The organism is Nostoc sp. C117 (assembly GCF_043099735.1).
Classification (GTDB): domain Bacteria; phylum Cyanobacteriota; class Cyanobacteriia; order Cyanobacteriales; family Nostocaceae; genus Nostoc.
Window position 1 is genome coordinate 2,632,370 of sequence record NZ_CP170991.1, and the last position, 57,671, is coordinate 2,690,040.

The 57,671-nt window shown below is 40.4% G+C and carries 49 protein-coding genes and 1 pseudogene (2 of these 50 running past the window's edge); 32 read left to right on the forward strand and 18 right to left on the reverse strand.

Annotation, left to right across the window (positions count from 1 at the left end; translation table 11 throughout):
• The 3 genes from ACFG4S_RS11855 to ACFG4S_RS11865 all read left to right on the forward strand — a co-directional run.
• Positions 1–1,869, forward strand: partial view of an FkbM family methyltransferase gene (locus ACFG4S_RS11855; protein WP_392534984.1) — the end only. The gene continues 3,735 nt to the left of window position 1, outside the view; the window shows 1,869 of its 5,604 coding nt (coding positions 3,736–5,604); its start codon lies beyond the left edge, outside the window; it ends in the stop codon at positions 1,867–1,869.
• A 242-nt stretch (positions 1,870–2,111) separates the two neighbouring features.
• Positions 2,112–3,713 carry an FkbM family methyltransferase gene (locus ACFG4S_RS11860; RefSeq protein WP_392534985.1) on the forward strand — a complete coding sequence of 534 codons (1,602 nt, stop codon included), beginning with the start codon at positions 2,112–2,114 and terminating at the stop codon, positions 3,711–3,713.
• 133 nt (positions 3,714–3,846) lie between these two features.
• A complete protein-coding gene (locus ACFG4S_RS11865; RefSeq protein WP_392534986.1) occupies positions 3,847–6,009 on the forward strand; it encodes a tetratricopeptide repeat protein in 2,163 nt (720 codons plus the stop codon).
• Here the strand turns inward: ACFG4S_RS11865 and ACFG4S_RS11870 are convergent.
• From ACFG4S_RS11870 to ACFG4S_RS11885, 4 genes are all read right to left on the reverse strand, one after another.
• Positions 5,987–6,322: a XisI protein gene (locus ACFG4S_RS11870; protein WP_392534987.1), complete on the reverse strand. Its 336-nt coding sequence runs from the start codon at positions 6,320–6,322 to the stop codon at positions 5,987–5,989. The two genes, ACFG4S_RS11865 and ACFG4S_RS11870, sit on opposite strands and share 23 nt — an antisense overlap.
• Entirely contained in the window at positions 6,310–6,729 is a 420-nt protein-coding gene (locus ACFG4S_RS11875; RefSeq protein ID WP_392534988.1) for a XisH family protein, read from the reverse strand. The genes ACFG4S_RS11870 and ACFG4S_RS11875 overlap by 13 nt, the downstream gene beginning before the upstream one ends.
• Before the next feature lie 172 nt (positions 6,730–6,901).
• Entirely contained in the window at positions 6,902–9,112 is a 2,211-nt protein-coding gene (locus tag ACFG4S_RS11880; protein ID WP_392534989.1) for an O-linked N-acetylglucosamine transferase, SPINDLY family protein, read from the reverse strand.
• A gap of 118 nt (positions 9,113–9,230) precedes the next feature.
• Positions 9,231–9,785, reverse strand: a complete 555-nt coding sequence (locus ACFG4S_RS11885) for a type IV pilin-like G/H family protein (RefSeq protein WP_392534990.1) — start codon at positions 9,783–9,785, stop codon at positions 9,231–9,233.
• A gap of 364 nt (positions 9,786–10,149) precedes the next feature.
• On the opposite strand from ACFG4S_RS11885, the gene ACFG4S_RS11890 reads away from it, so the two are divergent.
• Complete coding sequence (locus ACFG4S_RS11890; protein WP_392534991.1) at positions 10,150–11,142, forward strand: FkbM family methyltransferase; 993 nt, start codon at positions 10,150–10,152, stop codon at positions 11,140–11,142.
• Between the two features lie 89 nt (positions 11,143–11,231).
• Here the strand turns inward: ACFG4S_RS11890 and ACFG4S_RS11895 are convergent, their stop codons facing one another.
• Positions 11,232–12,554 carry a class I SAM-dependent methyltransferase gene (locus ACFG4S_RS11895; RefSeq protein WP_392534992.1) on the reverse strand — a complete coding sequence of 441 codons (1,323 nt, stop codon included), beginning with the start codon at positions 12,552–12,554 and terminating at the stop codon, positions 11,232–11,234.
• Between the two features lie 356 nt (positions 12,555–12,910).
• Here ACFG4S_RS11895 and trxB point away from each other — a divergent pair, with 356 nt between their 5' ends.
• Positions 12,911–14,281 (forward strand): thioredoxin-disulfide reductase, encoded by a 1,371-nt coding sequence (gene trxB, locus ACFG4S_RS11900; protein WP_392534993.1) that lies wholly within the window; start codon positions 12,911–12,913, stop codon positions 14,279–14,281.
• Between the two features lie 155 nt (positions 14,282–14,436).
• On the opposite strand, the gene ACFG4S_RS11905 is transcribed toward trxB, so the two are convergent.
• Positions 14,437–14,673: a putative toxin-antitoxin system toxin component, PIN family gene (locus ACFG4S_RS11905; protein WP_392534994.1), complete on the reverse strand. Its 237-nt coding sequence runs from the start codon at positions 14,671–14,673 to the stop codon at positions 14,437–14,439.
• A gap of 296 nt (positions 14,674–14,969) precedes the next feature.
• Between ACFG4S_RS11905 and ACFG4S_RS11910 the strand changes: the two genes are divergently transcribed.
• The 4 genes from ACFG4S_RS11910 to ACFG4S_RS11925 all read left to right on the forward strand — a co-directional run bounded on the left by ACFG4S_RS11910 (position 14,970) and on the right by ACFG4S_RS11925 (position 17,900).
• Positions 14,970–15,866: an ABC transporter permease gene (locus ACFG4S_RS11910; RefSeq protein WP_392534995.1), complete on the forward strand. Its 897-nt coding sequence runs from the start codon at positions 14,970–14,972 to the stop codon at positions 15,864–15,866.
• A gap of 52 nt (positions 15,867–15,918) precedes the next feature.
• A complete protein-coding gene (locus ACFG4S_RS11915) occupies positions 15,919–16,164 on the forward strand; it encodes a hypothetical protein (RefSeq protein WP_392534996.1) in 246 nt (81 codons plus the stop codon).
• 200 nt (positions 16,165–16,364) lie between these two features.
• Entirely contained in the window at positions 16,365–17,267 is a 903-nt protein-coding gene (locus ACFG4S_RS11920; protein WP_392534997.1) for an ROK family protein, read from the forward strand.
• Between the two features lie 3 nt (positions 17,268–17,270).
• Positions 17,271–17,900 (forward strand): type I restriction endonuclease subunit R, encoded by a 630-nt coding sequence (locus tag ACFG4S_RS11925; RefSeq protein ID WP_392534998.1) that lies wholly within the window; start codon positions 17,271–17,273, stop codon positions 17,898–17,900.
• 78 nt (positions 17,901–17,978) lie between these two features.
• On the opposite strand, the gene ACFG4S_RS11930 is transcribed toward ACFG4S_RS11925, so the two are convergent.
• Complete coding sequence (locus tag ACFG4S_RS11930) at positions 17,979–18,401, reverse strand: hypothetical protein (RefSeq protein WP_392534999.1); 423 nt, start codon at positions 18,399–18,401, stop codon at positions 17,979–17,981.
• A gap of 185 nt (positions 18,402–18,586) precedes the next feature.
• Positions 18,587–20,215 (reverse strand): CTP synthase, encoded by a 1,629-nt coding sequence (locus ACFG4S_RS11935; protein ID WP_392535000.1) that lies wholly within the window; start codon positions 20,213–20,215, stop codon positions 18,587–18,589.
• A gap of 86 nt (positions 20,216–20,301) precedes the next feature.
• Between ACFG4S_RS11935 and ACFG4S_RS11940 the strand changes: the two genes are divergently transcribed.
• The 4 genes and pseudogenes from ACFG4S_RS11940 (at position 20,302) to ACFG4S_RS11955 (ending at position 23,075) form a co-directional block, all read left to right on the forward strand.
• Positions 20,302–22,056, forward strand: a complete 1,755-nt coding sequence (locus ACFG4S_RS11940; RefSeq protein ID WP_392535001.1) for an N-acetylmuramoyl-L-alanine amidase — start codon at positions 20,302–20,304, stop codon at positions 22,054–22,056.
• Between the two features lie 45 nt (positions 22,057–22,101).
• Positions 22,102–22,176, forward strand: coding sequence for a hypothetical protein (locus ACFG4S_RS11945; protein WP_392535964.1), 75 nt, complete (start codon positions 22,102–22,104; stop codon positions 22,174–22,176).
• A 196-nt stretch (positions 22,177–22,372) separates the two neighbouring features.
• Positions 22,373–22,822, forward strand: a pseudogene (locus ACFG4S_RS11950) (transposase); the annotation flags it as partial.
• Entirely contained in the window at positions 22,809–23,075 is a 267-nt protein-coding gene (locus ACFG4S_RS11955; protein WP_392535002.1) for a transposase, read from the forward strand. The pseudogene ACFG4S_RS11950 and the gene ACFG4S_RS11955, both read left to right, overlap by 14 nt.
• A gap of 511 nt (positions 23,076–23,586) precedes the next feature.
• Here the strand turns inward: ACFG4S_RS11955 and map are convergent.
• The 6 genes from map to ACFG4S_RS11985 form a co-directional block, all read right to left on the reverse strand.
• Positions 23,587–24,363, reverse strand: coding sequence for a type I methionyl aminopeptidase (map, locus tag ACFG4S_RS11960; protein ID WP_392535003.1), 777 nt, complete (start codon positions 24,361–24,363; stop codon positions 23,587–23,589).
• Between the two features lie 10 nt (positions 24,364–24,373).
• Positions 24,374–25,402: a Gfo/Idh/MocA family protein gene (locus tag ACFG4S_RS11965; RefSeq protein ID WP_392535965.1), complete on the reverse strand. Its 1,029-nt coding sequence runs from the start codon at positions 25,400–25,402 to the stop codon at positions 24,374–24,376.
• 230 nt (positions 25,403–25,632) lie between these two features.
• Complete coding sequence (locus ACFG4S_RS11970; RefSeq protein WP_392535004.1) at positions 25,633–27,621, reverse strand: ATP-binding protein; 1,989 nt, start codon at positions 27,619–27,621, stop codon at positions 25,633–25,635.
• A gap of 252 nt (positions 27,622–27,873) precedes the next feature.
• Positions 27,874–28,326: a response regulator gene (locus ACFG4S_RS11975; RefSeq protein WP_392535005.1), complete on the reverse strand. Its 453-nt coding sequence runs from the start codon at positions 28,324–28,326 to the stop codon at positions 27,874–27,876.
• Positions 28,323–31,241, reverse strand: coding sequence for a PAS domain S-box protein (locus ACFG4S_RS11980; RefSeq protein WP_392535006.1), 2,919 nt, complete (start codon positions 31,239–31,241; stop codon positions 28,323–28,325). Before ACFG4S_RS11980 ends, ACFG4S_RS11975 begins: the two co-directional genes overlap by 4 nt.
• 596 nt (positions 31,242–31,837) lie before the next feature.
• Positions 31,838–34,312 (reverse strand): response regulator, encoded by a 2,475-nt coding sequence (locus tag ACFG4S_RS11985; RefSeq protein ID WP_392535007.1) that lies wholly within the window; start codon positions 34,310–34,312, stop codon positions 31,838–31,840.
• 313 nt (positions 34,313–34,625) lie between these two features.
• On the opposite strand from ACFG4S_RS11985, the gene ACFG4S_RS11990 reads away from it, so the two are divergent.
• From ACFG4S_RS11990 to ACFG4S_RS12035, 10 genes are all read left to right on the forward strand, one after another.
• A complete protein-coding gene (locus ACFG4S_RS11990; protein ID WP_392535008.1) occupies positions 34,626–34,784 on the forward strand; it encodes a hypothetical protein in 159 nt (52 codons plus the stop codon).
• 613 nt (positions 34,785–35,397) lie between these two features.
• On the forward strand, positions 35,398–36,126 hold the full coding sequence (locus ACFG4S_RS11995; RefSeq protein WP_392535009.1) for a hypothetical protein: 729 nt from the start codon (positions 35,398–35,400) through the stop codon (positions 36,124–36,126).
• 261 nt (positions 36,127–36,387) lie between these two features.
• Positions 36,388–36,780: a hypothetical protein gene (locus ACFG4S_RS12000; RefSeq protein ID WP_392535010.1), complete on the forward strand. Its 393-nt coding sequence runs from the start codon at positions 36,388–36,390 to the stop codon at positions 36,778–36,780.
• A 117-nt stretch (positions 36,781–36,897) separates the two neighbouring features.
• Entirely contained in the window at positions 36,898–37,635 is a 738-nt protein-coding gene (locus tag ACFG4S_RS12005; RefSeq protein ID WP_392535011.1) for a peptidoglycan-binding protein, read from the forward strand.
• A 122-nt stretch (positions 37,636–37,757) separates the two neighbouring features.
• Entirely contained in the window at positions 37,758–38,987 is a 1,230-nt protein-coding gene (locus ACFG4S_RS12010) for an ABC transporter substrate-binding protein (RefSeq protein WP_392535012.1), read from the forward strand.
• Between the two features lie 222 nt (positions 38,988–39,209).
• Positions 39,210–40,046 (forward strand): sulfite exporter TauE/SafE family protein, encoded by an 837-nt coding sequence (locus tag ACFG4S_RS12015; protein ID WP_392535013.1) that lies wholly within the window; start codon positions 39,210–39,212, stop codon positions 40,044–40,046.
• Position 40,047: 1 nt separating this feature from the next.
• Positions 40,048–40,431 (forward strand): DUF1634 domain-containing protein, encoded by a 384-nt coding sequence (locus ACFG4S_RS12020; RefSeq protein WP_392535014.1) that lies wholly within the window; start codon positions 40,048–40,050, stop codon positions 40,429–40,431.
• A gap of 413 nt (positions 40,432–40,844) precedes the next feature.
• Positions 40,845–41,213 carry a cyclic nucleotide-binding domain-containing protein gene (locus ACFG4S_RS12025; RefSeq protein ID WP_392535015.1) on the forward strand — a complete coding sequence of 123 codons (369 nt, stop codon included), beginning with the start codon at positions 40,845–40,847 and terminating at the stop codon, positions 41,211–41,213.
• 196 nt (positions 41,214–41,409) lie between these two features.
• The gene (locus ACFG4S_RS12030) at positions 41,410–41,772 is read left to right on the forward strand and encodes a Lin0512 family protein (protein ID WP_392535016.1); all 363 of its coding nucleotides are present in this window, start codon (positions 41,410–41,412) and stop codon (positions 41,770–41,772) included.
• Positions 41,773–41,987: 215 nt separating this feature from the next.
• Positions 41,988–42,323, forward strand: a complete 336-nt coding sequence (locus ACFG4S_RS12035) for a hypothetical protein (RefSeq protein WP_392535017.1) — start codon at positions 41,988–41,990, stop codon at positions 42,321–42,323.
• 80 nt (positions 42,324–42,403) lie between these two features.
• Here the strand turns inward: ACFG4S_RS12035 and ACFG4S_RS12040 are convergent, their stop codons facing one another.
• The 3 genes from ACFG4S_RS12040 to ACFG4S_RS12050 all read right to left on the reverse strand — a co-directional run bounded on the left by ACFG4S_RS12040 (position 42,404) and on the right by ACFG4S_RS12050 (position 44,115).
• Entirely contained in the window at positions 42,404–42,808 is a 405-nt protein-coding gene (locus ACFG4S_RS12040; protein ID WP_392535018.1) for a hypothetical protein, read from the reverse strand.
• 87 nt (positions 42,809–42,895) lie between these two features.
• Positions 42,896–43,576 carry a hypothetical protein gene (locus ACFG4S_RS12045; protein WP_392535019.1) on the reverse strand — a complete coding sequence of 227 codons (681 nt, stop codon included), beginning with the start codon at positions 43,574–43,576 and terminating at the stop codon, positions 42,896–42,898.
• A 344-nt stretch (positions 43,577–43,920) separates the two neighbouring features.
• Positions 43,921–44,115 carry a hypothetical protein gene (locus ACFG4S_RS12050; protein ID WP_392535020.1) on the reverse strand — a complete coding sequence of 65 codons (195 nt, stop codon included), beginning with the start codon at positions 44,113–44,115 and terminating at the stop codon, positions 43,921–43,923.
• A gap of 213 nt (positions 44,116–44,328) precedes the next feature.
• Here ACFG4S_RS12050 and ACFG4S_RS12055 point away from each other — a divergent pair, with 213 nt between their 5' ends.
• The 4 genes from ACFG4S_RS12055 to ACFG4S_RS12070 all read left to right on the forward strand — a co-directional run bounded on the left by ACFG4S_RS12055 (position 44,329) and on the right by ACFG4S_RS12070 (position 48,132).
• Positions 44,329–44,577 (forward strand): hypothetical protein, encoded by a 249-nt coding sequence (locus ACFG4S_RS12055; RefSeq protein ID WP_392535021.1) that lies wholly within the window; start codon positions 44,329–44,331, stop codon positions 44,575–44,577.
• Between the two features lie 297 nt (positions 44,578–44,874).
• The gene (locus ACFG4S_RS12060) at positions 44,875–46,062 is read left to right on the forward strand and encodes an AbrB family transcriptional regulator (RefSeq protein WP_392535022.1); all 1,188 of its coding nucleotides are present in this window, start codon (positions 44,875–44,877) and stop codon (positions 46,060–46,062) included.
• 334 nt (positions 46,063–46,396) lie between these two features.
• Positions 46,397–47,212 carry a DUF1838 domain-containing protein gene (locus tag ACFG4S_RS12065; protein ID WP_392535966.1) on the forward strand — a complete coding sequence of 272 codons (816 nt, stop codon included), beginning with the start codon at positions 46,397–46,399 and terminating at the stop codon, positions 47,210–47,212.
• Between the two features lie 62 nt (positions 47,213–47,274).
• Positions 47,275–48,132, forward strand: a complete 858-nt coding sequence (locus ACFG4S_RS12070) for a nucleotidyltransferase domain-containing protein (RefSeq protein WP_392535023.1) — start codon at positions 47,275–47,277, stop codon at positions 48,130–48,132.
• Between the two features lie 150 nt (positions 48,133–48,282).
• On the opposite strand, the gene glsA is transcribed toward ACFG4S_RS12070, so the two are convergent.
• Positions 48,283–49,242 carry a glutaminase A gene (gene glsA / locus ACFG4S_RS12075; RefSeq protein ID WP_392535967.1) on the reverse strand — a complete coding sequence of 320 codons (960 nt, stop codon included), beginning with the start codon at positions 49,240–49,242 and terminating at the stop codon, positions 48,283–48,285.
• A gap of 947 nt (positions 49,243–50,189) precedes the next feature.
• On the opposite strand from glsA, the gene ACFG4S_RS12080 reads away from it, so the two are divergent.
• The 5 genes from ACFG4S_RS12080 to ACFG4S_RS12100 all read left to right on the forward strand — a co-directional run.
• Positions 50,190–51,299, forward strand: a complete 1,110-nt coding sequence (locus tag ACFG4S_RS12080) for a septal ring lytic transglycosylase RlpA family protein (protein ID WP_392535024.1) — start codon at positions 50,190–50,192, stop codon at positions 51,297–51,299.
• Between the two features lie 205 nt (positions 51,300–51,504).
• A complete protein-coding gene (locus ACFG4S_RS12085; protein ID WP_392535025.1) occupies positions 51,505–53,112 on the forward strand; it encodes a bifunctional pantoate--beta-alanine ligase/(d)CMP kinase in 1,608 nt (535 codons plus the stop codon).
• A gap of 500 nt (positions 53,113–53,612) precedes the next feature.
• On the forward strand, positions 53,613–54,215 hold the full coding sequence (locus ACFG4S_RS12090; RefSeq protein ID WP_392535026.1) for a superoxide dismutase: 603 nt from the start codon (positions 53,613–53,615) through the stop codon (positions 54,213–54,215).
• A 391-nt stretch (positions 54,216–54,606) separates the two neighbouring features.
• Positions 54,607–56,820, forward strand: coding sequence for a phosphoketolase (locus ACFG4S_RS12095; protein ID WP_392535027.1), 2,214 nt, complete (start codon positions 54,607–54,609; stop codon positions 56,818–56,820).
• 173 nt (positions 56,821–56,993) lie between these two features.
• Positions 56,994–57,671: the 5' portion of a hypothetical protein gene (locus tag ACFG4S_RS12100; RefSeq protein ID WP_392535028.1), read on the forward strand. It continues 33 nt past the right edge of the window; the window shows 678 of its 711 coding nt (coding positions 1–678); it begins with the start codon at positions 56,994–56,996; its stop codon lies off the right edge, out of view.

Consider the following 57,671-nt stretch of genomic DNA (forward strand, 5'->3'; position numbering starts at 1 on the left):
GTCGATCATCAAGTATTTTCACCCGGATCTCAGGAAAATATTAACTTATTAAAAATAAAGTACGGTATTACCAAACCATACTTCCTTTTAGTTGGTGCTGGTACTGTCTATAAAAATAGTATGTTATTTTTCGTAGCTCTTTCACAGCTTGTCAGTAAAAGTGGATTTGATATTGTTGTGACAGGTAGCGGCGGTTTACTAGCAAATGAAATCAGAGAATACACATCAGGTTGTGTTGTTCACAGGGTAGAACTCAGTGATGCTGAATTAGCAACAGCTTACTCTGGTGCAATGGCGCTGATTTATCCTTCTAAGTATGAAGGTTTTGGTATGCCTATATTAGAAGCAATGGCTTGTGGTTGTCCTGTAATTACTTGTCCTAATGCTTCAATTCCAGAAGTTGCAGGTGAAGCTGCAATATATGTGAATGATGATGATGTAGATGCAATGATAAATGCACTTTCTGAAGTGCAAAAACATAGTATTCGTCAGCCATTAATTAGCGCAGGTTTAGTACAGGCAGAACAGTTTTCTTGGCTAAAAATGGCGCAAACTGTCAGTTGTGTATTAATTAATGCTACACTTTTCCATTTAAATTTAAAGAAAATTAATCTAATTATTTTCCCTGATTGGTCACAACCAGAAGAGTCTCTTGGTTTAGACTTACAACAAGTTATCAAGGCGATCGCCACTCATCCTAATATTGAAGAAACTACCCTACTTATCAATACTGGTAACATTGCTGATGAGGATGCTGAACTGTTTTTATCTAGTGTGGCTATGAATCTTTTGGTAGAGGAAGATTTAGACGTTACCGAAGGATTAGAAATTTCTCTAGTGAAAAACTTAGCTGATATTCAGTGGGAAGCTTTGCTACCTCGCCTCAATGCCAGAATTATTTTAGAACATGAGGATAAACAAGCTTTAGCACAAGTGTCAGCAGCTAAAGTACCTTCTTGCCAAATCGATAATTTAAGCAATCAACTAAATATTTTATTGAACCAAGAAAAACAAATTAAATACCAATTATCAAAAAACTTAGTTACTTACAATATTAAAGAAGTTCCTATAGCTCTTCCCTACGATCATGTTTTGCCACATTATCAGAATAGGTTTAGACTATATGATAAATTCATAGGTGTTTTAGCTAAATATTTACCAAACAATCAAGACTTTATTGTTGACATTGGAGCAAACGTTGGTGATACAACAGCCCTGCTGCTGCAATATTGTTTAAATCCAATTATATGTATAGAAGCAGATGAGGAATTCTTTGGTATTATGGAATATAACCTTTCACAATATAACCAAAGAATTGTTTTTGTAAATTCTTTTGTATCGGGAAACAAATTGAAAAATGTAGAACTAGTAAAAAATAGGGGTACAGCAAGAGCAGTAGAAAGTAAGACTAAAACGTTGAAATCAGATTCATTAGAATCAATTATTAAAAATTCACATTTAGGTAAGTGTATACTCATAAAAACTGATACTGATGGATTTGACTTTGAAATTATACTATCCTCTCTGAGCATAATTAAAGAACATAGTCCAATACTTTATTGGGAAAATGAGATTTCATCATTAAAAGACGTAGAGCTTGCAAAAGATTTACTTAATAAACTAGAAAATATCAATTATACCAAATATATCGTTATAGATAATTTTGGTAATCCTTTATTTTATGGATGCTCATCTCAATATTTAGAGCAAATTAATGAGTATCTATTTAACAATATTCATACTAATAATAATACTTTTTATTATACAGATATAGTTGCTTTTCCAGAAACATATAGTTATCTGATTCCACAAATAGCATCTGAGTATAATGATTTTATCAGAGGTTCAAATGTATATCCTACTCATTAATACGAGTAATATTAGTGTTGAGAATGTCAAAGTTTTTTTATCTAGTGTCGCTATAAATCTTCTAATCTGAGAAAATTTAGATATTATTGAAGGATTAAAAATTTTTCTGTTTGGTAATTTTGCAGATATTCAGTGAGCAGCTTTGCTACCTCACATTCATGCCAGAGTAGATAGCTTGATTAATCAACCATTTACTCTATCTTAAACAAGATTTAGATAACTAATTATACCCAGGTTTATATATGAAATCTGCTCGTTCTCCTAATGATGTCTATTTACAATATATTCAACAATTAATTCCATCTGTTGATACTGATACTTTATCGAAGATTGCTCTAATTCTCGTGGAAACTTCTTGGGATAATCCCAATTCCTCAGTTGATTGGAATAACTTGGCAGTAGTAGCTCTGATAGAAGCAGAACAGTGTAATGATAATTTAATCATGCGCTCAGTTTATCTGGAAATGGCTTTTGAAGCCCTAAATAATGGTTTTAACATAGATGGGCATCCAATTTGTGCTGCCCATATTGCTTTAATTCATAGCATGATTGGAGAAATATCAACAGCAACAAAGATAGCATTTAATACTTTTATTAACACTCTTCACCCTACTTATATAAATGATAAAAGTGATTTTAAATTTTTAATATATATATTTGAAAATCAAAAAAATCCTTCGGATAAGTTTCAAATGATTTTTGAAACTATTTTGCGCTCTGATAATAGCTATCAGCAAGCATTATTTTTGTTAAGTGAAATAATCTGTCGTTCGCAGATAGCGTTTTATACTACTGCGAGTCGTCGGATGTTACATCTGGCTGATCGAGTTTTAGAAAACTCAGTTAATGTTGGTCTAAAACTAGGAATATCTAGTTTAATAAATGGACAACAGGAAGGAATTTTATATTTACATCAAGCTAGAAAGTTAGTGCCAGATTACGCACCGACTCTTCACGCATTGTACTTGGCTTACCGAGACTTAAACCAGATAGAAGTTGCAGCTTACTGGCAGGAAGTCTCCCGTAAATTTTATCAGTCAACTTCCCCGTATCGAGAGTGGTATTGGACTCAATTACCCGAAGATAGCCTGTTTACTTATGTACCTTTTGAAGGTGATTTAATCATGGCAGTTGAGCCAAGCTTGCGTAGTATTGTCACCAGCGTATTAATTACCGAACAAGACTGGTTTGAAAAAGAAATGGAGTTTTGGCGCAACAGTATTAAACCTGGGATGACAGTTATTGATGTTGGCGCTAATGTGGGAGTCTATACTTTCAGCGCTGCCTTAAAAGTTGGCTCAGAGGGAAGAGTTTTAGCAGTTGAGCCTTTCTCAGGTTGTGTACGTTGCTTGCAAGAAACCTCTAGAATTAACCAATTCTCATGGGTAAATGTTTGTGCAGGGGCAGCTAGCGATCGCAATGGTACTGCAAAGTTATTGCTACATCCTGCCAGCGAAATCAACCAGGTTATTTCCGGTGATGCAGCAGATAATATGCTTTCTGGCTCTTTTGAGGAAGTTACTTGTTTTACTTTAGACAGCCTAATTGAGCAAGAAAACATTGAGAAAGTCGATTTTCTCAAAATAGATGCAGAAGGTCATGAAATGGCAGTACTTGTAGGTAGTCAAAAATTACTTATTCAGTTTGCCCCGGTTATCTTATATGAAAATATTGCAGGTAATCAAGTCAGTAATATTGAGGTTGCACAGTATTTAATAAATATAGGATATCAACTATTTTACTATCAATCTTATACACAAAAATTGATATCAGTTAATTATGGTAATGATTTTAATGAGCAGCTAAACTTCATTGCTTTGCCACTGCAAAAAGATGATGATTAATTTTACTTTTAGATTATAGATTGTAAATTTTAATTTTAAATATTATCTATTGTCAGGTAATTGTTTGGAAATGAAATCAAAGTTTTTAAGTTTTTTGTATTAAAAATATTAGCTAAATAAAGGTAATTCATAAGTGAAACAGACTAACTTAAGTAACAGAGTAGAAGGAGCTATTACAGACACATTAGCTGTGAAATATGAAAATATCAATATTATAATTTTTCCGGATTGGTTGCAATCAGAAGAGTCGCTGATTTTAGAATTAGAACAAGTAATTAAAACGGTAATCAATCATTCTGATAGTAACCAGATAACGTTACTTATAAATACTAATGGCATTTCTGAAGATGATGCCAATTTAGTTTTGTCTATTGTGGCTATGAATCTGCTATTAACAGAAGATTTTGATATTACTGTAGAATGTGAAATTTCTCTGCTGGGAAATTTAGATGAACTTGAATTGAGAGCTATAGCTCCTTTCCTTCACGGTCGAATTATTTTACAACATGAAAATCTGGAGGGTTTAGCATTATTTATAATAGAGAACGTCCCAGCGTATAAAATAGAAAATTTCCATAATATACATCTCGGGCAGTTAGTTTATGATTTAAGTACTAGATTATTTAAAGAGGGAAAATGGATAGAAGCGATCGCCCAATATCAAAAACTTTTAGAAATCCAATCCGGTGATGCAGATATTTATTATAATTTAACTTATTGCTATAGACAGTTAAACCTACTAGACGAATATTTTCAGACTCTCCAAGAAGGAATTAAACTTTACCCTCAAGAAGGAAGGTTACATTTTTCATTAATCATCGACTTGCGGCGTAATGGACGTATTCAAGAAGCAATATTAAGTGCAGAGAATGCGGCTAAATGCTTACCTGATGATTATACTTTTCAAATCCTAAAATATTTAACAGTTCCATCAATATATGAAAATATAGAGGAAATTAACTTCTATCGCCAACGCTATATTCAAGGATTGCGAAATTTAATTGAGCAAACATCTATCAAAACTACAGAAGATCAACATAGCGCTTTAGCAGGTATAGGCCGCCTCACAAACTTTTACTTATCATATCAAGCACAAAATGATATAGATTTGCAACGCCAATATGGAAATTTAGTACATGAAATTATGGCAACTAACTATCCACAATGGGTAGTTCCTTTATCTATGCCTAAGCTTCAGCCTAATCAAAAAATTCGTATTGGTTACGCTTCACATTACCTGCATTCTTATAGTGGCACACTTTGGTTAACTGGCTGGTTACGTTACTGCGATCGCCAAAACTTTGAAATTTACTGTTACTACACAGGAAACGAGCCAGATCCTGTTACCCAACAGTTCCAAAATTACAGCGATGTTTTTCACCATATTCCTTATAACTTATCAGCAGCTTGTGAACAGATAATTGCTGATAAATTGCATATCTTAGTCTTTCCTGAAATAGGTATGGACGCGCAAACTATGCAAATGGCAGGTTTGCGGCTTGCACCTTTGCAATGTGTGGCTTGGGGACATCCGGTAACGACTGGGTTACCCACAATTAATTACTTTTTATCTAGCGAGTTAATGGAACCCGAAAATGCCCAAGAACATTATTCAGAAAAATTAATTCGCTTACCCAACATAGGGGTTTCTTACCCTAAGCCATATATTCCCCCAGTTATCAAAACCCGTTCAGATTTTGGCTTAGAAAATGATGCGGTCATCTATTTATGCTGTCAAGCTCCTTTTAAATACCTACCGCAATATGATTTTATTTTTGCGGAAATTGCTCGTCGCCTTTCTGAAGCTAAATTTGTGTTTTTGCGTGGTACTTTACTTGAGCCGCGCCTAAAGCGTGCTTTTGCTGCTGTTGAACTTAACAGCGAGGATTATTGTGTATTCCTCAATATTCCAGAGCGGCTAGACTATCTAATGATTAACTTACTTTCAGACGTTTATTTAGATACATTCACTTGGTCTGGTGGTAATACTACTTTAGAAGCGATCGCTTGTAATCTCCCCATTATCACTTGTCCAGGGGAATTTATGCGGGGTCGTCACTCTGACAGCTTTCTGAAAATGCTAGGAGTAACAGATACTATTGCTGAAAACGAAACTGAATATATTGAAATTGCTGTCAAATTAGGATTAAATCCGGCTTGGCGAGACACTATTGCAGAAAGAATGAGCCAAAATCACGATCGTCTCTTTGATGATAAAGCTTGTGTCAAAGGTTTAGAAGCCTTCTATAAAGAAGTTTGTAGTAAGTACTTCACTAACCAACTGCATATTCTGTAAACTTCCTCATGAAAGGAGATTGAAACCCTAACACAATATCCTCCTTAGGAACTCCCATTGTAACCAAGTTGGCTGCAATATCATCTTCTGTACCATTCCATTGAAGCCAAATTTTATCACCTTTAATATCAATATGGATGATGCAACTATGCACCCAATCTTGACCTTCCCAACCTACGTGAACTATTTGGTAATGATCGCGTTCTATATCAAAAATATTCTCAACGTCTATATTACCGTAAGCGGGCTTTTTCTCACTATATTCCTGTAATATCTGCTGTACAATCTGGCGATAGTGGGCTAGTTTATCCATTTGAAAATTACCTCTTGCTCTACATCATAAATAATCATTTTGACTTGATTCTCTTCAATCATGGCTTGGGGAAAATCAAGTTGAAAAAATGTTTTATAAGTTGTCAAAGGTACCGCTAAATACAAAACACGCTCTGGCTGTCGTCGCCTTAATGCGCCTCTATAGTTGATAAACTGTCCCAATGCTGTATGAAATTCTGATATCGCAGATGATTTCTCCAAAAAACTTTTAACTTCAACAGCAATTTTTTCTCCTTTCCGTTCTGCCGCAATGAGTTTTTCAGCAGCTAAATCAATAGATACATTCACACCACCCACGCTAATTGAGAGGGGGTCATGAGTAATCTGCCAACCATCCTTCTGTAAAGCTTTTTTGACAACTTCATGAAAGACATCTTTAGCAGACATATTTATCCACAATTGTATTTCTTCTTTTTATATTACCTCTTAAGCCTGCCATACAACATAGGCAAGCACCTCATAGATATAGGCTTCCTTAAAATTACAACAATCTGTGGTTTATTTAGCTGAAAATTGCTGTAAGAGCTTATTTTGAGGGCTGGAGCCGCTCACTACCAGCTTATTTTTTCTCAATATACTTTTGCCACATTTGCTGGTAAGCCTTCTCCATTTCACGGGTAAACTGCTTACCATTCCACAGTGGTGCTGTTTGTCGAGATGCTTTCAACTTCAAAGCCACCTCCTGGCGTAAAGCTTCATCTTTCCCCAAACGCACACCCCACTCTACATACTCTTCATCAGTCCACGCAATACCTTCTGTGATACCAGCATTCATCATCATGGTATAGCTATTTCGGGCGGCAAATTGCTGTCCAACTCTACTTACTAAGGGAATACCCATCCAAAGTGTTTCTAAGGTTGTCGTCGCGCCGTTATAAGGATAAGTATCTAATACAACATCAGCAATGGTTAAATTTGCTCTGTGGACAGACTCAGAAACATCTAAGTCTAAAAATCGTAGACGTGAATACTCTACACCCTCTTCTTCTGCTAACTGCATAAAAAATTTCTGCACAGCTTCAGAGTCTGCTATCCCTTTAATTAAAAAATAGCTATTAGGAACTTCCTTAATAATTCTCATTTGCAGCCGTGCTGTATCAGGATGGCGCTTAAATCCTCTTTGAGCGCTGAGAAAAACTACAGCATTACTAGGAATATTTAGAGAGTCCCGTCGTAAAGTTGGTACACCGATTTCAAAACCATCCACTGCTACATAAGTTTGCGGTAATCGCCAAATTTTTTCTGTATAGTAATCCTGAGCAGATTCGGGCAAAACATAAGGGTCAGCAATAAAGTAATCAACTCCTGGTATACCCGAAGCATCCCAACCCAACCACGTTACTTGTACAGGTGCAGGTTTAAGCGCCATTATTTCACAAGTAACATCTAGAGTAATACTATCCAAGTCGATTAAAATATCAATTTCATCTTCGTAGATTTTTTCGGCAATGTCATCACTATAAATTCCCCCTAGATAAGCTTGATTAAATTGCTGGACATACCATTCTTGCAATGAATCATCTACTTGTTTATAATTTATAAAATAGCCATAAATATCAAAGTGTTCGCGGTTATGGTGTTGAATTAGCCACCTAGCTAACCAGCCAACTGAATGCCTAGATAAACAATGAGATAAATAGCCAATCTTTATTTGCTTATTCCTATTATGTGAACTACGTTGTTTATATCGCGTAACTTTTTCAGTAGCATATTCTTGTATATTAAGCTGACACAGTTGCGCCACTTGATTCTGAATTTGTCTATTTTGCTGCGGATTATCTTGTAAGTAAGGTGCATAATAATTAGCATTAAATAGACGCAATACCCTAGCTGATTCAAGATTTATAGGTTGTTCTTCTATTAAAGATTTTAGTAAAGATTCCTGCTCAATAGAAACTCTACACGCTTCGTTCCAATAAGCAGGAGCTTCCATTAATCCTCGCTGTATTAGATGTTTAGCAAAGACTCTATCGGTTAAACTATTTGACAATGAGTAGCATAACTTAGCAATTTCTATTCCTTGAGAAGAATTGCAATCTTTTAGATGAAAACTAGCGAGATGGCGCAGAAGTTCTGTATTTTCAGGTTCTAGCCGTAAACATAGCTCAATCAATGATATTGCTACTTTAGGTTGCTGTATAGAATGGGCAATTTTAACTGCGGCTGGCAGCAAAATATTAATCAAAGATTGAGGATCGCTAACATGAGTTAGACAACATTCTGCAAACTTTAGGACAGAGGGATGCAAAGGGTCATCATTGATAATACTCTCCAATACTTGCAACAATAACTCAATATCTATAATTGATTCTGACTGAATTAACTCAATTACCTCTAGGGAAGTTAATTCATCACCAGTAAAAGTTTTTAGCTTGATAGATAGCTCAATCAAATACAGAAGATTATTCACATATATAGGAGAAATTTCTCGTATATGTTGGCGAATTGCCCAAGCAAGTGCATAATCTGCCAGTGTCTCTCTGCGTTCGGCTTCGGTTTGCAGAACCTTTATCAATTCCACAGTCCATTGCTCAACTTGTTGGGCTTCTCCCTCCTCCATAGCCAACAGCCAAGTCATTTGTGCTTCTGCTTCTTGTCCCTGCAATAGCAACATTAATCCTAAGTTCCAGTAGTGAGATTTCACTTCTGGTTCTGTTTCGATAGCTTGTTCATAGCAACTAGCAGCTTGAGTATAGTTACCTTTGATAAAATATCGCTGGGCTTGCTGCTCTGATGGGCTAATGTTAGTAGGGATTTGCACAGAAGTCATAATCAAGAATTTTCAGGATAGTACTAGTACTATTCCCAGAATTGACAACAAAATTAAAGTGGGTAGCCGAGACTACCCACTGTTATAAAGCTTGCAATGAGATATAGAACTTAAGTTCTTACTTAGAAGTCAACTCTGCATAACTGGCGTTACAATTAGGCTGTATTGGAGTACCTGATGAAGCTCCAGCTGGACCATAACTTGCAACAGTAGAACTCTGGTCACCAACGTTAGTAGATTGGCATAACACGGCTAGAGTAGTTGCTTCACTAGTAGATAATACTATTGATTTAACAACAACACCCTGGTAAGATTTGAGCGTCCCTTTCAGAGATATACCATTATTGGCAACCAGAGTAGTATTACCGTTAATCGCGTATGCATAATTCTCAGTTTGGGTTCTAATACCAAGCCCTAGCTGATCCATTACAGTTGTGAAATTACCATTCTCCAGAAGGTATGCTTGTTGAGCGCGGTTCATAGAACCAGTATACTGTTTAGCTTCTGACTGCTTACCTTTGTTAGCTTGGTTCAAGAAAGAAGGTAATGCGATCGCAGACAAAATCCCGATAATAATAATTACTACTAGTAATTCAATAAGAGTAAAACCTTCGTTTTCCTTCTTTTTGCCGATGATGTGTTGGAGAAACTTTGCTTTCAATTCGGTTTTCATAAGTGTTTTTCCTGGGGTAGGAAGCGCTTGTGTGTTCTAGATGTAACTTACCCACTCGCATTTGGTTTCATATCACCCCACCTAAAAATTTTTTCACCTATTCAACTGTGTTTTTATTTATATCGCGATCGCTCTAGCTTATAGGCTATTTTCCTTATATATAAAGGGTTTGATCGGTTCCAGATTCTCCAACCTCGGTATTGCTCAGTTAAAGAAAGCTATCTGTTGAACCCATCTGGCGAGATAGGATTGATACTGCTTAGAGGTTATTAAAGATCGTTTAACCCCCTTTTCAAACTGACAAAGACTCTATGGGGCATTTGACAGTGTGAAATATACTATACATACTTGCTTATGAAAATACATGGAAATTGAGCAAGAGATGTCTATTTTTGTAAAGAGCCTCAAAGAAAAAGGTCTGCTTGACCAAATTCATATGACAGTATGCAATGTAGGATCTCGTAAATTATCATCAGGAGATGATTATGGTGCTGGTGCTTGGAATATATTTGCTCCTAACCTGACGATTTACGGTTTTGATGCAGATGCAGATGCTTGTGAGGCTGCTAAAGCTGATCTGGAATTGAAACAAATAAATTGGACTGAAAAGCATATTCCTTTAGCCCTTGGGAAGTCTGTAGAAGAGGCAACCCTTTATGTAACTAAGCATCCTATGTGTAGTTCTCTGTATCCGCCCAACGAAGCATATACAGCCAGATTTAACAATCTGCCGGAATTCTGTAACTTGGATTTCACTATAGAAATTGAGACAACTACATTAGATAATTTTTGCAACTCTGAAGAAATAAATACAATCGATTTTTTACAAATTGATGTTCAAGGTGCAGAACTTCAAGTTTTAGAAGGAGCATTAGAGGTTTTAAAACGTGGTGTATTGGGAATTCAAGTAGAAGTTGAATTTTCACATATATACATAAATCAACCTTTATTTGCTGATATAGATGTCTTTTTAAGAGGAAATAGCTTTACATTATTTGATTTAGAAACTGCCTACCGTCATCGTGTTCGCTCACCAATCGCATCAACACGGCGTCGAGGTCAATTACTCTGGGGAGATGCTTATTATCTCCAAGATCCGATTAGAGAAAATGCTAATTTTATGATTAAAGAACCGTCTCAAATACTAAAATTAGCTTGTGTAGCTGATGTTCTAGGTTTTCCAGATTATAGTTTAGAGTTACTAGAGCATCTAACAGTTAAGTATGGCGATAATCCTAAATATAACTTTGCTCAAACCATTATAGAGACCTTATCTACTTTTCCAGATTTAACCAAATCTGGAGAATTATATTCTCTACCTTTGGTAGCTAATATTCTTCCTTTTCTTAACATCTAAGGTATTGGTTATATTGATTAAACTCAGCGAGACTTTCACCTGTCCCGCTGGTGTTAAAAATCCTTGTAATCGTCAGGATTATATGGAGGTTAAAGTTCCAACATTACATAACCAAAACTCTCTAACCTTAGTAACAGCTGTTGCACCATTTGAAAAGCTTGTTCTTCATCTGTAGGCTTTAAGCTTATAGGATCTAAAGGTCTAAATTGTTTCCAACGCTCTACCAGAGACTTCATCGGCTGGGGTTGTTCTAATAAAGGTATTAAGCAAAGTGCTAATGAGCTATCTATCCCAACAAACTCTTCAACTAGTGATAAATAGTTACTGATAGGAAATATTCTAAATTCTGTAATACAAGCTATGAGGTCTTCTTGAAAATTTTGAGTTTTCAATTGAGGATGTAAATATACTTTTGCTCTTTGCCAGTCAGAGTCAGTCCATTCTGAAATTTGCACAAAATTCTCTTGGTTGGGATGACCACACCAAAAGTCAATTAGCCGATGAACAGGATTTATTAATTCGAATAGTTGTAGCTTTTCTTCGATAGAAATTTCTGGTAAGCTCATTCCTAAAAAAGCAGGCAAATTATCTGGATCTTTAAACAAGTTTATTAAGTCCCACTGCCGCCAATTAACCATACTAATAAACTCTAGGTCAGCTGCTTTCAAAGCCATAAACATATCAGAGATAGTGTAACCTTTATCTCCTTGAAATAAATAATTCATTAAAATCCCTTCTTTTCCATTTTCTCCTTCATACTTATTAGAATTCCAAGTTCTAGCTTTGAGTTCGACATTATCCTTCAAAGCTTTCATCGTTTCTACGACAATTTCCATTTCCAAGTCTTCTGGATTGTCATCCATCAAACCCATCATGGTGAAAACTCTCTGAGCGCGGAAATAAGGGAATCTCTGGATTGAACTATGCAGATTACTACGAATGATGCCATTAGGCTTTAAAACAGATCTCATTGCTTGCAAGGCAGCAGCTAAATCAGTAATAATATATAGAACTTCATCACAATTAATATAATCAAATTCGTAATCTAGGTTTGGCAATTCCTGGATTGGCAATACATGAAACTCTGCATTGTCAAATCCATGATATTCTAAACGTTGCTGTGCCAATTTAATCGATTCTTTTGATATGTCAATACCAACAATTTTTGCACCTGGATTAGCTTCTGCCAAGACTAATGATTTATAACCCGTGCCACATCCAGCATCTAAAATTATTTTACCTTTGGTATCGATAACTTTGTGCTTACTGAAATAATAAGGTGTGACTAAGTTATGAATATACAGTAAATTAGGATTATCTTTAGGAGATTTATCAAGAGAAACTCTGGGATAGGGAGAAGTGTCAAATTGCTGACGAATTTTATCTAGCAAATCAGATGCTGTAATGGTCATTGAAATTGCTCCTGATATTAACTTTCTCTTGGTGCATTTCACAGCTATACAAACTCATTTATGAGCTTTGACGCAGATGCAAATATATGCCATACTGCCCAAGCTAGCAGCACACCCAACCTTGAGTATTCCCAAGTTCTGGGGATTTCTATCACAATATTTAAGAGTCATAGGACTTACGCAAAACTAAATGCAGTATGGGCAATTCATAAATTGCCCATACCGTAAAATAAGGGTTTCAGCTATTGTTTGGGTAAATCCTAAGTCAATTAGAACTGGATAAGGTGGTTACCTTGTCACCAATCTCAGTTTGTTATGCTATACTAAGCGTAGTCGTTATGAGTTCGTATATTTTCATGACTAACCAAACTGTAGAAAACTTGGTAATTATCGGTTCTGGCCCAGCAGGTTACACAGCAGCTATTTATGCCGGACGCGCTAATCTGAAACCCGTTGTATTTGAAGGTTTCCAAGCAGGGGGATTACCTGGTGGACAATTAATGACAACGACGGAAGTTGAAAATTTTCCAGGGTTTCCCCAAGGGATTACCGGGCCGGAACTGATGGATCGAATGAAGGCTCAGGCGGAGCGCTGGGGGGCTGAACTATATACCGAAGATGTTATATCAGTTGACTTGAGTCAGCGTCCATTTACAGTGCGATCGCAAGAAAGAGAAATAAAAACTAACAGCATCGTTATTGCTACTGGTGCAACAGCAAAGCGTTTAGGTTTACCCAGCGAACATGAATTTTGGAGTCGGGGTATCTCCGCTTGTGCGATTTGCGATGGTGCAACACCAATTTTCCACGGTGCAGAATTGGCTGTGATTGGTGCTGGCGACTCGGCGGCAGAAGAGTCAATTTATCTCACCAAATACGGTTCTAAAGTGAATATGTTGGTACGCAGCGATAAAATGCGAGCTTCTAAAGCTATGCAAGATCGGGTTTTGAATAACCCAAAAATCCAGGTGCATTGGAATACAGAAGCCGTGGATATCTTCGGTAGCGATCGCATGGAAGGCGTGAAAGTTCGCAATACTAAAACTGGGGAAGAAAGCCAACTACATGCTAAGGGTTTATTTTATGCTGTTGGACACACCCCTAACACTTCTCTATTTAAGGGGCAATTAGATCTGGATGAAGTAGGTTACGTTGTCACTAAACACGGTTCTGTGGAAACCAGTGTAGAGGGTGTTTTTGCTGCTGGCGACGTTCAAGATCATGAATTTCGGCAAGCAATTACAGCTGCGGGTACTGGCTGTATGGCGGCGATGTTAGCAGAACGCTGGTTGTCATCCAGTGGCTTGATTCAAGAATTCCATCAACAGCCAGAAACAGCAGACAATGAATTAGAACATCAGCCAGCTAAAAAGACTGAAGCCGAGGAAGAAGCTGGATTTAACTTGGATGGAACGCGCCATGAGGGAGGTTATGCCTTACGGAAATTGTTCCATGAAAGCGATCGCTTAGTCCTGGTTAAATATGTCTCTCCTGGTTGTGGTCCTTGTCATACCCTGAAGCCGATTTTAAATAAAGTGGTGGATGAATTTGACAGCAAAATTCACTTTGTGGAAATTGACATCGACAAAGACCGAGATATTGCTGAAAATGCTGGTGTGACAGGAACGCCAACAGTTCAATTGTTCAAAAACAAGGAACTGGTGAAGGAAGTAAAAGGCGTGAAGCAAAAGAGCGAATACCGCCAGTTGATTGAAAGTAATCTTTAGGGACTGGGGCATAGGGCAATAAATACAGTTCAGATAAACCTAAAACCCTCATGTAGAGACGCGATTTATCGCGTCTTCAAAGACCAATTATCTACACAATAATCATTAACTGAACCGTATTGTGGCATTGGGCATTTATGCCCCATGCCTAATGCTCACCCACCTGCATCGCAAACTAATCTATTAAATAAATATACAGAAATAATCGTTGTATTGACCAAAGTTTGCGCCTGATTAAAATCAGAATTACCCGTAATAAAAAAATCGGCTTCTGCTGCCATAGCACAACCTAAAAACTTTGCATCTTTTCTATCTCTGGGAAAATAAACTTCAAAATTGACATCAATTAACGTTATAAATATATCGATAATTTCAAACCATTCACATCTCATCTATCAATTTAAATTTGCTGCGAATTAAGACTTTCTTATATTCCACAATAATTTATTCAAGAAGCTATCCATTGCCAATCAGGATTATCAAAAATAAATACTTAGGATGATTAAACTTTGTGCTGACATTGCCTGGTAATCTATCTCTAGCAAAAATAAGCCATAATCTCACCTGTACCTCAGTCTAGCTCTGTATCCACCTCGAACATTCGGACTTTTATTAAGGATGTTTAGGCAATTCCCTATCTGATATGTAAAATGGTCAGCGTATCAAGCTTTTTCCAGGCGATCGCTTTATGGCCATTACAAAACGGCGACTACCGACATTTTTACAGTTTGGCAAAAGTCCCAATCTTTCCCAAAAACTCATGCTCATCGGGTTAGCCATTACCCTATTTTTCATCTTCCTAGCATTCTTCTCTCCCGTATTCCAAGCTTGGGGATGGCTGCAAAACCCGAAGGAATTTCTCTCTAACCAACCTCAAAACCCACCATCAGCACAACATTGGTTTGGAACTAGTGGACTGGGCTATGATGTATTCTCGCGGACTTTGTTCGGCGCTCAAGCTGCTTTGCAGGTGGTGATTTTGGCAACAGCGCTGAGTATGATTATCGGTGTGCCTTTGGGGATGCTCAGTGGTTATCTCGGCGGTAAATTAGATAAAGTGTTGCTGTTTATTATGGATAGCATCTACACTTTACCAGGGCTACTGCTGTCTGTGACACTGGCGTTTGTGGTGGGGCGTGGGATATTGAATGCAGCGATCGCTATTAGTATTGCTTACATTCCCCAATATTACCGCGTTGTTCGTAACCACACCGTTAGCGTCAAAACCGAAGTCTTTATCGAAGCTGCTCAAGCAATGGGCGCTTCCACTTGGGTTGTGCTTTCTCGTTATTTATTTTTCAACGTGATTCAAAGCGTACCGGTCCTATTCACACTCAACGCCGCTGATGCGATTTTGGTGTTGGGCGGTTTGGGCTTTTTGGGGCTAGGACTTCCCGAAGAAGTTTCAGAATGGGGACATGATTTAAAACAGGCTTTACCGGAACTATCCATCGGCATTTGGTGGACTACGCTTTTCCCTGGTTTAGCAATGACATCTATGGTGGTAGGGTTATCACTACTTGGTGAAGGGTTAAACGAATTTGTCAATCCTCGTTTACGAAGAGAAAATAGAATCCGAAACTAGTCATTGGTCATTAGTCATTGGTCATTAGTCTTGGACAAATGACAGAGGACAAATGACAATTGAGCTTTGGACAAATAAAAATAGAGAGATTTCTGTGAAAGATAACCTTAGTTTAATTGCCGCCGCCACTGGCGGGTTTATCCTTTCCGTTGCCCTTGCTGGCATCTTAAGAGGTGCGCCGATTACAGCTTGGCAGGAAGAATCGAGTATTCATACCGTAACTGTTGCTAATTTACGACTCCCAGCCAATAAAACAGAAAATTTAGAATTTTTTGATGCCAAGACCCTAAAACCCTAAGTACAGATTTGCGTAAAACCCTGACGAATTGTTGATTTTGAACTGGATAATAGGGAATAGGGACTGGGGGAGATGAGGGAGACAAGGGGACAAGGAAATAAACAAAACTCTTAACTCCTAACTCAGCACGGGCTAAACGCCCCGCTACCGCTAACAGCACTCCCAACGCCCAATGCCCCATGCCCAATCAAAAATGACAAATGACAAATGACAAAATTCAAGTAATTGGCATTGATGTGGGCGGAACAGCAATTAAGCTGGGTCGTTTTACACGTGATGGTACTTGTCTGCAATCTTTGACTGTGGCATCTCCCCAACCAACAACGCCGGAGGCGGTGCTAGAAGTTATAGTAGATGCGATCGCCCAAATCGATCCAGATAATCAAGCTGTTGGTATTGGTATTGGGACTCCTGGCCCGGCTGATGCTGCGGGACGCATTGCCAAAATTGCCATTAACTTGCCTGGGTGGATCGATGTGCCTTTAGCAGACTGGCTAGAAGCCAAAATTGCTAAACCTACTGCGATCGCTAATGATGCTAACTGCGCTCTTTTGGGAGAAGCTTGGTTAGGAGCCGGTCGTAATTTTCAAAATTTGATTTTACTAACTTTAGGCACTGGGGTTGGTGGCGGAATTATCCTTGATGGCAAACTGTTTGTGGGACATCAAGGAGCTGCTGGGGAATTGGGTTTAATTTTATTCAACCCTGATGGGCCAATGTGTAATAGCGGCAATCAAGGTTCTTTGGAACAATATGCCTCTGCTACTGCGATTCGTCGCCGTACTCTTAAAGAACCCCTCGAATTGGGTCTTCTTGCCGAAGCTGGAGATCCCGTAGCATTGACTTTTTGGCAAGAATATGGTAGGGATTTAGGGATAGGATTAACCAGTTTGGTTTATGTGCTGACACCAGAAGCGATCGTCATTGGGGGCGGGATCAGTGGTAGTTTTGAGTTTTTCTTACCAGCAGTCAAGGCAGAAATTGAGAAGCGAGTGCAGCCTTTATCACGAGCAGGGTTAAAAATTTTGCCAGCGGAGTTAGGCAATTTTGCTGGGATAGTTGGTGCAGCAAAGTTAGCATGGCAAAACTATTCAGGATTTTAGATTATGGTTCAAACAATCCCAGCTAGAGAGATCAGTCTTTACGAATTAGAAGAAAAATTTGGTTTGCAACTTGCTACAGACACCAATTTATTTACAGAATGGACAGAAAATTTACCAACTCTGACTGATGGTGAAAAGCAAGCGATCGCACGAGTGAAAAGCAACTATTTAAACTTGAGTAGGCATCGTTTGATATCAGAAGAAGCGGTAAAGATGGTAGTGCTGTCTCCTTTACTTGATTTAGCTGGGTTTTATCAACTTCCTTTTGACATTGAAACCGAGACTTCTGTTGAGATTTCTGCTGAAGATGAAAGCTTTATCGTTAAAGGAAACATTGATGTTCTTATCATCCAAAAACGTTTTTGGGTACTTGTTATCGAATCGAAAAGCAGTAAATTTGATGTGATGACAGCCCTACCTCAAGCACTGGCTTATATGCTTGATTCTCCAAATCCTGCACAACCGACTTTTGGTTTACTAATCAACGGTAGGGAATTTGTTTTTATCAAATTGATTCAACAAGAATATCCTTGGTATGTACGATCTGATGCGCTATCAATTGAACGTGATTCAGAACTACACCAAGTACTCAGTATATTGAAACGCCTTGGAGAACTAATTCGTAATTCGTAATGGGCTACGTACCCTTAATGAATTATTAATTAATGACTTATTTTACTAATTAATTACAAATTAGCAATTAGTTAATAATTAAGACAAAAAATACCCTGTTGTTTTCTCAACGTATTTCACGACTTTTTCATAAGATTCCGGATTACTTACAGGGTTGATGATGATGGGGATAGTGCCATCTGGTAACCAAAAAGTTATCCTGCCGTTTGCTTCGTGGCAAAAGGAATTGACACAGTTGAGATTAATTACATATTCATTTTTATCGTAAAGAATTTTTACCCAGTAGGCATGATTTAATTCCAATCCGGTGACGCATTCTACATAATCGAGAACCTTTTTATAATCTTCGAGGTTGCCTTGGGGGTTAATTACTATGGGAATGGCACTATCGGGTAACCAAAAAGTAACCCTGCCGTTTACTTCATAACAAAAAGCATGGATACGTTCAAAATTCACTACATATTCTCTCCTCTCGTAAAGGATTTTCACCCAGTACGCCACAACATCTCCTCAAGTCAGAAATTTACGAATGATGCACCCTATATCTCAAATCTACCCAAGCCCTAAGTTAATGTTGCTACGCGCCTATTCAAAATCTAAAAAATTAATTTTGAATTACGAATTAGGTTACCGAGCGTTCGCGTAGCGTCTCGCAGAGAAGCCGAGGTACGAATTACGAATTTTTATTACACCTCCAATGGTGTTGGTGTACTTGAAGTTGAGAGAGAAATCGCTGCTTGAATAAATCCTTTAAATAAAGGATGAGGGCTACTGGGACGCGATTCAAATTCTGGATGAAATTGGCAAGCCAGAAAGAAGGGATGCTTGGGTAATTCGACAATTTCCACTAAGCGTCCATCAGGAGAAGTGCCACTGATGACATAGCCAGACTTTAACAACAAATCCCGGTAAGCATTGTTGAACTCATACCGATGTCGATGTCGTTCATAAATCACATCTTCTTGATATAGCTTAAAAGCTAAAGTATCAGGGAGAACACGACAAGGATATAGTCCTAAGCGCATTGTACCCCCTAAATCAATTACAGTCTGCTGTTCTGGCAATAAATTAATCACCGGATCAGTGGTATAAGCGTCAAATTCAGCACTGTTAGCATTTTTTAATCCGCCTACATGCCTTGCCCATTCAATCACAGAACATTGCATTCCTAGACATAAACCTAAAAAAGGGATCTGGCGATCGCGCGCATATTTAATGGCGGCAATTTTGCCATCTACTCCCCGAATACCAAAACCTCCTGGGACAACTATCCCATCGACACCCTCAAGAAAATTTTCGGCTGGTTCAGTTTCCAAATTTTCTGAATTTACCCAACGCAGGTGCAGTTTACCGTAAGTGGAGATTGCAGCATGGTTAAGGGCTTCAACTACAGATAAGTAGGCATCACTTAACTGCACATATTTACCGACAATGGCAATTTCTACTTCGTGTTTGGGACTATGTAACCGTTTTACTAAGGTTTGCCACTGTGTCAAATCTGGTTTACGTTGTTCCATTTGCAGCAAGTTCAGCACTTGTTCTGCCATTCCTTCCCACTCCAGATTCAGCGGTACTTCATAGATACTTTTGGCATCTTGAGAAGTGATGACGCATTCTTCTGGCACATCGCAAAATCCCGACAATTTTTGCTTTAATCCCTTGGGTAAGGGGCGATCGCTCCGACAAACTAAAATATCTGGTTGAATACCAATAGATCTCAGTTCCTTAACTGAATGCTGGGTTGGCTTAGTTTTCATCTCACCCGCCGAGGCAATCCACGGCACCAGCGTGACGTGCATATACAGCACATTCTGGCGTCCTACCTCTTTACGGAACTGGCGAATTGCTTCCAAAAATGGCAGGGATTCAATATCTCCCACCGTACCACCGATTTCTGTAATCACTACAGAGGGATTAGTACTTTTAGCAACTCTGAGAATCCGCTCTTTTATTTCATTGGTAATATGAGGAATTACTTGCACAGTGCCGCCATTGTAGTCTCCGCGACGCTCTTTATTGATTACTGCCTGGTAAATCGAGCCAGTAGTAACACAGTTCAAGCGTGACATCGAGGTATCAGTAAAGCGTTCGTAATGCCCCAAGTCTAAATCTGTCTCGGCGCCATCCTGGGTAACGAATACTTCCCCATGTTGAAAAGGACTCATTGTGCCAGGATCGATATTTATATAAGGGTCGAGTTTGAGAATCGACACCGAATATTCCCGCGATTTGAGCAAACGCCCTAGACTTGCTGCTACAATGCCTTTGCCAATACTAGAAACTACGCCTCCAGTCACAAAGATAAACTTAGTCATAGTAGTTTGAATTTCTAACAACTTCTAAAAAATACATCCTGTCATTGTGCCAGAGTGATTGTGATCAAATCTTCTGCGATCTTGCTGTGAAAAACCTTTTAGGATTAGTAATATTAGGCTGTGTTCTCACCTCCTCCATAGCCTTGGCAGAGCCATCTCTTGTAGTCGTTTTTCCCCAGACAAACTACCAAACAAGTGCCCAAAAAATCTTTTTTTTGGGCACAGCATCTCCCGATGGACAAGTCTCGATCAATGGTAAGCCAATTAGCCGCAGCAAAGCTGGTCATTTTTCCCCAAGTTTACCCTTGCAGTTGGGAGAGAATCGGTTTACTGTGCGTTACCGCAATCAAGAAATCCAAATTAAGGTGACAAGGCTTGCCACTCAACCTGAACTTCCACAGGGTTTAGCCTTTGCTAAAGATTCCCTGACTCCCGCTGCTGACATTACCAGACTACCAGGAGAACTTATTTGTTTTAGCGCGATCGCACCCCCTAACGCCAGTGTATCTGTCCACCTGACTAATCAAACTGTTACCCTTTTGTCCCAACCCCAACAAGCCCAACTACCAAGTAATTTGGCAGCTTTGACAGGGCAAAATCAGCCTGATAGTCAGTCTAGCGTAGGCAACTACAAAGGTTGCACCACAGTAGCAACTCCTGCCGATTTGGGACAACCCCAGTTTCAACTGACGCTCAATGGCAAGACCATAACTCAACCAGGAAATGGTAAAGTTAAAATCCTCTCAAAAGCAGAGTTACCAGTTGCGGAGGTGACGGTAGACGCAGGTGTAGCACGCACTGGTCCCAGTACCGATTATTCTCGACTCACACCACTGCCCAAAGGCACACGAGCAGCAGTTACAGGTAAGGAAGGTGAATGGTTGCGCCTAGACTATGGAGCTTGGATTAATAGTCAGGAAACCCGCATTTTACCCAATGCAGTTCCGCCACAAACAATAATTCGCAGTGTCGGATACCGTCAAGTCCCTGGTGCAACAGAGATCGTTTTCCCCTTACAAGTCCCCGTACCTGTGAGCGTGCAACAGAGCGATCGCGCTTTCACTCTCACTCTCTACAATACCACTGCCCAAACAGACATTATTCGCCTAGACGATGACCCCCTAATTTCTCGCCTAGATTGGCAACAGGAGACACCAGAACGAGTAAAATACACCTTTAACTTCAAAAACGCTCAACAGTGGGGATATAAGCTGAGATACGACGGTACAACCCTGGTTTTGGCTTTACGTCATCCGCCTAAAATTGGGAACACAAGACGCAAGCTTTTAGCTAATTTCAAGATTGTACTAGATCCAGGGCATGGCGGTAAAGAATCTGGTGCCAGTGGTCCAACTGGATATTTAGAAAAAGATGTCAATTTGGTAGTATCTAAGTTGCTCCGGGACGAGTTGGTGAAACGAGGGGCGACGGTGGTGATGACGCGGGAGGACGATAAAGAAGTTTCTTTAGCAGAACGTCAGGCAATTATCAGTCAAGAAGAACCAGCGATCGCTATTTCCATACATCACAATTCTTTACCCGATGATGGGGATGCGGAAAAAATCAAGGGATTTGCCGCTTTTTGGTATCAACCCCAAGCTCATAACTTGGCAATATTTTTACAAAATTATGTAGTTAAAAAACTCGGCAGACCTTCCTATGGTGTGTTTTGGGATAACCTGGCGCTGACACGTCCGGCGGCGGCGCCATCAGTATTACTGGAACTAGGTTTTATGAGCAATCCCAATGAATTTGAGCAGGTGATGAACCCAGAGGAACAGAAAAAAATGGCAAAGGCGATCGCTGAAGGGATTACTGAGTGGTTTAGAAGTGTGAGATAAATTTGGCAGATTAATGAATTCCAAGACCTAAAAGATAACAAATATTTGGAATTAGCACTCAGTGGTCAAGCAGAGTGTATTGTTACTAGAGATGATGATTTGCTAGTGCTAACCCCCTAGTGGGGCATTGAGATTGTGAATATCCAAGAATTTTTAGCCAGCAAATAAGTAGGGGTTGCTGAAAAAGAAAGAGAAGCTCACAGGATATAGATTATCTGACCAAAGAAGTATATTCAGGTGCAAGACTTGAGGGTAAAATAGCCCAAAATCCTTGCATAACCGCGACCAGCAGTACACAAGTGTGCTGTTTGTAACCATGTACCGAAAACAGGGGCAAAATCCAATCTCACCAGAGAACTTTGAATTTCCGTTTTCAGGCAAGTTGTCATCAGATAATCGTTGGATTATTCTGGCGAATTTAATACCCTGGGCAGAATTTGAAGAGGAATATTCATCCGGGTTCTCTGTAGAGATGGGAGCGCCAGCAAAGTCATTTCGGATGGCATTAGGGGCATTAATAATCAAAGAAAAACTAGGAATAAGTGATAGAGAGACAGTAGAACAAATCAAGGAAAACCCTTATCTACAGTACTTCATAGGGATGTCATCCTATATTAATGAAGCTCCATTTGATGCATAGATGCTAGTCCATTTTCGTGAAAGAATTAGTGCAGACTTAGTAAACAAAGTAAATCAAGAAACTGTTAAGAGGATACTAGAGACAACATCTTCGACTTTAGCAACTGAATCAATTGAATCAAAAGAAACAAGATTTAGAATCTGAGAAAATTCGTAATTGTATTGAAGGAAAATTTGGGCAAGCTAAAAGAAGGTTTAGCCTCAATCGAGTGATGGCGAAACTTTCCCATACTTCTGAAACTGCAATTGCTATTACTTTTTTAGTGATGAATCTTTCTACTCACCTGTCGCGCGTGTTTTATGCTTTTTTATGTCTATTTTTGAAAACTGCACCTTTTTTGCAGTTTCCTATAACTGAAAGTTATTATTTTCTGAATTAGAGACAACAAAAGCTTATCTTTCATTTTGCTTGAATAACTAGTCAACCCAAAAGAATTGCTTTTTCATACTTTTTCAGCAACCCCTAAGTAGCAATTACGCTACATAGGACAAACAGGACGCACAAAAATCTTGTGTTATGGAAAAGCGTGGTGGCTTTCGTACCCTAGTCGCCACCAACAAGGGAGATTGCTGGTTTATTGAGCTTACGATTAATTACCCAGCTACCTGTTCGTGAAGTCCAGTGGGTTCCAAATCTATTAGTTCTCCGTCGATTAACTATAAGCAAGCTGTTGAGACTCAATAACTATTATTGAGAATTTTTGATTTAGAAGTAAGAAGTCAATTCGTCCTTTGATGATAGTTTGTCTTGTGTTTCAATCTCGATAGATTTCTCTAATTTGAGGTGAAAAGGAGATAGTAAAAGAGTAATATTAGTTGCTCAAGTGTGACGTTTTCCGCAGCAAGAGTTTGAACCATAATGTTAATTAAGTAGTAGAAAAATCTACCAGTTTAGTAATTCTCACCTTCAGGTAGGGTGAGGATTTCAACGCCATCTTCAGTTACAGCTAAGGTATGCTCACATTGAGCAGATAGCTTGCGATCGCGGGTGACAGCAGTCCACTTGTCGCCAAGAACTTCGACTTCGTAAGTACCTTCGTTAATCATTGGCTCAATGGTAAACACCATCCCCGGTCTGAGGCGCTTGCCCTTCCCGCGTGTGCCATAGTGGGGTATATCCGGCGCAGTGTGAAAAATATTACTGATGCCATGTCCAACGAAATCTCGCACGACAGAAAAGCCTTGCCCTTCAGCATATTCTTGAATCGCTGCACCAATGTCGCCAATACGTGCGCCTGGTTTAACTTCAGCAATACCCAACCGCAAACACTCCTCTGTCACCTCCACCAACTTTTTTGCCTTTGGGGAAGGCGTACCGACAAAGAATGTCTTCGAGGTATCGCCGTGGTAACCTTCAACAATGGGTGTAACATCAATATTAATGATGTCACCTTCCTTGAGGATTTGTTTGGCATTGGGAATGCCGTGACAGATTACTTCATTTACACTAGTGCAAATTGATTTAGGATAGCCTCTATAACCAAGGGGTGCGCTTTTCGCTCCATGCCCTTGAGTCCAACGTTCGGCTTCATCATTTAGTTCAAGAGTGCTAACCCCTGGCTTTACGAACGGTTCCAGATGCTGAAGAAGTTTAGCAGCTAAACGCCCAGCTTGACGCATTTTGTCTAATTCTCGTTCGGATAAAATAACAATTAGTTCAGTTTTCATCAACTTTTATCTAGACATCTTTCATAAACATAGTTAACCCTGTCAGTGCAGCTCTTTGTGCAGTATCAGCAACCTTTAGGGTATACAAACTCTCTTCGGCGGTAACGTACAAAGGAGTACCATCAAAAAGATGATCTAATACCATAGTTGTGTCTTTGGCAAACAAACCTCGGCGAGAACCAACCTCTATGGGTATATTTTCCCCTGGCTGGATGAAAATTCCTGTGTCACCATCAAAAATCAAACCACCTTTTTCCCCGTGAACTTCAAACTTGCGTTCTGATTGCCAAATAGTTTCGCCTTTGGCATAGACTACCTGGGCTAAAAGTCCACTGTTAAAGCAAATTTGACTGGTGCAGAAACAGGTTTGGTAATATTCCGGTTCTATTTCCCAATATCGCTGGTGACAGTTAACAGTAAATACTTTACCAAATAAATCCGTAAGACGATGTAGGCGGGACAGAGCGCCAATTAAGGGAAACCCAAAAAGCTCATGATTATAAGTCCATTTGCGGGGTGCAGGATTTTGGGAATTGATGGTGCTGTAACGAACATAAAATACTTCACCAATTTTGGCTAAGTTTTGTTTCAAAGCTTGATGCAAACCACCCAAAAGTTCCAGGTGTTCAACGTGGAGAAGTTTTTGTTGTGCTTTGGCTAAGGCAATAAGTTCTTCAGCTTCGACTACATCCAACGAAAGAGGATACTCTACAATTACATGTTTGCCGTTGGTAAGTGCTGCGCGAGCGATCGCACCATGATCTCGATTCACAGTGGAAATTACCACCAAATCTATATCTTCACGCCCTACTAACTCTTGCCAAGAACTCAGCCCTTCAATTTCATACTCTTTAGCAAAGCTTTGGGTTTTTTCTGTTGTGTGACCAACAACTGCAACTAAATGCGATCGCCCAGCTTGCCCCCCCCGCACTTGCTCATCATTCAGCAATGCCTCAGCACGAAACTTTGCCGCATATCCAGTACCTACCAAACCTATACGCACTCTTGCTTTTTCCAAAGCTGCCTCTGAATTATACATGATCCTCACTAGTTCTATTTTTGATCCTCCTACGCTTGTAGAATACCAATAATTAATGCTGGGTATTAAATATTGGGCATTAGGCACTTGTACTGGGCGACTTGCCTTGACTTGTGCCGAGCGGACTTGTACTGAGTTTCGACTACGCTCAACTACCGCAAAGCCGAAGTAGCGGAGGTAACGAAGTCGAAAGGAGTCGAAGTATTGAGCATTAGGAAAGACTTTCCTCTTCATTTAAAAAATTCTGGTAGTTCTATCCAAAAGCGACTACCTTGAGATACTTCTGATTCCATGCCTACTTGTCCGCCCATACGTTCAATGCCTTTACGAACGATCGCTAATCCAATTCCTGTACCAGGGTAGGCTTCAATGCTATGTAGACGCTCGAAAACACCAAAAATCCGCTCCCAATGCTGCGGTAATATGCCTATACCATTGTCTTGTACCCACAAGCGCACCGAACGTTCGCGGCGTTCTGTCCATATTCTGACTTGGGGTTGAACCCCAGCAGCCACAAACTTGATCGCGTTAGTTAGTAAATTTGTGACAATTTGCTCGACAGTGCGGTAATTCGCCACAATTTCCAGCAGAGGTTCAGCAATTGTCACTTGCGCTTCCTTTTGTTGCAGATATACTTCTAATTGTGTTAGCACTTGCTTTACCAGTAAGTTGAGGTTAATTGGTTGGACGGGTAAATCAATCCGACTCAAGCGGCTGTATTCTAATAAGTCCAACAGCAGGTTATCCATCCGTTCGACGTTGCTAGCGATGCGATAAAGTAAATCTTGCCCAACTGAATTCAATACAGTCTCGTAGTCTTCTAAGAGAATAGTGGCAAATCCGCGGATAGCACGCAGAGGTTCTTGTAAGTCATGGGAGATCGAATAGGCAAAGGCTTCTAAGGCACTATTTGCTTCTTCAAGTTGTTGTGTGCGGTTGCGAACGAGTTGTTCCAGTTGTTCAGTGTAGCGCTGCAATTGTTCGCGCAAGCGGGATTGCTGAATGGCGATCGCTAACTGATTTGCCACCTCACGGGCAATTTCTACATCTTCCTCAGTTAATGACCACGGCTGAATTACTCCCACGTTCAAGGAGCCGATGAGCTGTTGTTGAGCAATCACAGGTACATTCATAATTAAGCGAATGCCTTGGTCGAACAGCTGTTGTTGAATACGATAAGGTCTGGGATGATCGGCCAGGTTTTCAATCATCATCACTTGGTTTTGTTGCAAGTTTTCAATGTTGCCAAAGTCATGTAATGAGAAAGTTTCACCGATAGAAAAGCCAATGCGATCGCTAGACTGAACAGCTAACACAGTGGCTTGTTGATGTTCCCAATCAAACAACGTCATATCCAATAATTGACAGGGAAGTAACGGATAAGTCGAAGCCAGAGCAGCTTCAGCAATTCCTGTAGGAGAAATTGCCCCCAAAATCGACCGATCTAACTCTTGAAGAGTCTGCAATCTTGTGGCATAACGTTTTAGTGCTTCTTCTGAGCGTTTGCGTCCAGTGATGTCTTCCAGTAGCCCATCAATCACTGATTCTCCGTTAGTTATATTGAGCGTTTCATTCACTGATACCCATATATAGCTACCATCTGTTCTGCGTATTCTTAATTCCCGCTCTCGTCTTTGTTCTGGGGTAAAATCTCCGACTCTGGAAAAAATCTCATTAAAGCTAATATTAGACTGGATTTCTTCTAGAGAATTAAGTCTGAGAAGTCTGAGAAATGCACTGTTAACTTCTAGCAAACGTCCGTCGTCTGGAATTGCCCGAAACACGCCGACATTTAATTGGTTGAGTAGAGATTGCAAGCGGTTCTCTAAAAAGCTAGCTCTACGCCGAGTTTCATTGCGTTCTAAAACAGACCTCACCGTTGCGGATAACCGAACTAAGTGCTTGGGTGATTTGAGGATATAATCATCAAGTCCGCTTTTCATTGCCTCAACAGCAATCTCCTGACTACCTGTATTAGTAAACATAATTACCGGGCGATCGGGGTAGCGATTCTTCAGGAGATGTAATATTTCTAAACCATTATTCCAACGGAGTTGATAATCAGTAATTGTCAACTCAAAGCGACCTGCTGCTAGTGCTTGCTCAAACTTTTCTGGTTCACCCACTTCTTCTATTTCTACATCAGGAAATTCCCGGCGCATCTCTCGGATAATCATGAAGCGGTCATTTGGATTGTCGTCAATAATCAGAATGTGCATGAGAAGGAAAATGTGATGCTTGAGAAGTTCTAAGTGCAGAATAGTAAGGAACGTGGATTTAATAACTTACTATTTTTGTAGTATGAGTTAGGAATGTCATACATAATTGCAAATGTTTTTGGTGCGTTACGCTGTCGCTAACACACCCTACTAACGCTTTAATTTATTCATGAATTACGAATTACGTTAGCGACGCAGAAGCGTCATTACGAATTACGAATTATTTAATTATGTCTTTTCTAGGCTAAACCATTAGTCAGTGTAAACTAACGCGTGCTGATTTAAATTCAGCCAGTAGGCATCAAGTAATTTTATCATTGCAGTTAAATCACTGAAGGCGACGGGTTTAACTAAGTAGGAATTAACACCCAAGTCATAAGCTTTGTGAACGTCGATTTTTTGTTTAGAAGTTGTTAATACAATCACTGGTAGGCGTTTGAGTTCAGGTTGCTGTTTCAGCCACTCCAAAACCTCAAACCCAGATTTGCGAGGCATTTTCAGGTCTAACAAAATTATTATCGGCAGAGGGTAGCGTTCCCGGTCAGCATATTCTCCTTCCCCAGAGAGGTAAGAAATAGCGGCTTCTCCGTTGCTAACAACTTGGAGGGGTTGCATCAGATTAGCTTTGCGTAAAGCACGACGAATCAACAAAACTTGGTTAGAGTCGTCTTCTGCCAATAAGATGGTTTGCTGCTCTGTGTTCATGTTTTCATCGAAAATTGTTGTAATTCAATCCAAAAGCGGCTGCCTTGACTTACTATTGACTCTACACCGACGTGTCCCCCCATACGCTCAACTCCTTTGCGGACAATTGCCAACCCAATGCCAGAACCAGGATAACTCTCTTCACCATGCAATCTTTCAAACACGTTAAAAATTCTCTGCTGATGTTCTGGTGCTATGCCAATACCGTTATCTTCTACCCAGAGACGAATGGATGAGGGGGATGAGGGGGATAAAGAAGTATTTTCTTCCTCATCTCCCCCTACTCCCTCATCTCCTACAATTTCTGCCCATACACGAATTTGAGGTTGTCTATTGGCAGGGACAAATTTGATGGCATTACTGAGGAGGTTGACGAGTACTTGTATTAAAGTTGTGCGATGACCTATAACTTCTGGAAGTGGTTGCTCTATATTTATCTGAGCTTGTCGCGATCGCGATTCTGTTTCTAGTTGATTTATGGCTTCTGCAATTATTTCTCTCAGGTTCAGTACACGGAGTTTAATTTCTAGCCGACTCAGACGGGAGTAGTCGAGTAGGTCTTGAATCAGACCATCCATCCGTTTGGCAGAGGTGACAATTCGCTGGATATATTCTTGCCCATCGCTATCCAATAAGTCACCGTAGTCTTCTTGGAGTGCTTGAGCCAAGCCTTGCATCGATCGCAAAGGAGCGCGTAAGTCATGGGAAACTGAATAACCAAAGGTTTCGAGTTCATTATTGGCTTCAACTAGGGCGGCTGTTCGGTCGGCGACTCGTTGCTCTAGTTCATTGGCATAGTTTTGCAACTGTTGGCGCAATCGCGATTGCTGGATGGCGATCGCTAATTGATTGGCAATTTCTCTGGCAATGGTCTGGTATTCTGGGTTAAAAGCAGCGGGCTGGCTGGCGAATAAAGTCAGGTCACCAATCAAATTACCTTCAACCACCAATGCAACTGCTAAAAAACTCCGAGAACCTGCCGCTAATTGATGCTCTAAGGCTGGTGTGAGATTGTTGAAGGTGGCAATATCTTCTACATATAAAATTGGTTCTTGATACCTCACCATTTCCACTGGTGCCAAATTAGCGATTGGTATTACTGACCCAGCAACATGCAAAGCAATCTCCCCCGCCAGAATCTGCGCTTCATTTGTATTGAAGTTAAACAAGATGATGGCGGCCTGCTGACAGACAATAATCTCGGTCAAGCTTTCTAGAGCAGCTTGGGCAATTTGTTCTGTTGACTCTGCCATTAAAATGGCACGGTCTATGGCTTGCAAGGTTTCTAAACGCTGGTTAGAGCGAAACAAGGCAACTTCAGCTTGCTTACGCTCTGTAATGTCTCGTGCTATGCCAATTATCCCAATAATATTTCCCTCTGGGTCTCGGTAGGGATCTTTGGTAGACAAGTAAGTGTGAAGGCTACCCGCCTCTATAACTACTTCTTCGAGAACTTCTGTTGTGCCTGTACTCATAATCCGGCGATCGTTTTCTCGAATAACAGTCCCAACCTCTGTGGAAAGTAGCTCAGTATCATTTTTGCCAAGAATCTTATCTTTGGCAGTGCCGAAAACTTGTGCTGTAGCTGTATTAATCAGTTGATAGCGCCCTTGCAAGTCTTTGACAAATACGGGATCGTTTGTACCTTCAATCACACTTTGCAATAAGCTATAACTTTGCTGCAATGCTTGTGCTGATTCTTCACCGTCAATTGCTTCTGCGAGGATATTGGCAACGGCTTGCAAAAAATTAATGTCATTTTGGCTAAAAGTTCTTTTACGGGTGGTGTGGACAGCCAAAACACCCCAAGGAGGGCTATGTCCATTAATAATGACGCTGATGCCGCTAATAATTGAGCGATCGCGCAGTAGGGGAGAAGCACGAAACCGCTTCTCTGTATGAATATCAAACACAACAACAGGCTGACTAGAAACCAAGGTATAGCCTGGCTGAAAATCAGTAGTGGCGCTGATTGTGAGATGACCGATTAATTCGGGTTGCCATCCCACTCCTGCCCGTAGTAGCAAAATGTTCCCTTCTGGGAATAGCTGTAACACTTTGCAGTACTCGGCATCTAGAGTTTGAGCCACTAAAGTTACAGTTTCATTCATCAGCATTCTCAGGTTCATGCCAGAGAGTGCCAATTGACCTAACTGAGCGATCGCTTTTTGTTGTTGCGATCGCCCTTTGAGTTCTTCTTCGGTTCGTTTTTGTTCTGTAATATCACGTATGATACTGGAAAAGCCAAGTAGCTTTCCTTGTTTGCCTGGGATAGCTGTTAACAGAACACTCGCCCAGAATTGAGAGCCGTTTTTCCGCACTCGCCAACCTTCTTCGGCAAATCTTCCTGCGGATGCGGCTATTTGCAGCGATTTGCTAGGACGATCTTGCTCTAAATCACTGGCTGGGTAGAAGCAAGAAAAATGCTGACCTAAAATTTCTTTGGCTGTGTAACCATTAATGTTTTCTGCTCCAGCATTCCAGGTGATAACTCGTCCTTGTGGGTCAAGTCTAAAAATGGCATAGTCTTGCACCGCGTCTACCATTTCCCGATAGCGACTTTCACTTTCTCGCAGCTTTAATTCTGTGCGCCTCCAAGCAGAATTCAATTCGGTGGTTAGCAGAGATACAACAACAAATAACCCCAAGCGGATCAAGCCATCCAGCGTTAAAACAGCCAATGAATAACTTGGGCGCAAAAAAAAGTCAGCGATCGCCAAGCTACAGAGGAAAGTTGCCAATAAACCTGAGCCGCGAGTACCATACCACGAACTCAGTACCACAGCAGCAAAAAATACTGAGAAGGTAATGTTCTCTAGCAGTGGGGATACAAGTAGGGAAAATAATAATGCTAAAGCACTGGCAAGTACAGCAATACTGTAGCTTTTTTGCCAGGAGCGATTTTCACTCTGCATTAGTCACCTCCTGGTCTAGTCAAGATACCACTTCTAAAAATTTTGACAATAAATTAACCTAAGTTCCACAAACCTCTCCCTCCCTTGAACTTTAGTTCAAGTCTGTCCCTCTCCGAGTCGGAGAGGGACAGGTTTTGCGTAGTAAAACCAGGGAGAGGTCTTTTAGGTGGACATGATATAACCTGTTGAACTCACGTTAAATTAATTAGTCTGTAGGGGCGTCAAACAACTGTACGCTCCTACTATTTTTAACAAGAATTTCGGAAAATACAAACTTTAAAAAAACAACTAAGTTAAATCGGCGGAAATAAATCCAACTATGTTATACCAATTTAACGTGAAGTTGCACATATCTTGATCCCCCTAAATCCCGCTTAAAAAGGGGGACTTTAATAGATGTTTTTCTGGTTCCCCCCTTCTTAAGGGGGGCTAGGGGGGATCGAATTGTATGCAGCTTCATAAAAAATTGGTATTACGAAACATAAATAGCCTTAAAACTCTTACCAATGACTAATGACTAATGACTAATGACAAAGGACAAATGACAACCCCCACTAGTTAGCTTTAATTACGCCAACCTACTTATAAATTAGGAATTAATTTTGGATTAAGTTAGCAATGGTTGTAATTAACTGGGCTGGATCTATTGGCTTGGTAATATGGGCTTGAAAACCGGCTTTGATTGCTTGCTGTTCGTTGCCTTCTCCAGCATAGGCTGTGAGAGCGATCGCTAAAATTTGCCCTCCTTGTTCTGGACTAAGGGATCTGATTTGTCTCAGTAGCATATAACCATCCATTTCTGGCATTCCGATATCGCTGACGAGTAAATCTGGTTTTAACTGTGCTAATATTTCTAGCACCTCTATTGCTGAGGATACAGCGGTGATTGTAGCTCCATGCTGTTCAAGTATGAAGCTAACTAACTCTAGGGAATCAGGATCGTCATCTACAACTACGATTTTCAGACCACCAAAAGCTGGAGTATCACTAGCCGTTGTATCGCTTTCTTTACTATTCTCAATTGAATCGGTAAGTATCATCGGCAACTTAACAATAAAGGTTGCTCCCTGACCTTCTCCTAAACTTTCTACTAAAACACTTCCACCATGCATTTCTACTAGATAACGGACAATTGCCAATCCCAAACCTAAGCCGCCAAATTTCCTCGTGGTTGCACTATCGGCTTGACGGAAGGTGTCAAAAACATAAGGAAGAAAATCTGCGCTGATTCCTTTACCTGTGTCTCTAATTCTCATTTGAGCCTGAGAATTAATTTGCTCTAAATAAATCTCAACTTGTCCGCCTTCAGGAGTAAATTTAATCGCGTTGGAGAGCAGATTCCAGACGATTTGTTGCAAGCGCCCCGGATCTCCAAACACTTGACCAACAGCAGGATCGAGACTAGATTGAACTTGAATTAATTTTGCTTCTGCTGATAGTCGTACTGTTTCCATCGCGGCTCGAATAATGCTTGCTAAATCAACTGGACAAACATTGAGGCTGAGCTTACCTCGCAAGATGCGAGAAATATCTAGCAAGTCTTCAATGAGTTTAGTTTGTAACTTAGCATTCCGTTCAATGGTTTCCAGAGCCAAAGCAGTCTTTTCTGGATCGAGTTTGTTGCTACGCAAAAGTTTTGCCCAACCCAAAATAGGATTTAGGGGAGTTCTGATTTCATGAGACAGAACAGCGAGAAACTCATCTTTGATGCGATTTGCATCTATTGCTTGCTGGTAAAGCCGAGCATTATCAATTGCTGTGGCTGCTCGCTGAGCCAATGCTTGAGCCATATTTAAATTAGTTTGAGTGTAGCGACGGTTCTCTTGGGTGGTAATCAAAGTCATAGTACCCAGCTTGCGATCGCGAGCCTCTAACGGCACAATTATGTAAGATTGAATATTTATCTGGCGCATCAACCGTTGGGTTTTTGCATCCTGCTTCATTCCTACCAAAAAAGAATTCGCCGCCGCATCAGTAACTAATTCTGGTTCGCCTGTTTGCAAAACTTTTCTCACACCAAAGTCAGCATCTACTGAGGTGGAATAAAACCGTCTGAGTAGGAGCGCCAGTACTTCTTTTTCCGGAGTAGCGGCTGCAACAACTGGTTCCTCAAATACTGTCAAATTAGTTTCCACAATATCAATAAAACAGCAATCAGCTAAAGTTGGAACTACCAAGTTTGCCAATTTTGCCAGAGTCGTGTGGTAATCCAGGGAAGATACAAGCAATCGACTGGCTTCAGACAATAAACTGTAATTTTGCTTTTCCGCCTCAGCTTCCATGCGAGCTGCTTGTTCGCTGATGAGCAGTTGTTCTCGTTCTAACTCTACCTGCTTGCGATCGCTAATATCCTCTACTAAGCCATCAATGATACTATTACCATCGATTTTGGTGAAAGTTTTACTCAGACGCACCCAAATTAAACTACCATCAGCTCGTCGCAATTGCATTTCGCGATCGCGCACTTCACCATTTTGTCGCAGTTGGTTAATTAGCTGAGTATAGTCTTCTGGCTGAAAATAAAGCTCAATCAACCGACTCGCTTGCTCTTGGGGTAAGCTTCCCAACCCAATCAAACGCAGGAATGCTGGGTTGCATTCCAATAAAGAACCATCAAAAGTTGCGCGATAAATCCCAACATTTAAGCGGTTGAGTAGAGTTTGAAAGCGAATTTCTAAATTTGCTGCTTTTTGGCGAGTTTCAGCTCGTTCTAAAGCCGAGCGAACTGCTACTGTTAAGCGTACTTGGTGCTGAGGAGATTTGATCACATAGTCATCCAATCCAGACTTCATTGCTTCTACAGCAATCTCCTGAGTACCGCTATTGGTAAACATGATTACCGGGCAGTTAGGGTAACTAGCTTTAATTGTGTTTAGGACTTCTAAACCATTACTCCAGCGCAATTGATAATCGGTGACGACCAAGTTAAATTCCCCCCTCTCTAATGCCTGAGCAAGGTCTTCTGCTGTAGCAACTTGTTCTACTTGGAGGTCAGAAAACTCACGTTCCAGTTGCCGAATTGCTAAGAGGCGATCGTTCGGATTGTCATCAATCAAGAGAATTCGTAACATTTGATTTGGGTACAAGTCCGATTTTCTTCAAATCATAAGCCCAAAAGCAGCCTTCTAAAAATCATAAACCTTTTAGAACTTACGCACTGAAGACGCTAAGGGACTTCCAACTAAAAAATATCCCATCGTTTCGGTGAGCAGGGGAAGCAGGGGACGCATGGGAAGCAGAGGACGAAGAATCTAACAATCATCTTCTCTCCCAAAATTGAATAATTTAATTTCTGGAAGTCTCCAACCTAAATCGTATGTTGGGAAATCTATGGTGTACACACAAGTATTTTAACTTGCACCTTTGTTGCATTGACCTGCACCTTTGTTGCATCGACCTGCACCTTTGTTGCATCGACCTGCACCTTTGTTGCACCAACCTGCACTTTTGTTGCATCGACCTACATCTTTGTTGCATCGACCTACATCTTTGTTGCATCGACCTACATCTTTGTTGCATCGACCTACATCTTTTTTGCATTGACTTGCAAAAATTAACTTATACCAACGAAATTATTGATACAAATCACTTCCTCTGCTCCTCTGCTCCTCTACTCCTCTGCTTCCTCTGCTCCTCTGCTGTGTATACACAGTAACTCTTACACCCTTATACCAATTTTTTATGAAGCTGCATATAATTCGATCCCCCCTAGCCCCCCTTAAGAAGGGGGGAACCAGAAAAACATCTATTAAAGTCCCCCTTTTTAAGGGGGATTTAGGGGGATCAAGATATGTGCAACTTCACGTTAAATTGGTATTAGGGACTTCCAACTAAAAGATATTTCATCGCTTTGGCGAGCTGGCGTTGCAGGTGAAGAAGAATGTAACGATCTTCTTCGCTCCCAAAATTGAATAATTTAATTTCTGAAAGTCGTTTGATAAGTTACAGCAGTTTGCAAGTAACTGAGGTAAAAAATGTAGGACTCAAGATCATTACTACCTCCTACCTCCAAACCCGTAGGCTTTGTACCTCATGCAAAAGAAAACTGCTGTATTTACTGTTCTATCAAATTAACCTTGTTAAGTTACTCAGCAGGTGCAGTTTTCACCGGAAAGCTGTATTAGATATTGTGACGCGCAACAGGAGTATAGAAACGTTGCTAAAGCTTTCTTCAGAATCTCCTCTATTTATTGGGTTAATCATTATTAGTTTTCTAATAGTAACTTTGTCAGCTTGGTTATCATCTCAACCATTTGTTTTCAAAGCATTTGGCGTTAATGATATTATACAAGTACTGACATTGCCGTTGTTTATTTCTTTACTACTAGAGCGTTCTCTCGAAGTTTTTATCACTACTTGGCGAAGTCCGTTCATCGAACAGCTAGATATTAAAATTCAACAGCAAAAAGTTATAATTGATGAAAAAATAAGAGTAATTACAGAACAAAATGAGCAAAATAAATCGGCTGGTTTGCAATCAAATCAAACTAGTAGTTTACCATCTGAAGGAATGAGTTTAGAACAGCAAATCATCCAAAATTTTATCAAAAATCAAGAACAAGTATTATTAACAGTAAAACCCGAGCTAGATGATTTAAATATAAAAGAACGCCAAAGAGCAGCTTATAAGGCTGATACACGAACCATTGCTCTATGGACATCCCTTTTATTCGGTCTTTTAATCAGTGCAATAGGTATTCGTTCAATTGAACCATTAGTAATTCTTGATTTAAATAACCAAATACAAGTAGTTCTTTTTCGTTCTTTAGATGCTTTATTAACAGGAGGTTTAATTGCAGGAGGTAGTGAGGGGATTCATCAGATAATACAGGTTTTTATCAACTTTATGGAAGCTACATCTAAACAAATCAAAGAAAAGGGATGACGTGAAAAGATTTTAGGGAACTCCAAGAAATAAAAACAACCGCTTGAATTTGCTGACTGTTGACTGTTGACTGTTGACAGGGGGATATTTTTATTTGTCAGTCCCTTAGCGATCGCCTACTGAAAAGCAGTTTTAAGATCGCAGCGATCGCCAACCATTAATATTGTCACAAAAAATACAATTATTTGTGGAATATCCTGAACCGATATGTAGTTTAAGTAAGGCAAACTAGCCCTATAATTTTCTGAGAAGAGTTAATTTATGTTGCGTCAAAGACAAATATCTCGCGTTCTAGAAAAGGCGGAGTTAAGAGCGTCTGGACTGAAAAAGATCGATCCAAATATTGATTTTGGTAATGGTTATAGCTTGCAAAAATTGACAGAATTAATTGAGGAGTTACGAAATAAAATTGATACCTATAATCACGCTTTATCAGTAATTGATTCTTTGCGAACTCAGCTCAAAGAGTTGGAAAAAGACTTAAGCAGCATGAGTGAGAGAATGTTGATGGGAGTTGCCGTCAAGTACGGTAAAGACAGTTGCGAATATATGATGGCGGGTGGTGTTCGTAAAAGCGATCGCATCCGCAAAAGCCGAGCAACTCGGATACGTAATGCACAGAAAAAATCACGGCAGAGCGCTGAAACCGCTTAGTGACATTATATAGCCTTAAGTATAGCCATTACTAGGGGCGCATAGCTATGCGCCCCACTTATTTTCTGTAAAATAGAATACATAAACTTGAATTTAGTAGTCAAGGAACCAAAAACTATGGCCGTTTATAGTCCTCAAGTCATCCGTCATATATTGATTGGACTGGGATATTTAGCTGCTGAGATCGATCCTAACCCCGATCCCCAATTTGCTCCCTGGAAACGCAATAATAACTCCTTAACTGACGATCCTACCGAAGAAGCCATTAAAAAGTTTCAAAAACAGTACTCACCAAAACTTGCGGTGAATGGTAATGCTGATGCCGATACTAGACAAGTAATGGAGGATACAATCAAAGGGCTTCAGAATAGATTGAAGTTTCATGGTTTTGCAACTAATGCTGAAATCCCTTCAGATAAGCCTTTTTATGGACCAGCCACTTATCAAGCTGTCAAGAAATTTCAGAAATCTCAAGGTCTAACTGAAAATGGCATTGCTAGTGTTGAACAGCGTCAAATTCTCCAGCAAGACACTCTAACACCAAATAAGCCCCAGCCACAAGCTCAACCCAAGCTGATAGATTTATGTTTGCAATTCAAAAAGAACCCTCAAAATCCCTCTTATATTGCAGCGCTCAATAACTTACAACAAAATCTCCCCAAGGACGTTTTACACAAAGTTACTAATAAATGGAGGGGAACAAACGATCAAAACCCGGAAATTGTCAAGCTAACAAATCTGTTCACTTATTATGATAACAACAATCAAAATCATCGTGATGCGCTAGATCACTTACAAAGTCAGATAACTCCAGCCATCTATAAAGAATTTATCAATCTCTGGAATAAAAAGTAAACAAATAGCCTAAGGCAACGGCAGTTACAATCTGAGAAAATCGAATCTACAGCTATCTTTCCTATATAATATGGTGCGTTAGGCTAAAACCTTAACGCACCATATTATATAGTTATGCATCTATGAAAAATGCGATCGCCTCTCAAACTGCATTCTTATTTATATGCTCTATGCTGCTGATAGCCTGTGGCAAAAGTGGCAGCACTAATCCCAATTCTGCAAATAATGCAACAGCAACAACAACTACATCTGCTGCTATTCCCATTGGCATTGCTTTTGCCCAAACAAGCAACATAGCATTACTTGGTCAAGAGGGAACTGATGGAGTAAAAATTGCCCAAAAGTATTTTAATGACAAAGGAGGCATCAATGGTAGACCTATTAAATTAGTATTTCAAGATACTAGTGGCGACGAAGCTGGAGCTATTAATGCTTTTCAAACTTTAATTAATCAAGATAAGGTCGTTGGTATAATTGGCCCTACTTTATCACAACAGGCTTTTAGCGCCGACCCCATCGCAGAACGGAATCAACTCCCAGTTATTGGAGCATCAAATACCGCTAAAGGCATTCCCGAAATCGGTGATTATGTTGCTCGTGTTTCTTCATCTGTGGCTGTGGTTGCTCCTTATTCTGTGAAAGCTGCACTCAAACAAAACCCTCAAATTAAAAGAGTAGCTGTATTCTACGCTCAAAATGATGCTTTCAATAGATCGGAAACTGAGATTTTTCAAAACACAGTTAAAAATTTAGGATTGAATTTAATCACAGTCCAAAAGTTTCAAACTACAGATACCGATTTTCAAGCTCAAGCTAGCAGCGCTATTAATTTAAAACCAGATTTAGTAATTATATCGGGGTTAGCGGTAGATGGAGGTAATTTAGTTAAACAACTGCGAGAACTTGGCTATAAAGGATTAATTATTGGGGGGAATGGTTTTAACACATCGCATATATTTTCTGTGTGCAGAGCATTTTGTGAAGGCGTGATTGTTGCTCAAGCTTATAGCCCTGTGTATCCTAGTGAAATTAATACCGCATTTCGCAAAGCTTACGTTGAACAATATCAAAGAGAACCACCCCAAGTCAGCGCTCAAGCTTTTGCAGCGGTGCAGGTATATGTAGAAGCTCTACAATCTTTAGATAAAAAAAGCAAGATTAATAAATTGACTCTGGCACAGTTGCGTACAGAATTAAATCAGGAGTTATTAAAAGGAAAATATCAAACTCCTCTCGGTGAAATTTCTTTTACACCAACAGGTGATGTGATTCAAAAGGAATTTTATGTTGCACAGTTGAAGATGGAACCAAAAGGTCTTAATGGTAAATTTTCATTCTTAAATATAAATTGAAATGAGAAATTGGCTCGATACATATTCACCGCATCTCCGTGTCAGCCCCAATTATCTAATTATTGGGCAACGCCGATATTTTTCTCGTGGTTTTTAAACTTCTAGGTAATTAATAGTATTTCCAGAAATATTGCTAACAAATGAATCGGCTGTAGTATGGCACAGCTGTGCTACCCTACTCGTAAAACCGTTAATTTGTTCTGAATAGCGAAGGTGCATCGCTTGAATATTCTAGAATTTACCTTATTGGTTTGGCTTGGTTCTGCCAGTGCAGGGTTTTTGGGAGCGTTAACCGGTTTAGGGGGTGGAGTCATACTTGTTCCCCTATTAACTTTGGTTTTTCAGGTTGATATTCATTACGCAATTGGTGCTTCTTTAGTATCTGTAATTGCGACATCCTCCGGCGCGGCTTCTGCTTATGTCAAAGAAGGTTATACAAATATGCGGTTGGGGATGTTCTTGGAAGTCGCAACGACATTTGGAGCGATCGCCGGGGCAATCATTGCTGCTTATACTCCTACTAGAATACTCGCTGTGGTGTTTGGCGTTATTTTACTTTATAGTGCCTACCTCTCACGTCTACCCCACTCAGAACACCAAGATCGTAAACCTGCCGATTCCCTGGCAACTCGTTTGCGGTTAAATAGTAGTTACCCTACTCCCGAAGGTGAACAAGCTTATAACGTCCGTGCTGTACCTGCGGGTTTTAGTCTCATGTTTGTTGCTGGAATACTTTCTGGTTTATTAGGTATTGGTTCCGGCGCACTCAAAGTATTAGCAATGGATCAATTTATGCGGATTCCATTTAAGGTTTCCACCACCACCAGTAATTTTATGATTGGGGTGACAGCTGCCGCTAGTGCAGGAGTTTATTTAAAACGAGGTTACATCGATCCCGCTTTAGCTATGCCTGTAATGTTGGGTGTACTGTTAGGAGCGTTGTTAGGAGCAAAGGTTTTAATTAGAGTCAAAGTAGGAATTTTAAGAACTATTTTTAGCCTGGTAATTTCTCTCTTGGGAATTCAAATGATTTATAACGGTTTGACAGGGAGGATTTGAAATGCCAGCCAATAGACAAAACTTTAGCGAGAGACAATTTGAAATATTAGTTGGCAACCTTTTAAGATATGGAGTAATTATCGCTACCACTATAGTTTTTATTGGTGGAGTTTTGTACTTAATTCGTCATGGTAACGAGGCTCCTAATTATCAAATTTTTCGTGGTGAACCCCCTTATTTTCGTAGCCCTGAAGGAGTTGCCACCGCAGCACTTTCAGGTCGTCGTCGTGGTATTATCCAACTGGGATTACTGCTATTAATAATTACTCCTGTTGCTAGAGTTGCGTTCTCACTATTAGCTTTTGCGCGACAGCGAGACAGTACGTATATTATTGTGACCCTAATTGTACTACTAGGGTTGCTCATCAGCCTCAGTGGAAATTAATTGAGGGTAAGGTAGTTGTGATTACTACTTAGCGGCTTGTTATACATCTTTAAAATATAAATACTCTTTAAAGAGTTAAGACTTACGCAACTGGCATATTATTTTTAGTTTGTAGTGTACCCCTCCGGGGAAGCAAGCTACGCGCAGCGTCTCGCAGAGAGGACTTTAGTCCTCAAAATTAGGGCTTCAGCCCTTACTACAAACTAAAAGTTTTCATTTTTTGTAACACTTGCGTAAGTCCTAAGAGGATTTGATCTAGATTTATCCACCTTTAATAATCGTTAATCATTCTTTAACCAATCAGGCATTTTGTAGAGATTGGAGTTAAGCAACAGAAAGTAGTATACTTTTCTGGGTTCTCATAATGCCTAGCCAAAAGTTTCATTGAAAAAAACAATTTTGGGGTTGCTCTAATGCTAAGTCCTGTAGTAACAATCAGTATATTTCAAAAACAACCCAATCCTAAAGTATTTTCACCAGGGGATGTCATCTTTGAAGAAGGACAGTCTGGTGATATTATGTACGGCATTATCGAAGGAGAAGTTGATATATTAGTCAATGGTAAGGTTGTAGAAACCATTGAGATCGGTGAGGTTTTTGGTGCTGGCATACTTGTGGGTGTAAAAAATAGAACTTACACAGCCATTGCCAAGACAAACTGCAAACTTGCTTTCCTGGATGAAAAAGGGTTTCTCTTTGCTGTTCAGGAAACACCCATGTTTGCCTTAATGGTGATGAGAAGTTACTCAGAGCGTCTGAGCCGCTTGTTGCATACGCTTTAGGGTAATTACAAATCAAAAACCTCATCGTTTTCGGATGACACGGATCAAAGGCTAAGAAATCTTGTTCAGTAGATAAATTGCATATAGCGCTTTTCGTTTTGATGCAATACAGATGATACACGTCAGGGACACAGTAATACTGTGTCCCTAAAATCGCTTGTATCTGACCCAAGTGCAAAATTTGTCAGAGGTTGCAATGGCGCGTAAACGCTTGATTATTGAAATGGGAATGGGAATAGATCAGCATGGACAAGAACCAACAGTAGCAGCATCTAGGGCAGTACGCAATGCGATCGCTCACAATGCTTTACCTGGTGTTTGGGAAGTCGCTGGTTTGAGTCACCCGAATGAAATGATTGTGGAAGTTCAAATAGCAGTACCATATCCAGAAAAAGTTAGGGAAGAGGAGGTACTAGCTGTATTACCATTTGGTCAGAAAACCCTGACAGTAGAATCTGGAGGGATGATAGTCCAAGGGCGAGCTATTCCGGAACTCAACGATCAAAATGACGAAATGTTGATTGCGATCGCTGCTGTTACAGTTCTAATTGAAAATTAATTAACTGAAGCTCTGCGCTAAACTAAAAATATTCGGATAAAAATCTCTGGCAGTAAGTTCAAAAATCAGTTATCAGTTATCAAAGTTTGAGTCGGGAATTGAAAACAGTTATTCTGGAACATTTACCAATGTTCGCTGATTTATGATTCTCAACTAAAAACCTTTGAACTCTTCGCTGATTTAATACACTACTAATCTTCACCACTGCTGGTAAAATGTCTCAAGAACATAACGAATCACTCATTCAAGAAATTACCAAACTCAAACCGAAACACTTTGCTGATTTAGTCAGATCTGCACAATTGATTTTCGATCCCACAGCGGGAGTTTCGGGAAGAAATGTCAAAGTTGACTGGGAACAATTCGGAATTCCCCGTGATGTAACGGACAATCTCAAATCACTTGGTAAGCACTACCAATACTCATCTCCTCATGTTCCATTTGAAGATATTTGGAGTAAATTAACTCCAGAAACTCGTATTTGGTTCGTTGAAAATAAAGATAGGTTATGGCAATTTGAGGAAGCTTTCCCGGCGCTTGATGAAGATTAAAGAAGAATTTAGTTAACAATAAAATTAGGTTGGTTGAGCGACACAGACTATTTTTCTTTCTTTTCCCTTGTTCGCTGAACTCAAACAAACCAGCAGCGAATTAATTCTACTTGGAACCTATAACCGTCTTCAATTTCCTCAATTAACTCACGTTGTAACAGCAAGTTGAGGGTAATATTAGCATCGGAGAACTGTTGTAATAGAGTTTGCCGGCTAACTATAACCCCTTCCCCTTGAGCGGCGATAAAACGTAGAATAGCTTGTCCAGTGGCATCTACTTGATTGTTTTGAATATCAGCGAAGAAAAAGCCACCACTTTGCAAAGCTTCTGGTATCGCTGCTTCCACGTCAGCTAAAGTTGCAAATCGCCGGATAGAGGGGTCTTGCTCGTTTTTGAGGACAATAATTTCCGCACAGAGTAGTTGTATTAAGAATGGGTGACAACGGGTGAGTTGCAGTACTCCCTCGACACCCGAATTTCTCACTAATAGGGTGGGTAGGTGTGGGAGGTGTGGGAGGTGTGGGAGGTGCTGCGTTGCACAAAGCGAGCGAGCGACATGAAGCGCCCATTCTCAATTTCTCCTCATTCTCCCCACACTTCCCACACTCCCGACACCCCTCAATTTCTCGCTTGTGAGAAATCCAGGGACAGCGTTGGGTTCATAGCGGAGGGTAAAATCTTTGACGGGACGTTCAATTAATTGTCGTGCTTCCGCTTCTTTGAGGTAAGAGATATGCACTAATTGGACATTAATGAGATAACTAGCCCAGCGCTGGTATTCTGCGATCGTATGAGAGCCAGCTAGTAAAATCTTAAAACGGGGACGATGTTGGATAAGGTGACGCAGCATACCCAAAACATCCTGTTCATCAAAGCGACCTTTAGCTATAGCTTTGTCTAGCTCCTCGAATTCATCTAGCGCTAGTAAGGCGGTATTTTGTTCTAAAGCCTCTTCTACTTCATCTAGCCATTCATAAAAATAAGTGAAGGTGGCAATTTCCCAACAAGAAATAATGCTTACTCCTAGTCCTTGAAATTGATATTCTTCAATCCAATCTCGATATCTCTGGTTTAGTGGTTCATTTTCTGGACAGCGTTCCAATCCAACACTAATCTCATGCAATAAGATAATTGTGGGAGAATGCAAATTATCGCTGACTACATCCATAAAACGATCTAAATCGCAAGGTGTCGGCACTTGCATCTTCAGTGATTCTAGGATGTACTTTAGCAGACCTTCTCGGCTTTGCATTCGTGCGTCTTGTAAGTCTACAAAAATCCAACAGTAATTTTCTGGATACGTTAGCCAGTCAGATTTTTGCTCAGGACGCAGCTGCTCTATGGGGGTGGTGCTGATATTTTTTAGGTAGTGCAGGAGAGATGTTTTACCACTGCGCTTTTTGCCGATAATGGCGGCGTTTTGTAGGGGATGGCGTTTGAGTAAGTTGAAGAGACGTTTTAATTCTTTTTCGCGTCCAAAAAAGTAACGTGGGTGGGTGATGGGTGTGCCAGTGATGAAAGGTGATGCTTCGCCGTTAGTTGGCTGAGGTTTATTTGGCTGAGTTTCTGGTTCTTTGTATGCAATGTCTTGCCACTCTAACCCAATTTTTTGCTAAGTTCTACAAAATTTAGATAGTCAACAGGTTTACCAGTGAGGAAGCTTTTGACTGTCGAGAGAGAAAATCCTATATCAGTAGCCAAAGATTGCTGACTGGGATAGCCGTTAAACTGAGGTGCTGACTTAACTTTTTCAATATACTCTGGGGCTACTCGGAGCGATCGCGCCATCATTCCTCATCGAGAAACTGCTGTGAGTATATCAGGTTTTTATACTCGCTAAATAGCAAAGCTGTTTAGTCATAACGTCTTGCCCTCTAGATATTAGAGTCATCCTGAACTTAACCGATAATCAACTAAAACTTGTCTAATCGGTGACTGTTTCTCAACTCAATTCTCAGCCAGCACCAAGTTGTAATGGGAATATAAGAGATTAGGGCTTTAAAAATGAAACGACAACTGGGAATTGTGCAAATTATCTTATCACTTTGCGGAGTGATGATGTTTGGTACAGTAACTTACGCTGCGATTAATATGGTGAATGGTCAATACCAAGTTGAAATATCGCTCAATACTAAGGGACTCATTATTAAGTCAGATATTGACAAAAGGCAATGCAAGCCAGTAGAAAATATTGCCCAAAAACAGGAAAGCACAAATTTCGACCAGAAAATAAGTAATCAAGAGGACAAATAAATAATGAGTTACAATCAATAATTTATACGGAGTTCCAAACAAAAAAATATCCAACTATTCATTTATTCTAGGGTGAGCATCTCGCCCGCCCTTGAGATCAGTACCAGCAAAGCACCTCCGTTAGGAGATGGTTCTCATTAGTAGTCATTTGTATTTCCAAGGACAGATAACCAATGACAAAGAACAGTCTTAGCGATCGCAATGTATAATCTAGTCCGCATCAGCTGAATTTTACATTTATCATCTATCGCATTTTTTTTCTAAATTAGTATTAAATTAATAAAAAAGCTTGTATCGATGAATCAAAGCGTAAGTGTTGCTCCGAACCTACAAGAACACACTCATGAAAATCCTACTGTTAGCAAAAAACAGTTATTTGTAAAACAACTAATTGTCCTTGCCTTAGAAATACTTCTGGCATTACCTCTAGGCTTATTCTTAGCAAAGTTTCACATTGGTGGAATTGCCTGGATATTTGCGGGAATTGCATCTGGTACAGTGGTTCTTCAAGGGTGTAGAGTTTTCTATGAAAATTCACCTAAACCTAACCGCACTGCGAGAAAAGTGGGAATGGCACTTGTCGGCTTAACTGTCGGTGCTTCCAATAACCACACTAATCTCGCTAGTGTTGCTTCTGGTATTCCCATCTTTATTTTTCTCACCTTATTTCTGCTGATGAGTGGAACTTGCATTGGTTATATTTACTCTCGCGTCAGTAAAATTAACCTCTTGACAGCAATGCTGGCTACAGTTCCAGGTGGTGTAGGAATTATGGCAGCGATCGCTGCCGATTACAATCGAAATGTCACCTTAGTTGCCCTAGTTCAAGCGATTCGCGTCACCTCAGTAGTTTTTCTGATTCCCTTCATCGCTAGAACATCAGTTGGTAATTACTGGAATCTACAAACAATCAATGTCAAAGGTGCTTTGCTTAGTTTCGAGCCATCTCAATTAGGATTACTCTTATTGGTATTGCTAATCACTGGATTAGTAGTTTATCCCGCTATTTTATTTAAAATTCCCGCTGGCGATTTTTTTGGTGCATTGTTAATTGGTATTGGGTTTAATCCTTTACTAAATTCCCTACCTTTTGTAAGTGATATTAGCTTTACTCCACCACCAATAATTAACTTATTTGGTCAAATGCTGTTGGGAATTACTATTGGTGAGTATTGGGGAGACAAACCCAACTTTACCAAGCGAACTATTGGTTATGCCTTGATGTCTGTAGCAATGACTCTCGGAACCGGAGCGATCGCTGCTATACTTGCCATGCAATTAACTTCTTGGGACTGGTTAACCTGTCTTTTAGTTACAGCACCAGGAGGCTCAGCAGAAATGATTTTAGTTTCACTAGCATTAAATCATAATGTTGAAATTGTTACAACTGGTCATTTAGTCCGATTAATAGCGATTAACAGTTCCCTACCTCTTTGGGTATTTTTGTTTCGCCGTCTGGATGAGAAACTTTCAGAACCAGTTTAATTGGGTATGGGACATTGGTTTTTGACAATTTCAAAGATGGATTCAGAAGGCAGTCCCGATGAAACAAGTTTCATACTCAAGCATGAAAATGCGATGTGAGACTGATCTATCTTACCTTCTGCCCTCTGCCCTCTGCCTTTCTTTGTAATGGAAAAGGGGATTTAGACCCCAAGCAAAACTTGTTACTTGATACTTCTAGGGGTCTATGGTTGCCAACGGGAACAGGAAATAGAAAAAACTGTTTCCCCAACCCCGTTCGCTTTTTTGATGACCAATGACCAATGACAGCTTATTAGCTTATTCTTTTGTTATCCAGGTACTAAGGATATTTGAGATGGTTGCCGAAATCCAAGAACTTGAAGCGCAGCACTGGGTTAAAACTCGTTCTTCCCTCGACCCTAAAGAATCGACTTTCCTGATTTGGAAAGGTAAAATTTACGCTTTTATCCCCGGCAAGAAAAGACAACTTTTATTTAAAATACTGGGATTGAGTGTCAGCCGATGTATTCCCACAACAGAAGGTGGCTGGGATTTTACTTCTAGGGAATTGACTTACTACCTGAATCCACAGACAGATGAAGCTTTGACGAAATGGGAGAATCCTTGGACAGGCGAGACGGTTCCGGTGATTCACGTGGCAAATAATCCCGTGCAGGGTATGTTTAAGGGAAATTTTCCAGCTCAAGTAGATGGTGAGAGTACAACTTTCATTTTTGATATATTTCCTTATTACCCCAATCCCCTAGCAGACGATCCCAAATTTGCCGAATACAGCCCACATCCAATTTATCAGGCAGCGGAATTATTTAAATTAACTGTGCCAACAGCAGATTTATTCAATCCGGCACTCTCTTCAGTTTCTGAACTGAAACTGAGTTGGGATAGAATAGGCCAATGGCTTCCCTGGATGAAAATGGGCGATCGCTCCGGTCAACTGATCTACAGTGCTGTTGGCGGTAAGGTCAATGGTTTATCAGAACTACCCCCATTACTCCAAGACGAAATTAATAACCGTATTCCAATATATAAACAAGCTCCACAAGCATTGATAGATGGGGAAGATATGACTTCCTGGTTATACTTCCAAAAGCATTTTCAGTCTTATTTGGCTGGTGAAATCTTCCCCCTTCCCCAAGCCGAGGAGTTTTGAAAAGAAGTCATTTGTCATTTGAATTGACTATTGTACAGACGCGATTAATCGCGTCTCTAGCAATGACTAATGACCAATGCCCCATGCCCCATGCCCCATTCGGAGATAGTATGGCTGTTCCCGAACCCCAAGAAGAGCTTCTAGAAGAGATTCTGGTAAAGTTGAAGACGGATGACCGCTTGCTAGGTGTAGCGATCGCTGGTTCCTATTTAACTGGAGAAATGGATGAGTATTCCGACCTGGATCTCATTATTGTTGTAGATGATGTTCATTATCAGCAAGTTTTACAGGAGCGTCAGCTTTTAGCCAGCAGACTGGGGAAACTGCTGGCTGCTTTTACTGGCGAACACGTCGGCGAACCAAGATTGTTAATCTGTCTGTATGACAGTCCTCTTGTACACGTCGATTTGAAGTTTTTGCTTTTACAAGATTTCCAAACAGACCGCATAGAAAATCCTATTGTTCTCTGGGAGCGAGGAAATTTACTAACCTTAGCTGTTTGTGAGAATCCACGAAACTATCCACCCTTTGATCCACAGTGGATTGAAGACCGCTTCTGGGTGTGGGTACACTACTGTGCAACTAAATTAGGAAGAGGTGAACTATTTGAAGTTATTAATGCTCTTTCTTCTATACGCGCCATAGTTCTAGCCCCATTAGCCAAGGTGCAAGCTGGACTGCTTCCACGCGGTGTCAGGAATTTAGAAAGGGAAATTCCATCTTATCTGAGCGATTTTCGTGAGACTATTCCCGCTAAACACGACGCCCAAGAAATTGCGCGATCGCTCCAATATACCATTCGCTTTTACTGCCAACTTCGCTCGACATTAAAAAATCCAGAGTTAATTATCCGCTCTCAAGCAGAAGCAGCCTCTACAAAGTATCTCCAAACAGTAATAGATGACTTCAAATCGCGCTAAGAAAACGGTTATCTGAGCCAGAGGACTGGGAAATCTTCCTAGTCCCTAGTAGTCCATTAATTTTGATGGGTTTGTAGTGAGCGATAAATTCTCTGTAGAGACGGCAATTTATCGCGTCTCTCTAACCGTCAAAATGAATTTGACAGACCACTAATCCCCAATCCCAAATTTCGCCTCTTGACCTAAACAATCAAATAGATGTAAACCCAAACGTTGGGAAAGTTCTTCACAGACTTTTACCCCGCGCACACTATTACCACGCGCATCCAGTGGCGGCGAAAACACGCCAATGCCCATTTTATTGGGTACAACAGCAATAATCCCGCCACAAATTCCGCTTTTCGCCGGAATACCAATTTTATAAGCCCACTCACCTGCAAAGTTGTACATCCCACAGGTATACATCACACTCAAAATATCTTTGATATGGGGCTTATCTACCGCCTGTACTTTAGTGATGGGGTTCATACCTCTGTTAGCGAGGGTAGCCGCCATCACTGCTAAGTCTTGACAATTGACCATCACAGCACACTGCTGAAAATAAAGATCCAGCGCTTCTTCAATATTCCGATCGATCATGCCAAAGTTGAGCATCAAGTGCGCCATTGCGCGGTTGCGATGTCCTGTACTGCGTTCTGAGGTAAAAATTGAAATGTCAACTAACATATCGCGGCCAATATATCGCTTAAACATCTCCAGCATCCGATTCAGGCGTTCCGTGGGATCAGATCCTTTGATTAAGCTGGTGGTGGCGATCGCCCCGGCGTTTACCATTGGGTTATAAGGTCGCTTCGATTGCTCATCCAAAATAATGGCGTTGAATGCATCCCCTGTGGGTTCGACGCCAACTCTAGTTAATATATAATCCCGTCCATGATCTTCTAAGGCCAGCCCATAAGCAAATACCTTGGAAATTGACTGAATAGTAAAGAAATGCTCATAGTCCCCAACTTTGTAAATCTGACCATCTACTGTGACAATGCAAATACTGAACAATTCCGGATTTACCTTGGCCAATTCTGGAATATAGTTTGCTACTGTACCCTCCTGCAATGACTTGTACTGGGAATACAACTCGTTGAGAACAGTTAATAATGACGATGAGTCTATTTCTCAATCTCCTTCATTTACTTGGTTTAGTATGAGGCTGATAGCATTTTACGAAATACCTGCTACATATTCATAGCGCCCCTACAGAGAATTTATCTGTTGCAAAAATTTTGAAAAATGCTCTGACAACTTGCACTCAAAAATCATACTTGAGTAAGTACTTAGAGGTAAATAGGCTATTTGTGCTTTTTATTACAAACAATAAATTTATCCAAGCGATCGCCAAGCTTTTCTAATTTTTTGACGATTAATCACAAAAAAGATTAGCTTGAGTATTATCCTTTTTTTGATACACAGTAATACTGCTAGAACAAGTTATATATGCTACTAGTTTTAACCTAGTAAGGGATGATACAAGTCATGGTTAATTTAGCTAGAAAAAACTGCAAAAAAAAGACACTTAATTTCAAGTAATTCGCATACTTATTTTATATCTAAGTCCCATGACAACTTATTCTGACAAAAATCTAAAGATTTAATTAAATAAGTAATTTTGAGTATTTATGCCGATGCCTTTTAATGAAAGTTATATTAATTTACTTCGGTAAATGAACAAGAATATATGTTATTTAAAATACACACTTAGTTATGAGCATTATAAACAGATGTGAACAAGGTATCATGAGTTTGGTTCACAAAAAATGTAAAGTTTTTTTAATAAAAATTTGACTTGCCGAAAAAAACGTTACATAGCTAAAATCCGCACTTGAGCAAGGTTTCACCCTTGAAATGACAATTTGAATTTGATTAAGTTGCCGAGAATTACGCTAAAACCCTGATCCCCAAGCCAAAAGGTTCATGCTAGTCTGTTGCAGTTACAAAATAAAAAGTGTAAGCGGAACGAGTTCGAGTTTTACGAAGGGAATTCACTCTCACTAGTAAAAAATCCCGCGAATCATAAAGACTTAAGTTTTCTTAAGTTCTACAGTCGCTTTAAAATTGGACGCATGAATCAAAGACATTTTTGGACTATTGTTGCTCTATCTGTGACTGTTTTGGGTATACCTACAGTTGGTTGCACTCAAACCACCAAGGGGAATGCACTAGCTTCCCAAAAATCACCAGCCTCTAATGTGGTGAAGGTGGGAGATTACAAATCAAGAGCAGGGGAACAAACCTTGGATGCTGTGATTACAGAAATTCATCCTTACAACATTGGAGGACGTAAGGCGGCAACTCTTTATATCAAAAATATTCCTGTTCTGACGTTTTTGAGTTCTATACCAAATACGAGTGTTGAGACTAAAAAAGTTGGTGCAATGGTGGGAAATGGGGGCGTACAATCATACGCCCTTATTGCTAGCAACCCACTCAAAGCTGGGAATATAGGAAATGGGAACGGTGGCAATAATCAGATTAGCGCTGTTGACAATGACCCGGTTGAGATAGCTGGTGTAATTGCAGCTAAGATCAACCAATTGAACCGGGAAAATGTAGACGCGAGTCAGATTACAGTCAGTTGGAAAGCAGGGGGCGGATCTACAGTTGCAAATCTTGCCCAAAGCAAGAGCAACCCCGTGCAAGTAAAATCTGGCGATCGCTATACAATCAAAGTTAACGGCCAAGAATTGGTAGAAATCAATGAAGGTACGCGACTAGCAGATACCACCAACAATCTCGCTCAAGATGCATTGCAAGCAACTAATCGCTTCCGGAGACTACTAGGCAATGCATCACCCCTAAAAGAGATTGCGAATTTACCAGCGCCTCTGCCATTATCAATGCCTAAGCTACCTCAACAGATTAGCGTTGGAGGCGTGCGAATCAGCTTCAAAGGTATGGCTTCCTATTACGGCTATGATGGTTCCGGCAATCGTACTGCTAGCGGTCAGAGATTCAACCCAGAAGAAATGACCGCCGCCCATCGCAGTTTACCCTTTGGTACACAAGTTCGTGTAACTAATACCAGCAATGGTCGCTCTGTCATCGTGCGGATTAACGATCGAGGACCTTACATTCGGGGTAGAATCATTGACTTGTCTGCTGGTGCTGCTAGGGTTCTAGGAATGATGGGCAGTGGCGTGGCACAAGTACACGTTGAAGTCTTGGGTAGATAAAGGGACTGGGGACTGGGGACTGGGTAATGGGGACTGGGGGAGAGAATTTCACCCCATAATCTCACCAAACCTCCCCTCCCACACTCCTAGTACCCAGTACCCAATCGCCAATCGCCAATACTTAATTCCTCTAGCTCAACCATCTCTTCCTTCGATTTCAGATATAAACTAGCGGGGGAGGGATGAGAGAACTAGGGGTATTTTTGTGCGCCTGCTGACAACAGTTGCGGCTTTACGCTGCTATTTAACTAAACGCTGCTTGGAAAACAAGCTAACTGCAGTTCCAGAAAATCTGGCGCTGGATGAGATGAATGGCTTGCACCAGACGGCAATCGGTCTGGTGCCGACAATGGGAAATTTGCATCAAGGTCATTTAAGCTTGATTCAACGGGCGCGGCAAGAAAATTCCACGGTGATTGTTAGTATTTTTGTCAATCCCTTGCAATTTGGTCCCAATGAGGATTATCAACGTTATCCCCGCACTTTAGAACAAGACCAACAACTTTGCGAACAAGCTGGGGTGGATGCGATTTTTGCGCCGACTCCGGAAGAAATGGCTGTACCACAGAAGAGTATACAAGAATCAAAAGTTACACAAGTTATCCCCCCATCTGCTATGATAACAGGCTTGTGTGGTCGTTCTCGGCTGGGTCACTTTCAGGGTGTCGCTACGATTGTGACCAAGCTTTTCAACTTGGTACAGCCTGACCGAGCCTACTTCGGTCAAAAGGATGGCCAGCAACTGGCAATTATTAAGCAGTTAGTAGCTGATTTAAATTTGCCAGTAGAAATTGTTGCGTGTCCAACATTACGGGAAGCGTCGGGTCTTGCCTTAAGTTCTCGTAATCAATATTTGACTGCAACAGAAAAACAGCAAGCAGCGGTGCTGTATCGTGGCTTGCAAAAGGCTGAAGCTGCGTTTCGGGCAGGCCTGCGCGATCGCAACAAGTTGATCGCAATAGTACAGCAAGAAGCGAGAATGGTCAGCACGGTTTTAGTGGAATATATTGAATTGGTTGAACCGACTACGTTGATGTCTTTACAAAAAGTTGAGGAGGAAGGAATGCTGGCGATCGCAGCTCGTCTGGGTTCTACACGTTTGATTGATAATATCATTTTGCGCGATCGCCAACCTATCATCGCCATTGATGGTCCAGCGGGTGCTGGAAAATCGACTGTGGCGCGTCAAGTGGCAGCAAGCCTGAATTTAGTCTATTTAGATACAGGAGCAATGTATCGGGCTGTTACTTGGTTAGTGTTGGAAAAGGGTATTGCCATTGACGATGAGTGTACGATCGCTGAATTAGCTAATCGCTGTCAAATTGAACTGACTCCCACCCAGGATTTAAAATTTCCGGTGCGGGTTTGGATTAATGGTACTGATGTTACCGAGAAAATTCGCACGGTTGAGGTCACATCCCAAGTATCGGCGATCGCAGCACAAAGCTATGTACGTCAAGCACTGGTGAAGCAACAGCAAAGCTGGGGGAAAAAAGGTGGTTTAGTCGCTGAAGGTCGGGATATCGGCACTCATGTGTTCCCTGATGCCGAAGTGAAAATCTTCTTAACCGCTTCTGTGAGTGAACGGGCACGTCGCCGCCAGCAAGATTTTAACAAACCAGGTCAACCCGAAGTTAGTTTAGAGCAGCTGGAACGTGACATTGCCGAACGTGACTGGAAAGATAGTACACGTAAGATTTCTCCTTTGCAAAAGGCAGCAGATGCGATCGAAGTTCAAACCGATGGTTTAGAGGTGTCTGAAGTTACGGCACAAATTGTTAGCTACTACCAGCAACGTTTATCTGAGTGGTAATCACCACGATTATTTGCTATTTAGTTTGTTAGTACAAAAGGGTGGTGGGTGAGTGATTATTCACTTACCATCCTCAAAACAGCACCCGAAAATCATCTAAAATATAGAATATTAAATAATAAGATTCCACCAAAGATATATAATCTTAGATTACTTTCAAGTATTAAAATACCTCGCTTTCGACTGACTTTTGATATTGCAATTAATCCTACTAAAGGTAGAAGTCTGAAAGCTTTAATTACTAAATGCTAATTAATTATCGGTCTCTAGCTGGGAAATATTAGTCATTTTTATTTATAATCATTCTTTCCTCGGAATTTGGCTAATTTTACTTATTAGAGGAGTAGTTTGTTTTCGTCTTCACTTTGGTAGTAGAATGACCTTGTTAAGTTTTATGTTTGATCGTGAAAGACATAAAACTGCCAAAAATAAAAGCTGTTAATTTTATAAGCTTCTGCAATAGCTTAAAAACTGGAAACCGCTAAAGAGAGGATCGCATCATGGCATTTGTACAAGCCCCACTACCCTTTGACATTAATGCTTTAGAGCCATATGGTATGAAAGCTGAAACTTTCGAGTATCACTATGGCAAACATCATAAAGCTTACGTAGACAACCTGAACGAGCTAACTGAAGGTACAGAACTTGCTAATAAGTCCTTGGAAGAAGTGATCCAAATTTCTTTCAAAGACTCCTCTAAAGCAAAAATCTTCAATAACGCTGCCCAAGTTTGGAACCACACCTTCTTTTGGAATTCTTTGAAACCCGCAGGTGGCGGCGCACCCACTGGCGACCTCGCAGCCAAGATTGATAAAGATTTTGGTAGCTTCGACAAATTCAAAGAAGAGTTTTCTAACGCCGCCGCAACTCAATTTGGCAGCGGATGGTCTTGGCTAATTGATGATGGTGGTACCCTGAAGGTGATTAAAACACCAAATGCAGAGAACCCTCTAGCTCATGGTCAAAAGGCACTCTTAACCTTAGATGTTTGGGAACATGCCTACTACATTGATTACAGAAATGCTCGTCCAGCGTTCATCAAGAATTTCTTAGAAAATTTGGTGAACTGGGACTTTGCTGCTGAAAACTTGGCTCAAGCATAATCAAGAGAAGACCAAAAAATAAATTATCCAACAAGTAGGGGCACGGCAGTGATGAAATGTCTATTTCACGAAAAGTCTGCCGATGCCCTAACTTTAGGGTATGGGTATTTTTGTGTAAAGCAAAAATATAGCGACTCTCATTTGAATAAGTTATGCAGTTAGGGGCGCACATCTGTGTGCCCCTACAGTATAGATATTAATTTAGCATACTGAGTACTGAAGACCCCTTTTTACTATTTAAGCTAATTGAAATTTCGGTTGGCGAACCATTTAAAGTACTTATCCTGAAGTTGCAAAAAAGAAATAAACTGTTACAACATCAAAGATGTAGAATTTTTGTTAAATTCACCCAGCATCTACAGTTTCATTTCATCGTCATAAGGTACTCAGCATGACTGCAATCTCTCCAAAGGCATCTTCAGCGCTTCCCGATTTTTCTGAAGGTATTCAATATTTTGGTGAAGCACTACCAGGTTTTGAAACTTACGGTGCAACACCTGCTATCGATTCGGGCAAAGTAGCGATCGCATCTCCCACAGAACCGAATGCAGTATATCAAACTTTACTGGCTGCTGATGCCCTCCGCTACCTGACTTTACAAGTTACTGGTAGTAAGGCTTCTGGGCATCCCGGTGGATTCGCCAGTCAAGCTGAAGCTTATGCATCTCTGGTCATGCTGGGATACAAAAATATTATCACGGAAGTCGGACACCACGCCCCCGGATTTTACAGTGCGATGTTTCTCGATCGCTCTTTGGAGGATATGGGAATTTTTACAGTCCAACAATTGCGCGATCGCTTCCGAGAAAAGCACGGACTTTTAGGACACCTTTCTGGTTATATTCCCGGTATTCTCGCACCTGCTGGACCTTTGGGACAAGGACAACACTTTGCAATGGCGGCTGCACTGTTGCACAAAGATAAATTATTTCCCTTTACAGTTGGGGATGGTGGATTGGGTGAGCCTTATATTGTCAGTGCGATCGCCCACTTCCATACAGCTTATCCTGCTGTCACTAATTTCTTGCCGGTGTTGGTGTGGAACGGTTACAGCCAAGAACACCACAGCATGGTTTCTCTCAAAACCAACGAACAAATGCAAGCATATTGGCAAGGTAACGGTTTTGATGAAGTCGTGTTAGTGGATGCCAAAGATTTTGACGATCGAAACCAACCAGGGGATTACGTTGATAGTACTGCCTTTTCCTTTGAGAAACGCTTAGCATTTACCCAAGCAGTGCTTTCGGGTATAGATAAAGCAGCGCGATCGGCACTGGGTGGTAAGCTTACTGTTTTTATCATTAAACAACTTAAAGGTGCAGGAGTTCATGCGCGGGGTGCAAAATCTCACAACCTTTATCCGAAAGATACGCTGGATGCGCCACACATTGTTAGTGCATTGCAAACTCGTGCTTTGTCTGCGGAAGCTTGGCAATTAGTCAGAACAAATGCCGAACGCGCAGGTGGTGGCCCCGCAGCCAAAACAGTGGTAACAGAATTTGAATTACCATTGCCAGAATTAGGCGAATTACCTTTAGAAGAATATGCCGTTGGTGGCGAACCAAAAGTTTCTACAACAGCAATGGGACGATTGGTAGGAATAGTTGGAAATAAAGATGGAAATTTTCTGGTCACCAACGCCGATGGTAATGAAGCATCGGGAATTGCTAACATTAACCAAGCATTAAAAATTATCCATCCCACAACCGACGACTTATATAACCAAGCACCAAACGGACAAGTTTACGAACCATTGAGTGAAGATGCTTGTGCCGGTTTAGCTGCGGGTTTGGCGTTAATGGGTGCGAGAACTTTGTGGTGTTCTTACGAATCTTTTGCCATCAACGGATTACCAATTTGGCAAACTGTCACCCAAGCAATGGCAGAATTGCGCCGTCCCACACCCTCGACTATTACTTTATTCACAGCTGGGGCATTAGAGCAAGGGCGCAACGGTTGGACTCACCAACGTCCAGAAATTGAAGCTTACTTTGCTTCCTTGATGCGAAATGGAAATATTTTTCCATTATTTCCGCCTGATGCTAATAGTATTCAAGTCTGTTATGACTGGGCATTGAAAACTAAGAATAAGGGAATTGTGATTACAGCAAGTAAGTCACCATTGCCAATTCGTACAACTTTAGAACAAACTCGTCAAGGGTTGCGCGATGGTGCGGTGTTGTTACATGAAGTCGCTGGCGATAAACAAGTTGTGTTTGCTGTAATTGGTGATTTAACATTAATACCTGTATTTGAAGCTGCGGCTTTCTTAGAAAATGAAGGTATTGGCGTTAAGATAGTTTCTGTAATTAATCCTCGGCAATTGTACCGTAGTGATGATACTGCGTGGGATACCTGTTCTGAACCCGAAGGCGGTTTCTTGGATGATGCGAAATTTGCCGAATTATTTGATGGCGATGCGCTAATTGCGGTGACAGGTGGTGCGGCGGCGATGCTAGAACCGATTCTGTTAAGGAGTAACGCGAAGCGCGACACTTTCGCTTGGAAACGTGGCGAAACTACAGCCAGCGCTGGCGAGTTGATGGCATTTAATGGATTGACTGCCGAAGCTTTGACAAAAAGAGCGATCGCATTAGTGCATTAATATTCTATGTAGTCTGGATGTACTATTCCTATCTAGTCTAAAGCTGGGTAGGAATTTTTACGTTCAAAAAATTGGGATTATTACTTAAGTTAACTATTATAGTTAACCGTTATTGAGTCTAAAATGCTACAGTTTTTTTCATACCTAACTTAAAATAATAACTCTTAGACGTGATGCCTTCAAACTTCGACTTGAGACTACAACATTTAGAAGACAACATTAGACAAGACCAGGATTTACTCAAAGAGTATGAAGATTCCTTGCGGTATGAAGATGATCCACGTCGCAAGGCTAAGTACACAAGAGAAATTGAGCAATTGCGCGAATCGGCTAATCGCTATCAGAAGGAATACGACGAACTACGAGTGCAGATAACTGGCGAACCAACTGTACAAATGCAAAATGTAGCCATTCAATTGCAACAGATAAACACCAGAATAGATAGATTATTTGCTGGTCAAAAGGCAATTTATGAAAACATTAATCACTTGCGTCAAGGACTACTAGATCGTTATAACGCTGGTGAACAGAACATAATTGCAGCCATCACTGAACAATTAGATCAATCTCAAATGTTTATGATTTCTACTGTTTTAGATGCCATAGAAACAAACAAAATAACAGAGCAAGAAATGCAGCTTATTTTCCAAGGAATACAGCAAAATATAACTAAATTACAACAAAATGGTACTGCTTTACCTCCGAGTCAAACAGCATTAGTGGAAGTTATCAATGCCCCTGGATTAGATTTCAAGCACAGGTTGAAAGTTGGTATACCTCTTATTCCTTTTATTTTGGATTATGAAGGTGAAGTAGAACTGGGAACAGGAATAGACCTAAAAGCAGCTTTG

Bases quoted from the DNA above. Each gene is read 5' to 3' on its own strand.
- ACFG4S_RS12070 (WP_392535023.1), top strand. From the start codon at position 47,275: ATGACTAATGACCAATGCCCCATGCCCCATGCCCCATTCGGAGATAGT.
- ACFG4S_RS12025 (WP_392535015.1), top strand. From the start codon at position 40,845: ATGCTAAGTCCTGTAGTAACAATCAGTATATTTCAAAAACAACCCAAT.
- ACFG4S_RS12030 (WP_392535016.1), top strand. From the start codon at position 41,410: ATGGCGCGTAAACGCTTGATTATTGAAATGGGAATGGGAATAGATCAG.
- ACFG4S_RS11920 (WP_392534997.1), top strand. From the start codon at position 16,365: ATGACAAATGACAAAATTCAAGTAATTGGCATTGATGTGGGCGGAACA.
- ACFG4S_RS12080 (WP_392535024.1), top strand. From the start codon at position 50,190: ATGAATCAAAGACATTTTTGGACTATTGTTGCTCTATCTGTGACTGTT.
- ACFG4S_RS11965 (WP_392535965.1), bottom strand. From the start codon at position 25,402: ATGTATAATTCAGAGGCAGCTTTGGAAAAAGCAAGAGTGCGTATAGGT.
- map (WP_392535003.1), bottom strand. From the start codon at position 24,363: ATGAAAACTGAACTAATTGTTATTTTATCCGAACGAGAATTAGACAAA.
- ACFG4S_RS12065 (WP_392535966.1), top strand. From the start codon at position 46,397: ATGGTTGCCGAAATCCAAGAACTTGAAGCGCAGCACTGGGTTAAAACT.
- ACFG4S_RS12090 (WP_392535026.1), top strand. From the start codon at position 53,613: ATGGCATTTGTACAAGCCCCACTACCCTTTGACATTAATGCTTTAGAG.
- ACFG4S_RS11980 (WP_392535006.1), bottom strand. From the start codon at position 31,241: ATGCAGAGTGAAAATCGCTCCTGGCAAAAAAGCTACAGTATTGCTGTA.
- ACFG4S_RS11890 (WP_392534991.1), top strand. From the start codon at position 10,150: ATGGAAATTGAGCAAGAGATGTCTATTTTTGTAAAGAGCCTCAAAGAA.
- ACFG4S_RS12005 (WP_392535011.1), top strand. From the start codon at position 36,898: ATGGCCGTTTATAGTCCTCAAGTCATCCGTCATATATTGATTGGACTG.
- ACFG4S_RS12035 (WP_392535017.1), top strand. From the start codon at position 41,988: ATGTCTCAAGAACATAACGAATCACTCATTCAAGAAATTACCAAACTC.
- ACFG4S_RS11925 (WP_392534998.1), top strand. From the start codon at position 17,271: ATGGTTCAAACAATCCCAGCTAGAGAGATCAGTCTTTACGAATTAGAA.
- ACFG4S_RS11915 (WP_392534996.1), top strand. From the start codon at position 15,919: ATGACAATTGAGCTTTGGACAAATAAAAATAGAGAGATTTCTGTGAAA.
- ACFG4S_RS11985 (WP_392535007.1), bottom strand. From the start codon at position 34,312: ATGTTACGAATTCTCTTGATTGATGACAATCCGAACGATCGCCTCTTA.
- ACFG4S_RS12060 (WP_392535022.1), top strand. From the start codon at position 44,875: ATGAATCAAAGCGTAAGTGTTGCTCCGAACCTACAAGAACACACTCAT.
- ACFG4S_RS11875 (WP_392534988.1), bottom strand. From the start codon at position 6,729: ATGTCTGCTAAAGATGTCTTTCATGAAGTTGTCAAAAAAGCTTTACAG.
- ACFG4S_RS11870 (WP_392534987.1), bottom strand. From the start codon at position 6,322: ATGGATAAACTAGCCCACTATCGCCAGATTGTACAGCAGATATTACAG.
- ACFG4S_RS12020 (WP_392535014.1), top strand. From the start codon at position 40,048: ATGCCAGCCAATAGACAAAACTTTAGCGAGAGACAATTTGAAATATTA.
- ACFG4S_RS12055 (WP_392535021.1), top strand. From the start codon at position 44,329: ATGAAACGACAACTGGGAATTGTGCAAATTATCTTATCACTTTGCGGA.
- ACFG4S_RS12045 (WP_392535019.1), bottom strand. From the start codon at position 43,576: ATGCAAAGCCGAGAAGGTCTGCTAAAGTACATCCTAGAATCACTGAAG.
- ACFG4S_RS11970 (WP_392535004.1), bottom strand. From the start codon at position 27,621: ATGCACATTCTGATTATTGACGACAATCCAAATGACCGCTTCATGATT.
- ACFG4S_RS11880 (WP_392534989.1), bottom strand. From the start codon at position 9,112: ATGACTTCTGTGCAAATCCCTACTAACATTAGCCCATCAGAGCAGCAA.
- ACFG4S_RS11905 (WP_392534994.1), bottom strand. From the start codon at position 14,673: ATGAGATGTGAATGGTTTGAAATTATCGATATATTTATAACGTTAATT.
- ACFG4S_RS12095 (WP_392535027.1), top strand. From the start codon at position 54,607: ATGACTGCAATCTCTCCAAAGGCATCTTCAGCGCTTCCCGATTTTTCT.
- ACFG4S_RS11885 (WP_392534990.1), bottom strand. From the start codon at position 9,785: ATGAAAACCGAATTGAAAGCAAAGTTTCTCCAACACATCATCGGCAAA.
- trxB (WP_392534993.1), top strand. From the start codon at position 12,911: ATGACTAACCAAACTGTAGAAAACTTGGTAATTATCGGTTCTGGCCCA.
- ACFG4S_RS11895 (WP_392534992.1), bottom strand. From the start codon at position 12,554: ATGACCATTACAGCATCTGATTTGCTAGATAAAATTCGTCAGCAATTT.
- ACFG4S_RS11860 (WP_392534985.1), top strand. From the start codon at position 2,112: ATGAAATCTGCTCGTTCTCCTAATGATGTCTATTTACAATATATTCAA.
- ACFG4S_RS11935 (WP_392535000.1), bottom strand. From the start codon at position 20,215: ATGACTAAGTTTATCTTTGTGACTGGAGGCGTAGTTTCTAGTATTGGC.
- ACFG4S_RS12050 (WP_392535020.1), bottom strand. From the start codon at position 44,115: ATGATGGCGCGATCGCTCCGAGTAGCCCCAGAGTATATTGAAAAAGTT.
- ACFG4S_RS12000 (WP_392535010.1), top strand. From the start codon at position 36,388: ATGTTGCGTCAAAGACAAATATCTCGCGTTCTAGAAAAGGCGGAGTTA.
- ACFG4S_RS11975 (WP_392535005.1), bottom strand. From the start codon at position 28,326: ATGAACACAGAGCAGCAAACCATCTTATTGGCAGAAGACGACTCTAAC.
- ACFG4S_RS12010 (WP_392535012.1), top strand. From the start codon at position 37,758: ATGAAAAATGCGATCGCCTCTCAAACTGCATTCTTATTTATATGCTCT.
- ACFG4S_RS11910 (WP_392534995.1), top strand. From the start codon at position 14,970: ATGGCCATTACAAAACGGCGACTACCGACATTTTTACAGTTTGGCAAA.